Source organism: Ferrovibrio sp., assembly GCF_036381655.1.
GTDB lineage: Bacteria > Pseudomonadota > Alphaproteobacteria > Ferrovibrionales > Ferrovibrionaceae > Ferrovibrio.
This window is the reverse complement of the sequence record NZ_DASVCJ010000059.1, coordinates 54,873-108,074: the sequence shown is the minus strand read 5'-3', so window position 1 is coordinate 108,074 and position 53,202 is coordinate 54,873. Positions and strand designations below refer to the sequence as shown.

Below are 53,202 nucleotides of genomic sequence, written 5' to 3'. Positions count from 1 at the left end.
GACCGGAATCTCTATCGCACCACGGCCATCGCCCCCCGCAGCCTGCCGCGGTTCCAACGCAGTCATCGACATTATCGAACTCCCCTTCGATTCGGCCGGCGGATCGGACCCCACCCCACCGGTTGCCTGCACGTCGTAACTGTCCATCCCTATGGTTAAGTATATCTAAAGCAGCGCCCGGGAAAACCGGGATTTTTCATCAATATCCACAGGTTGAATTCAACCAGAAGCAATGTCACTGCCATTATTCACAGACTGTGGATAACACCCGACGCGGGCGCCTAATAAGGACAAATGTCCTATTGCGCCGGGATTCCCGGCTGCGCAGCGGGCTGGAGCAGCCCCGTTGCGGAGCCGGAACAGCCTTGCGGAGCAGATCGTGATGCTGGGGGGTTGGGCGCGCGTGGTGGGCGATACTGGGATCGAACCAGTGACCCCTACCATGTCAAGGTAGTGCTCTACCGCTGAGCTAACCGCCCGTACACGCGAAACATCCGGCCGAACCGGACCGGCAGGCTTTTAATCGCTGCGGCACCGGTTGGCAAGCCCCGCCCGGGCGTTCATTATCATTGCCGATGCCATATCTGTCCGGCCGGCGCGCCCGCCGCCGGCCGGGTCCGCCCCATCCACGCTGATTCACAGCAATCAGATCCAGAGCCATCAGAGAGTCGATGACAAGCGCCAGTCTGCAAGTCCGCCGTTATCAGCCCGATCCGGAATTTCCGCACGATCCGCCGATCCGCGTCACCCGTCCGGCCGATTTCGGCGCCGCTGCCGCCGCTCCGACCGCCCTGGTGCTGTCCTCGCCGCATTCCGGCGCCATCTATCCGGCCAGCTTCCAGCGCGCCAGCAAGCTGGACGAACTGACCCTGCGGCGCTCCGAAGACGCCTTCGTCAACGAGCTGTATGCCGCCGGACCGAAACTCGGCGCGCCGCTTTTGGAAGCGCTGTTCCCGCGCGCCTATTGCGATCCGAACCGCTCGGCCTACGAACTCGATCCGGCGATGTTCGACGCGCCGCTGCCGCCGCATGTCGTCACCGACAGCAGCAAGATCGGCGCCGGGCTCGGCACCATCGCCCGCGTGGTCGGCGGCGGACTCGAAATTTACCGCGACAAGCTGCCCTTCCACGAGGCCGAGCGCCGCGTCGAAACCTGCTGGCGGCCGTATCACGAGGCGCTGCAGGCGCTGCTGGCCGAGGCCAGGGCGCGCCATGGCGTGGCGCTTCTGCTCGATTGCCATTCGATGCCGAGTGTCGGCGGCAGCAACCAGCCCGATGCCGGCCAGCGCCGCGCCGACATGGTGATCGGCGATTTCCACGGCGCATCGTGCAATCCGCGCCTGGTCGACCGCGTCGAGGATTACCTGAAATCCTGCGGCTTTTCGACCACGCGCAACAAGCCCTATGCCGGCGGCTACATCACCCAGCATTACAGCCGGCGCGACCAGGGCATCCATACGCTGCAGCTCGAGATCAACCGCGATCTCTACATGCATGAAACGAAAATCGCCCCGGCCGGCGGCTTCGCCCGGGTGCAGAGCGCGATGACCGGCCTGATCGAATTGCTGATCGCCTCGGCGGTGCCGGATTTCCTCAACGCATAGGCGTCCGCGCCGCGCGCCATTGCTGCGGCGGCCTGCGCCTAGCGCGTGCCGACGCGATCGAGCGGCAGTTCGGTCGTCTGCTTGATCCGGTGCAGCACGATGGAGGAGCGCACGCTGCGCACGCCGGGAATGCGCAGCAGGCGCTGCGTGAGGAAATCGGCGAAGGCCTTCAGGTCCGGCGCAACGATGCGCAGGACGAAATCGGCTTCGCCGGTGACCGAATAGCATTCGAGGATTTCGGCATGGCGCGCCACCGCCTGCTCGAAGCCGTGCACCAGCTCCTCGACATGGCGCTCCAGCGAGACATTGGAAAAGGCCTGCACGCTCAGGCCGACCGCTTCGGGTTTCAGCAGCGCGGCGTAGCGCTCGATCAGGCCGCTCCGCTCCAGTTGCGCCAGCCGGCGGCTGACCTGGCTGGCGCTGAGGCCGACCCGCTCGGCCAGGGCCGCATTGGCGGCGCGCCCCTCGCGCTGCAGCGCCGCCAGCAGGCGCAAGTCGAAAACATCGAGATCGGCGGGCTGCATGCGCGAATCATGCATAAAATTATTAAACATGCAAGGAAGTTGACGAAATAGGGCCAAATTCCGCCCATAACGCGCAGATCATGCAACCGGAACGGCGTAGGCTGGGCCATCGCGAGACTTGCGGGAGGAGCCGCCATGGTCGCCCTCGAACGGCATGCCGATCTGCCGCTGCGCCCCGATTACACGCTGGACCAGCCGCGCCATCTCTATTCGGCCGAGGACCATGCCGTCTGGCGGCTGCTGTTCCAGCGCCAGGCCAGGCTGCTGCCCGGCCGCGCCTGCGGCGAATTCCTCGCCGGCCTGCGGGGGCTCGGCGTCGCCGCGGCGCATGACGATGGCGGCGGCGTGCCGGATTTCGAACGCCTGTCGGATCTGCTGGACAGGGCGACCGGCTGGCGCATCGTCGCCGTGCCCGGCCTGGTGCCCGACGAGGTTTTTTTCGGCCATCTGGCCGAGCGGCGCTTTCCGGCGACCTGGTGGCTGCGCCGGCGCGACCAGATCGACTACCTGCAGGAGCCGGATGTCTTCCACGACATCTACGGCCATGTGCCGCTGCTGATGAATCCCGTCTTCGCCGATTACATGCAGGCCTATGGGCGGGGCGGGCTGAAGGCGATGCGGCTGAACGCGCTGCATCGGCTGGCGCGGCTCTACTGGTACACCGTCGAATTCGGCCTCATCGAGACGCCGGAGGGCCTGCGCATCTATGGCAGCGGCATCCTGTCGTCGAAAGGCGAAAGCGTCTTCTGCCTGGAATCGGCGGCGCCCAACCGCCTGCGTTTCGATCTGCGCCGCATCATGCGCACGAAATACCGGATCGACACCTATCAGAAGACCTATTTCGTCATCCGCAGCTTCGCCGAGCTGTTCGAGGCGACGCGTCCGGATTTCGCGCCGATCTACGCCGCGCTGGAAGCCGAGCCCGATCTCGGCGCGGCGGACGTGATCGAGGGCGATGCCGTGATCGCCCGCGGCACCCTGGATGCCAGGGAAGGCGGCTGGGAAAGCGGCCGGGCGGATGTGTGACTCCGAACGCGGCAGGCCTATGAACGAGCATCATCCCGACATCCGCATCGCCGTCATCGTCGATCCCTCGCTCGGCCTGGGTTTCCTCGCCAACACCGTCGGCGTGATCGCCGTCGGACTGGGCGCCGTCATGCCGGCCCTGGGCAATACGACGCTGATCGATGCCCGTCGCCGCGTGGTGAAGAATTCCGCCGACCGGCCGCTGCCGGTGCTGCAGGCCAGCGCCGAGCGGATCGGCGAAGTGCTGCTGAAAGCCCTGCCGGCGCCGGACGGCGCGGCAATCGTGCCGTTTCCCGCCTTCGCGCGGGCGCTGCATTCCTTCGAGGAGTATCGTGCGCGCTTTCCCCAATGCGATCTCGCCGCCGAGCGCATCGACGGCCTCGGCCTGGCCGGTCCGGCGAAATGGATCAGGTCGCTGACGGGATCATTGAAGCTGCTGCGGTGATAGCGAAAGTTGCGCGCGATCCGCGGGCTTGACGCGGGCTCGACTCTGACTTGACTCTGGGCCGGCCCGGGCCGCTAGCATGCGGGATTGCGAACGCAACGCCCGCTCGCCAGCAGAAGGATCGCGCCATGGATCAGGTCCGCTTCGGTTCCACCGGCATGAAGGTTTCGCGTCTGTGCCTCGGCTGCATGACCTATGGCAGTCCGGCATGGCGCGAATGGGTGCTGGACGAGGAAGCCAGCCGGCCTTTCATCAAGAAGGCGCTGGAGCTGGGCATCACCTTTTTCGATACCGCCGACATGTATTCCCGCGGCGCCAGCGAGGAGGTGCTGGGCCGCGCGCTGCGCGATTTCGGCCCGCGCCGCGACGACCTGGTGATCGCCACCAAGGTGTACAATCCGATGAGCGACAAGCCGAACGACCGCGGCCTGTCGCGCAAGCATATCCTGGCCTCGATCGACGCCTCGCTCAAACGGCTCGGCACCGATTATGTCGATCTCTACATCATCCACCGCTTCGATCCCGAAACGCCGATCGAGGAGACCATCGAGGCGCTGGACATTGTCGTGCGCGCCGGCAAGGCGCGCTATATCGGCGCTTCGTCGATGCATGCCTGGCGCTTCATGAAGATGCTCGGCCTGCAGCGCCAGCATGGCCTGGCGCAGTTCGTCTCGATGCAGAACCACTACAACCTGATCTACCGCGAGGAAGAGCGCGAGATGCTGCCGCTCTGCCGCCATGAGGGCCTGGCGGTCACGCCCTGGTCGCCGCTGGCGCGCGGCCTGCTGGCCGGCTCGCGCCAGCGCCAGACGCAGCGCGCCGTCACCGACGACCGCTCGCATGCCTGGTACGACCGCCCCGAGGAGGAGAACGCCATCATCGCCGCGGTGGAGACGGTGGCCAGGCAGCGCGGCGTGCCGCCGGCGCAGGTCGCCATCGCCTGGGTGGCCAGCCGGCCGGGCATCACCGCGCCGATCGTCGGCGCTTCCAAGCCGCATCATCTGGAGGATGCCGTCGCCGGGATCGCGCTCAAGCTCAGCGACGAGGAAGTGAAAATCCTCGAAGCGCCCTACCGCCCGCGCCCGATCGCCGGGCATCAGTAAAATTCGGGCATCAGTAGAATTCCGGGCATCGGCAAAATTGTCGCGGCCGGCGCGCCGGCCGGGGCCCGGAGCGCGCCGCTATTCCATCTCCACCATCACCCATTTCCGATAGCCCGGCCGCTCCTGCAGCCGGCGATGCCAGGCTTCCAGGGCCGGAAGCCGTGGCCGGGCGATCGGAAAGGCCGACCAGCGCTGCATCTGGCAGCCGACGGGAATGTCGCCCATGCTGAGCGCGTCGCCGGCGACGAAGGCGCCGCGGCCGGCCAACCAGGCATCGAAACGCGCCCAGTATTCGCCAAGCCGGTCTTCCGCCTGCGCCATCGCATTGCCATCGGCATGCACCGGATCGCGCACGAAGCCCCAGAACAGGATGCGCATCGGCTCGCCGATCACCGTCAACGCCCAGTCCATCCAGCGGTCGGCCTCGGCGCGCCGCACCGGATCCTCCGGCCAGAGGCGGCCACTACCGTAACGGGCGGCGAGATAACGCAGGATGGCATTGCTTTCCCAGACGACGGTGCCGTCCGCGTCCTCGATGCTCGGCACCAGGCCGTTCGGATTCAGCGCGCGATAGGCCGGCGTATCGAGCCCGCCGAATTTTCCGCCGGCATCGATGCGCCGGTAGGTCAGCCCCAGCTCGTCGGCCGCCCACAAGACCTTCTGCACGTTCACCGAACTGGCGCGGCCCCAGATTTTCAGCATTGCGTTCTCCGGCACCTGATCCTTGCAGCATCGGAACCGGCTGGCTGTTAGCACCGATGCGGCACGACTGCCAAGATCACAACGGCGTTTGGCTTGCGTTTTTATTTGTTTTTCACGCGCTTTTGTGTGCTAGCGTGCTCGCAGCATGGCGATTCCGCAGCCCGCGGTGCGTATTCTCTAAATGCTGCATCGACTGCATCCCGGATGTGCGGGCCAAAACGGTTGGCTCCAAACCAGGACCATCGGAAGGTTGGGGGATGATCGAAGCATTGCAGCTCGCCGCGAAACATCTGCGAAGCCTGCCCCGGCTGCTGCGCTACGGCCTGACCATCCTGCTGCTCGCCGGTTTCACCGCCTTCCAATGGCTGCTGTTCGGCCCGCTCTCGGGCCATCCCTTCCTGTTCTATTTCATCCTCGTGGCGCTCAATGCCTATGTCCTGGGCACCGGCCTCATCACCACGCTCGTCGGCGGCCTGCTGGCCACGTACCTGTTCATCCCGCCGGCTTTCTCCGTGGCGATCGCATCGAACGATCTGATTGCGCTGTTCGTTTTTTTCATCGCCGGCACGATCGCCTCGGTGGTCATCGAGGCGCTGCATCGCGCCAATATGCGGCTGCATCGCGCGCTGGCCGAGGCGGAACGCCTGAACCGCGACCGCGAGGCGCTGTCGGCGGAGATGAATCACCGCATCAAGAACAACTTCCAGCTCGTCGCCTCCACGCTGGCGCTGCAGATGCGCCGCACCGAGGATCCGACCATCCGCTCGGCGCTGCAGGCGGCATCGGAACGCATCAGTACCATGGCGCGGGTTCACAACCGGCTGGTGCTGACGCCGAACGGCCAGATGGCAATGGAAGCGCGGCCGTTCATCGAGCATCTTTGTTCCGACCTCGAATTCTCGCTGGCCGGCGCCCGCCCGATCCGGATCGTGGCGCTCTGCGTCGATATCGAACTCAAGCTCAGCCAGACGACGACGCTCGGGCTGCTGATCAACGAGCTGGTGACCAATGCGCTCAAGCATGCCTTCCCGGGCGACCGCGCCGGCACGGTGACCGGTGCGTCTCGCCTGCGACGGCGAGCGCTGCCGGCTTGCGGTGGCCGATGACGGCGTCGGGTTCGGCGGCGGCGAGGAAGGCGGCATCGGCAATCGGCTGATCGAGGTTCTGGCGCGCCAGCTCGAGGGCGAATTGCGCATCGTCCGGAATAACGGCACGATCGTGACGGTGGATTTTCCCCGCTCGCCCTTCGTCATGCCGCCGGCGCCGCCCGATGGCGGCGCGGGCGGCGATTATCTGCCATCCCCCTCGCGGCGCGGCTCCCCGCGGCATGGCGCCGCCACGGCGGCCGCCCCTCCCGCCATGCCGGCAGCAGGGGATCGCGGCTGGCTCTAGCGCGGCCTGCATTGTCGCCGGCTGCCCCTTGCGATACCGCAGGCAAAGCCATATCAACGATTCGCGACATCTTCTGCCGGCGGCGCTGTTTGGCCGGCGGCAGGCCGCTGGAACTTCGCCGCCCTGAACTTCGCCGCCCTGAACTTCGCCGCCATGCGCAAATTGTATCATACCTGGCTGTCCCCGTTCTGCCGCAAGGTCCGGATCCTGCTGAAGGAGAAGGGGCTCGATTTCGAGCTGGAAGTGGAAAAGGTCTGGGAACGCCGCCAGGCGTTCCTCGCGCTCAACCCGACCGGCCAGGTGCCGGTGCTGGTCGAGCATGACGGGCGCGTTTTGGCGGAAAGCCAGGCGATCTGCGAATATCTCGACGAGGTCTATCCGAACAAGATGCTGCTCGGCTTCGATCCGCCGAGCCGCGCCGAGACGCGCCGCCTGATCGCCTGGTGGGATCTGAAATTCGGCCGCGAGGCGAGCGAGCCGCTGGTCTTCGAGAAGGTGATGAAGCGCTTCATGGCCATGGGCCATCCCGAATCCGCCGTGATCCGCATCGCCCATGCCAATATGAAGATCCATCTCGATTACATCGCCTATCTGACCGAGCGGCGGAACTGGCTGGCCGGCGACGATTTCAGCCTGGCCGACATCACCGCGGCCGCGCATCTGAGCTGCCTCGATTATCTCGGCGACGTGCCCTGGGACGATCATCCCGGCGCCAAGGACTGGTACGCTCGGGTCAAGTCGCGGCCGAGCTTCCGACCCCTGCTGGCCGACCACATCCCCGGCCTGCCGCCGCCGAAGCATTACGCCGATCTGGATTTCTAGGGGCCGCAGCCGAAATGTCCGCCCGCGCGGGCTGACGGTCCGAAAAGACGCGAAGAGAGAAGCGTGACGAGAGAAGAAGGAGCATTTCCCATGTCCATCCGCCGCATCGATATCGGTCCCCGCATGAGCCAGGCCGTCGTCCACGGCAAGACCGTCTATCTCGCCGGCCAGGTCGCCAGCGACACCAGCGCCGATGTCGCCGGCCAGACGCAGCAGATCCTCGGCCAGATCGACCGGCTGCTGAAGGAGGCCGGCACCGACAAGACGCGGATTCTGTCGGCCAATATCTGGCTGGCCGACATGGCAAGCTTCGCCGAGATGAACAAGGTGTGGGATAGCTGGGTTCCGCAGGGCAACACGCCGGCCCGCGCCACCGTCGAATCCAAGCTGGCGGCGCCGGCCTACAAGGTGGAGATCGCCTGCATTGCCGCGCTCCCCGACTAAGGCGCCGGCCGAAACGCAAGACGACGTCAAGGCGCGCATCAGGGCGCGCGCTTACGAGGAAGGCTTCGATGCGGTCGGCTTCACCACGGCCGACCGCATCGGCCCGGAACTGGCCGAACGGCTCGATGCCTTCATGGCGCTGGGCCGGCATGGCGAGATGCGCTGGCTGGAGGAGAAGGCCGAGCGCCGCCGCCATCCCAATGCGCTCTGGCCCGAGGCGCGCGGCATCGTCGCGCTGGGCCTGAACTACGCGCCGGCGAAGAACCCGCTCGCCGTGCTGGCCGAGAAGGACCGCGCCGCGATTTCCGTCTATGCGCAGGGCCGCGACTACCATCTCGTCGTCAAGAAGAAGCTGAAAAGCCTGGCCGGCTGGATCCATCGCGCCTTCGGCCAGGAGGTGAAGGTCTTCGTCGATACCGCGCCGCTGATGGAAAAGCCGCTCTCGGCCGCGGCCGGCATCGGCTGGCAGGGCAAGCACACCAACCTGGTCTCGCGCGAATTCGGCTCCTGGCTGTTCCTCGGCGTCATCCTGACCACGCTGGACCTGCCGGCGGACGCGCCCGAAAGCGATCATTGCGGCTCCTGCACCAACTGCCTCGATATCTGTCCGACGCAGGCTTTCCCGGCGCCGTATCAGCTCGACGCGCGGCGCTGCATCTCGTATCTGACCATCGAGTATGACGGCGTCATCCCCGAGGAATTCCACGCCGCCATGGGCAACCGCATCTATGGCTGCGACGATTGCCTGGCGGTCTGTCCCTGGAACAAATTCGCGCAGGCGGCGCGCGAAACCGCGCTGCATGCCCGGCCCGAACTCGACGCTCCGGCGCTGATCGAACTGGCGCAGCTCGACGACGCATCCTTCCGCGAACGCTTCAGCACCAATCCGGTCAAGCGCATCGGCCGCGACCGCTTCGTGCGCAATGCCTGCATCGCGCTTGGCAACGGCGGCGATGCCGCCGCCATCCCGGTGCTGGAAAAATTATGCGGGGATCCGTCCGCGGTCGTGCGCGCGCATGCCCGGGCGGCCTTGCAGCGGCTTCGGCGCAAAGCCTAGCCACGCTCTTCTGGCCGCGCTCTTATGGCCGCTCCCGCTTCTACCGCTCGCCCTTCACATCCATGCGTTCGATATACTTGCCGGCTGTCACGGCGGAGGGCGAATCCGGCGCGATCAGCCGCACCTGGATGAGATCGGCGCGGGCGCCCTTCCTGTCGCCCTTGTCGAATTTCAAAATGCCGCGCTCCAGCAAGGCCTCGGGCAGGCGCGGCTCGATCGCCAGCGCGGTTTCGACATCCTCCATGGCGCCGGCCGCATCCCTCAGGTGGCGCCGCGCGCTGGCGCGCAGGGCATAGGCCTCGGCCCGCGTCGGGTCCAGGCTGAGGGCGCGGTCGAGATCGGCGCGCGCGGCGGCATCCTGCTGCAGGGCTCCGAGCGCGACGGCGCGGTCGATCAGGATGTCGGGCTGGTCCGGCGCCGCCTTCACGGCGATGTCGAGCAGTTCGCGGGCGCGCACCGGCCGCTCGGCCAAAAGCCAGGCATTCGCCGCCTGATCGAGGATCGCCACCGTCAGATGCGGCGCGTGTTTTTCCGCCTCGGGCAGCAGCTTTTCCAGCCGGTCGGCGGCGTCGCCGTAATGCTTCAGTTCGACCAGCGCCAGCGCCGCGCAATGCGCCGCCGGCAGGCCGCCGCCGGTCGCCTGCCAGACCTGCGCCTGGGCGAAGCCTTCTTCCGGGTCCTTGCGTATCTGGGCCAGGCAATCGCGGTAGGCTTCATCCTCCAGCACGCGGGATTTCTGCATGGCATCGCCGGCGGCCAAAGCGGCTTCCGGCAGCAGGGCGAGGCTGGCGATCGCCAGAAGAGACGCTATCTTGAATCCGGTCATGGCGCGCTAGACTGGCGATCGTCCATGGCAAAAGCAAGGCGCTCGCCCAACGCGCCATGGCGAATGCACAGCGGACGGGAAGGCTTCATCCAAAAAGACGCAGGATCATCGATCGTGAGCGGTACGTTATTTTGTTTCGGGCTGGGATTCACCGCCCAGACTCTCGCAGCGCGCTTGCACGCGCAGGGCTGGGGCATCGTCGGCACCAGCCGTTCGCTCGAGGCGGCGGCCGATCTTGCCGCCAAGGGCTATGACAGCCACGTCTTCGACGGCATGGCGCCGCTTTCGGATGCCAGCGTGCTGGCGCCGGCCACCCATATGCTGATCTCGGTGCCCGCCGATGCCGCATTTGGCCAGGATGCCGGCGATCCGGTGTTGCGCTGGCATGGCGCGGATATCGCGGCGCTGAAGAATCTGCGCTGGCTCGGCTATCTGTCCACCACCGGCGTCTATGGCGACAGCGGCGGCGCCTGGATCGACGAGAACGGCCCTTTGCGGCCGACCCAGGCGCGCAGCAAAAGCCGCGCCGCCGCCGAGGCGGCCTGGCTCGATCTGTGGCGCGCGCATGGCGCGCCGGTGCATGTCTTCCGGCTGGCCGGCATCTACGGCCCGGGCCGCAACCAGCTCGAAGGCGTGCGGCGCGGCACGGCGCATCGCATCGTCAAGCCGGGGCAGGTCTTCTGCCGCATCCATGTCGAGGATATCGCCGCCGTGCTGGAGGCCTCGATCCGGCAGCCCAATCCGGGCGCGATCTACAATGTCGCCGACGACGAGCCGGCGCCGCCGCAGGACGTGGTCGCTTATGCGGCCAGGCTGCTCGGCATGGCGCCGCCGCCGGAAGTGCCGTTCGAGGCGGCGCGGCTGTCGCCGATGGCAGCGAGCTTCTATGCCGACAATCGCCGGGTGAAGAACGAGCGCATCAAGCGCGAGCTTGGCGTCAGGCTGAAATACCCGACCTATCGCGAGGGACTGAAGGCGCTGCTGCAATCCATCGCATAGAAGGCGGTCAGTTCCTCGCGCCGGCGCGCGGGGACATGATGCATGCGCGTTTCGACGAAACGCATGCCGAGCCTGCGCAGCAGGGCCAGCGAGGCTGCGTTTGCCGGCTGCACGCCGGTCTCCAGCCGCGAAAGGCGCAGGACGGCAATGGCGGCCTGCACGAAAGGCGGCAACGCCTCGCTCAGATAGCCTTGCCGGTGAAAGGCGGCGCCGAGCCAGTAGCCGAGGCTGCCGGTCGGCGGCGCGCTTGCGATCAGGGCGACGCCGAGCCAGCCGATCGCATCGTCATGCCCCGGCCGCGCGATCGCGCGGGCGAAGCATTGCCCGGCGGCCATCGCCGCCAATGTCTCGCGCAGCTTCTCGCGGGCGGCCGCCTCGCTCAACGGATAGGGCCAGGCCGCCGTCCAGCGGCTGACATCCTCGGTCATCAGCCGCGCCAGCGCCGATGCATCGCCCAGCTGCGGCGGCCGCAGCATAAGCCGCGTCGTCGCGATCACGCGATGAGGCTCCATACCGTCTCGATCAGCAGGTCGAGATCCTGCGGCCGCGACAGGCGGTGATCGCCGTCCTTGATCAGGGTCAGGCGCGTATCGTTGCCCTGGAAGGCCTCGATGGTCCTGACGGCGTGGCGCCAGGGCACATCCGGATCGGCCATGCCCTGCAGGATGCGGACCGGCCTGTTCAGCGCGATGCCGGGCTTGAGGATGCAATGCCGGCGGCCATCCTCGATCAGCTTCAGGGTGTATTCGTAGGGCTGGTCGGAATATTCCGAGGGCTCGCGCAGCACGCCGTCGCGCAGCAATGCCGCGCGCTGCGCCGCGCTCATCTGCGCCCACATCAGGTCCTCGGTGAAATCCAGCGCCGGCGCGATCAGCACCAGGCCGGCCACCTTGTCGGGCCGCGCCAGCGCCGCCAGGGTCGCCAGCCAGCCGCCCATGCTGGAGCCGACCAGGATCTGCGGGCCCTGGCAGACATAGTCCAGCACGGCCAGGGTATCCTCGCGCCAGCGGCCGATGGTGCCCTCGATGAAGCGGCCGTCCGACTGGCCATGGCCGAAATAGTCGAAGCGCACGAAGCCGGTGCCGCGCCGCTGCGCCGCCGCCTCCAGCGCCAGCGCCTTGGTGCCGGTCATGTCGGATTTGAAGCCGCCGCAGAACAGCAGGCCGGGCGGTTTCCCCGGCGTTGCGCAAAAAGCGATGCGGTTGCCGTCGGGGCGCGACAGGTATTGCCTCTCGGATGGCGTCACGCAGGGGAACTCCTCGAAAACTTTTGCCTTCCGGGCATTTCCGGCGGATCGCCGCGCCCTTATAGTGCGCCCAGCGCCGCGCCCGGACCGATGCCCAACGAGCTTATCCCACTATGACCGCAGCAGAGCATGAACGTCCAGACGGCGGGCGTCCGCCCGCCGTGCTGCAAGTCCTGCCTGCCCTGGTGACCGGCGGGGTGGAGCGCGGCACGGTCGATACCGCCAAGGCGCTCGCCAAGGCGGGGTGGGTTTCCTATGTGGTGTCCGAAGGCGGGCCGATGGTGCGCGAGCTCGAACGCGCCGGCGCCAAGCATTTCACCCTGCCGATGGCCAGCAAGAATCCCCTCGTCATGCGGCGCAACGCCGAACGCCTCGAGGCGCTGATCCGCGAATTGCCGGTCGATCTGGTCCATGTGCGCTCGCGGGCGCCGGCCTGGTCGGCCCGGGCCGCCGCGCGGCGCTGCGGCGTGCCGCTGGTGACGACCTTCCACAATGCCTACAAGGCGCATAACTGGTTCCGCCGCCTCTGGGCCGGGCCGATGGCCCAGGCCGATCATATGGTGGCGATCTCGCAATTCGTCGCCGATTACGCGCACCAGACCTTCGGCGTGCCGCGGTCGATCATCACGGTGATCGCGCGCGGCACCGATCTGGCCTGGTTCGATCCCGCCCGCGTCTATCCCGACCGCATCGCCCGGCTGGCGCAGCAATGGCGTCTCGTCGACGGCCTGCCGGTGATCCTGCTGCCCGGCCGGCTGACGCGCTGGAAGGGCCATGCCGTGCTGCTGCGCGCGCTGGCCGAATTGTCGCGCCGCCACGGCAAGCAGGATTTCATTGCCGTGCTGTCGGGCGATTCGCAGGGCCGCGAGAGCTATCGCGCCGAACTGGAACAGCTGATCGCGCAGCTTGGGCTGGATCGCTGCGTGCGGCTGCCCGGCGACTGCAAGGACATGCCGGCCGCCTATATGCTGGCCGATGTCGTCGTCTCGGCCAGCACCGAACCGGAAGGCTTCGGCCGCGTCGCCGTCGAGGCGCAGGCGATGGGCAAGCCGGTGATCGCAACCGATCACGGCGGGGCGCGCGAAACCGTCATCCCCGGCGAAACCGGCTGGCTGGTGCCGCCCAGGGATGCCCGGGCCCTGGCCGATGCGCTGGAGGTCGCGCTCGGCCTCGATGCCGACCGCCGGCTCGCCATCGCCGAGCGGGCGCGCCGCCATGTCGCCGCGCATTTCACCGTGGATGCCATGTGCGCGGCCTATATCAGGGTCTATACCGACCTGCTGTTCCCGGCCGATGCACGCTAAACGGCTGAAATAATACCGTTTTCGCCCGGCCTGACGGCGCCTTGACAGGAGTGGCCGGCAGGCTAGGCTGCGCCCCCTTGGAGGTTCCGTAAGCCCATGTCCAGTGCCGCCGTTTCGCCCGCCGAAGTCCGGATCACGCTGCCCGACGGCAGCGAACGAACTTATGCGGCCGGCACGACCGGCGCGGAGGTGGCGGCCTCGATCGGCGCCGGCCTGGCCAAGGCGGCGCTCGCCATCCGGCTCGACGGCGTGCTGAAGGATCTGAGCACGCCGATCACGCGCGATGCCCGGCTCGAGATCGTCACGCTGAAGGACAAGAACGAGGCCGAGCTGCTGGCGCTGATCCGCCACGATGGCGCGCATGTGCTGGCGCAGGCGGTGCAGGAACTCTATCCCGGCACGCAGATCACCTTCGGGCCGGCGACCGACGACGGCTTCTACTACGATTTCGTGCGCGACGAGCCGTTCACGCCGGAGGATTTCGCCAGGATCGAGCAGCGCATGAAGGAGATCGTCGCCCGCGATCTGCCGATCGTGCGCGAGGAATGGCCGGCCGAGAAGGCCGTGGGCTATTTCCGCCGCATCGGCGAGACCTACAAGGCCGAATGGGTCGACGAGATCGCCAGGCGCGGCGAGGCGATCTCGATCTACCGCCAGGGCGACGACTGGCTCGACCTCTGCATGGGGCCGCATCTGCCCTCCACCGGCAAGCTGCCGGTGGCCTTCAAGCTGATGAAGGTGTCCGGCGCCTATTGGCGCGGCGATGCCAAAAACCGGCAATTGCAGCGCATCTACGCCACCGCCTGGCGCGACCAGAAGGAACTGGATGCCTATCTGAAGCGCCTGGAAGAGGCCGAGAAGCGCGACCATCGCCGGCTCGGCAAGGAAATGGGCCTGTTCCATCAGCAGGAAGAGGCGGCCGGCATGGTGTTCTGGCACCCGAAAGGCTGGACGCTGTACCGCACGCTGGAGCGCTACATGCGCCAGCGGCTCGAAAAGGCAAAATATGTCGAGGTGAAGACGCCGCAGCTGGTCGACCGCAAGCTGTGGGAAGCCTCCGGGCATTGGGAGAAGTTCCGCGAGAACATGTATATCGCGGAGAACGAGGCCGGCATCAAAGACTTCGCCGCCGATCCGAGCGAACGCATCTTCGCGCTCAAGCCGATGAACTGCCCCTGCCATGTGCAGATCTTCAACCAGGGGCTCAAATCCTACCGCGACCTGCCGCTGCGCATGGCCGAGTTCGGCTCCTGCCACCGCTTCGAGCCGGGCGGCGCGCTGCACGGCATCATGCGGGTGCGCAATTTCACCCAGGACGATGCGCATATCTTCTGCACGGAAGACCAGATCATCTCGGAATCGCGGATTTTCTGCGACCTGCTGAAATCGATCTATGCCGATCTCGGCTTCACCGACGTGCGGGTGAAATTCTCCGACCGGCCGGCCACCCGCGCCGGCTCGGACGCGATCTGGGACAAGGCCGAGGGCGCGCTGCAGGCCGCCTGCCAGGCGGCCGGGCTGGAATACACGCTCAATCCCGGCGAGGGCGCCTTCTACGGCCCGAAGCTGGAATTCGTGCTGCGCGACACCATCGGCCGCGACTGGCAATGCGGCACCCTGCAGGTCGATTTCGTGCTGCCGGAACGGCTCGGCGCGGAATATGTTGGCGCCGATGGCCAGCGCCACCGCCCGGTCATGCTGCACCGGGCGATCCTGGGCTCCTTCGAGCGTTTCATCGGCATCCTGCTGGAGCATTATGCCGGCAGGCTGCCGCTCTGGATGGCGCCGGTCCAGGCCGTGGTGGCGCCGATCGTCTCCGATTGCGACGATTATGCCCGGAAAGTGGCGGAACAGATGGACGCCGCCGGCCTCAGGGTCGATACCGACCTGCGCAACGAGAAGATCAATTACAAGATCCGCGAACTCAGCCTGGCCAAGGTCCCCGTCATCGCCGTGGTCGGCAAGAAGGAGGCCGAACAGGGCACCGTGACCCTGCGGCGCCTGGGAGAAGACCGGCAGGAAACCATTGCTTTGGCCGACGCGATTGCTAGATTGACCGCCGAAGCCCGCATGCCTCAGGCCTGATGGCGGCGCGAACGCTTTGCCTCAGGCTTGAATCCGGCATGCACAAGGCCTAACTCACTGATTATCCTGCAACGACCATAAGGAGCGCGTCATAGCCCGTCCACCTCTCAATGCCCCGCCGACGCCCAAGAGCGACGGACCGCGGGTCAATTTCGAAATCGACGTCCCCAGCGTTCGACTGATCGATGCCAGCGGAGAGAACCGCGGTATCGTCCCGATCCGGGAAGCCCTCAGGATCGCCGAAGAGGCCGGCCTCGATCTGGTCGAGATTTCGCCCACAGCGCAGCCCCCCGTCGCCAAAGTCCTCGATTACGGCAAGTATAAATACGAGGAGCAGAAGAAGGCCGCCGAGGCGCGCAAGAAGCAGAAGATCATCGAACTCAAAGAGATCAAGCTGCGCCCGATGATCGACACGCATGATTATGACGTGAAGATGCGGGCGATGGTCCGCTTCCTCGAGGAAGGCGACAAGGTGAAAGTCACGTTGCGCTTCCGCGGCCGCGAAATGGCGCACCAGGAACTCGGCATGAAGCTGCTCGATCGCGTGCGCGAGGATCTCGGCGAAAAGGCCAAGATGGAGCAGACGCCGAAAATGGAAGGCCGTCAGATGACGATGGTGATGGCGCCGAAATAATCGCGCCGCGAATATGGCGCCGGGCGAAAGCCGCGGCGCCATTTCTTTATCCAAAACACAGAAGGACGAGGGAGCCGCGACGATGGGTGATGCCGTAAAAGCCATGGTGTGCAAGGCCTGGGGTGGGCCGGAGAGCCTGACGCTCGAGGATCTGTCGCTTGCCGCATTGGGTCCGCAGGATGTGCGCATCAAGGTGCATGCCGCCGGGCTGAATTTTCCCGACACGCTCATCATCGCCGGCAAGTACCAGGTCAAGCCGAGCTTCCCGTTCGCGCCGGGCATGGAATGCGCCGGCGAGATCGTCGCGGTGGGCGAGAAGGTGGCCGACCTCAAGCCGGGCGACCGCGTGATGGCGACCACCGGCCAAGGCTCCTTCGCCGAGGCGGTCAATTGCCCGGCGAACAGCGTGTACAAGATTCCGGCCGCGATGCCCTACGAGATCGCCGCCAGCTTCCCGATCACCTACGGAACCACCTATCACGCCCTGGTCGATCGCGGCCGCCTCAGGAAGGGCGAGGTGTTGCTGGTGCATGGCGCCGCCGGCGGCGTCGGCCTGAATGCCGTCGAACTGGGCCGCGAACTGGGCGCCACCGTGATCGGCACCGTCGGCTCGGACGAGAAGGCGGCGATCGTGCAGCAATACGGCGCCGCGCATGTCATCAACTACGCCAGGGACAGCATCAAGGACCGCGTCAAGGAGCTCACCGGCGGCAGGGGTGCCGATGTGATCTACGATCCGGTCGGCGGCGATGCCTTCGATCAGAGCCTGCGCTGCATCAACTGGGATGGCCGCCTGCTGGTGATCGGCTTCGCCTCGGGCCGCATCCCGGAAGCGCCGGCCAATCTGGCGCTGATCAAGGGCTGCAGCATCGTCGGCGTCTTCTGGGGCGCCTTCGCCGCGCACGATCCGCAGAAGAACCGCGCCAATTTCGCCGCCCTGCTGGCGCTCTACGAACAGGGCCGCCTGAAGCCGCATGTCTCGGCGACCTTCCCGCTCAAAGAGGTGCCGCAGGCGATGCAGGCGCTGCTTTCGCGCAAGACGACGGGCAAGGTCGTCATCAAGGTCGCGTGAGTGACGGACTCCGTCAAGCAGCAATACGAGGCCTATCCCTATCCGGCGCGCGATCCAGCCGACGAAAAGCGCCGGCTGATCACCGGCAGCCCGAGCTTCCTGCCCGAGCTCAATCATTACGTCTTCGCCGGCCGGCGCGACTTCACCCGGCCGTTCCGCGCGCTGGTCGCCGGCGGCGGCACCGGCGACGGCCTGATCCATCTGGCGCAGTATCTGCAGGCCGCAGGACAGACCGCCGGCGGCGCGCATGAGGTCGTCTATCTCGATCTTTCGGCGGCCGCGCGCGCCATCGCCGAGGCCCGCGCCAGGATGCGCGGCCTGAGCAATATCCGCTTTATCACCGGCTCGCTGCTCGATCTCGCCGCCCTCGCGCCGGGGCCATACGATTACATCGATTGCTGCGGCGTGCTGCATCATCTGCCCGATCCGGCCGCCGGCCTGGCGGCCCTGGTGGCGCAGCTTTCGCCCGACGGCGGCCTCGGCCTGATGGTCTACGGCCGATATGGCCGCGCCGGGATCTATCCGCTGCAGGCGGCGCTGCGCCAGCTCACCGGCGATCTGCCGCCGCCGGGGAAGATCGCCCTGGCCAGGACGCTGCTGTCCGAGCTGCCCGAGGGCAACGAGTTCAGGCGCAATCCTTTCGTCGGCGATCACAAGACCGGCGATGCCGGATTGTACGATCTGCTGCTGCACAGCCAGGATCGGGCTTACACCGTGCCGGAGCTGGCGGCGCTGATCGAGGGCGCGGGCCTGAGCGTTACTGCCTGGATCGAGCCCTGTCGCTACGATCCGCTATCCTACCTGAAGGACAACGAGTTGCGCCGCCGTGCCGCCGCCCTGCCGCCACTCGAACAGGCGGCGCTGGCCGAACGCCTCAGCGGTGCGATGAAGACGCATGTCGCCTATGCCGTGCCGCGGGCGCGCGCCGCAGAGGCCGTGGCGCAGCCGGCGGCTGATCTGATTCCCTGGCTGAACGGCGTGCCGCCGAAAGCCCTGGCCGAAACCTTGGCCAAACGCGGCGAACTGACCGTCACCTTCCATACCGAACGCTTCGTCTTCGCCGCGCCACCGCGCGCGGCGGAGATCGCGGCGCTGCTCGACGGGCGGCGTTCCCTGGGCGAGATCGCGCAGGCGCTCGGCCTCAGCTGGGAGGATTTCTCGGCGCTCTACGCGCCGCTGCATGCGCTGCTCACTGGCATCAACAAGCTGTATCTGCGCGGTTTCTGAACGGTTGCTCGACTAGGTTCCGGCCTGGATGCTGCCGATGGTCTTGCCGGTTATTTCGAACCTAACTTATCCTGTGAGCAGCTAGACCGGATTCTCTGACTGGAATCCAACTGACCATTATCAAAATGGATAGAGAACGTTTTTGGAAAATACGGCCGCTGATACCCGGGTCCGGACCGTGACGATAGACAGCGAAAAGCTGATCGTTGATCTGATGGATGGTCGTTCTGTTGCGGTGCCTCCGGCTTGGTATCCCGGTTGCTGGAGGCGGCTCCAGAGCAACGTAGAAACTGGGAAATCTGCGGCGGCGGCTACGGAATCCATTGGCCCGATATCGACGAGAATCTCAGCACCGAAGGCCTGCTGCGTGGCGCACCCGCGCCGGCCTAACCGGTAAACGCTATCTCGCCCGTTCCAGAAGCCCCATGGGAGCGTTCGCGGCCGGACGGCCGCGCGTCATTTTCCGTTGCTGCCGTTTTGCGCCCGCAGCGCCGTCGCGCTCAGCGGGTTGAGCTTCGATTTGAGCAACAGAAAGGCCGGCGGATCGGTGTCGACCAGATGTGCCGCCTCGTGCTGCGGCAGGCGCCAGCGCGACAGCCAGCGCGCCGCCAGGCTCTGCGGCGCGGTCAGGTGATGGCCGGGCCGGTCCAGCACGGCGATCGGCATCGCCCGCGCGATGTCGCGCCAGCGGTCCCAATGGCGGATCTGGTTCAGGTTGTCGGCGCCCATCAGCCAGACGAAGCGCATGTTCGGATAATGCCGCTTCAGCTTTTCCAGCGTGTCGGCGGTATAGCGGGTATCGAGCCGCTGCTCGATGGCGGTGACGACGATGCGCGGATGCGCGGCGACCGTCGCCGCGCCGGCCAGCCGCTCGGCCAGCGAGGCCATGCCGGCGGTTTTCTTGAGCGGATTCTGCGGACTGACCAGCCACCAGACCTGATCGAGCTTGAGCCGGTGCAGCGCGGTCAGGCTGATCTCGCGGTGCGCCGCATGGGCCGGGTTGAACGAGCCGCCCAGCAGGCCGATGCGAAGACGCTGGCGCGAACCGAAAGAAGGGATCATGGGGGATCGCGCCGTCCGTGCTGTTGGCCGTCTGTGCCGCGGGTCGGGATTTTCTAGGGCCGGATCTGACCGCTACCGTGCACGAGATACTTGAAGGTCGTCAACTGCTCGACGCCGACCGGGCCGCGGGCATGCATCTTGCCGGTGGCGATGCCGATCTCGGCGCCCATGCCGAATTCGCCGCCATCGGCGAATTGCGTCGAGGCGTTGTGCAGCAGGATCGCGCTGTCGAGTTCGTTCATGAAGCGCGCGGCATGACCCGCATCTTCGGTCAGGATCGCATCGGTATGATGCGAGCCGTAGGCCGAGATATGCCGGATCGCGGCGTCGAGATCGTCGACCACCCTGGCGGCGATGACGGCGTCGAGATATTCCGTCGCCCAGTCTTCTTCCGTCGCCGCCTTCACCCGGGCATCGGTTTTCCGCACCTCGGCATCGCCGCGCACTTCGCAGCCGGCATCGAGCAGCGCCTTCACCAGCCGCGGCAGCAGGCTCCTGGCGGCGGCGCGTTCGACCAGCAGGGTCTCGGCGGCGCCGCAGACGCCGGTGCGGCGCAGCTTGGCATTGAGCAGGACCGCCTCGGCCATGTCCGGATCGGCGCTCGCCTCGACATAGACATGGCAATTGCCTTCCAGATGCGCGAAGACCGGCACGCGGCTTTCCGCCTGCACGCGGGCGACCAGCGACTTGCCGCCGCGCGGCACGATGACGTCGAGCCATTCGGGCGCGGCCAGCATGGCGCCGACCATGGCGCGGTCGGTGGTGGGCACCAGCTGGATCGCCGCCTCGGGCAGGCCGGCGGCTTTCAGGCCCGCGACCAGGCAGGCATGGACCGCCCGGCTCGACTGAAAGCTTTCCGAGCCGCCGCGCAGGATGCAGGCATTGCCGGCCTTCAGGCATAGCCCGCCGGCATCGGCGGTCACGTTCGGGCGGCTTTCATAGATCACGCCGATCACGCCGAGCGGCGTGCGCACGCGCTGGATGCGCAAACCGTTCGGCCGCGTCCATTCCGCGATCACGCTGCCGACCGGATCGGGCAGGGCGGCGATCTCTTCCAGGCCCTGGGCGATGGCGGCGATGCGCCTGCCGTCCAGCATCAGGCGGTCGAGCATCGCCGGGGTCAGGCCCTTCGCCTTGCCGGCCGCCATGTCGGCGGCATTGGCGGCGAGGATATCCGCCTCCTGCGCGCGCAGGGCCTTGGCGGCCGCGAGCAGGGCGGCGTTCTTCTGCTGCGTCGGCGCGGTGGCGAGCGTCGCGGCGGCGGCTTTCGCCGCGCGGCCCATCGCGGCCATCAGCGCGGCGCCATCGGCTTTCGCGTCGCCGGGAATCGTTTCGCTGGATATCGTGGTGTGAGCTGTCATCGCGCGCATCCTCAACGCAGAACCAGGTCGTCGCGGTGGATCATCTCGTCGCGCCCACCGTAGCCGAGAATCTCGGCGATGTCGCCGGATTTGTGCCCGATGATGCGGCGCGCATCCTCGTCGGCATAGGCGCTCAGGCCGACGGCGATCTCGGCGCCCGCGGGATCGAGCACGCGCACCGGATCGCCGCGCTGAAACCGGCCCTCCACCGCGGTCACGCCGGCGGGCAGCAGCGAACGGCCCTGGCGCAGCGCCTTCACCGCGCCGGCATCGACGCTGAGCGCGCCCTGCGGATTGAGATGGCCGGCGATCCATTGCTTGCGTGAGGCGGCCGGCGTGGTTTCGGCCAGGAACCAGGTGCAGCGCGCGCCCGGCCGGCGGATCGCTTGCACCGGATGGGCGATCTTGCCGTTGGCGATCACCATGGCGCAGCCGGCGCCGACGGCGATCTTCGCCGCCACCAGCTTGGTCACCATGCCGCCGCGGCCAAGGCCGGAGCGCGATACGCCGGCCATCGCCTCGATCTGCGGCGTGATCCGTTCGACGACGGGAAAGAACGTCGCCTGCGGATCGATGCCGGGATCGGCCGAATAGAGCCCGTCGATATCGGACAGCAGGATCAGGCAATCGGCCGAGATCATCTGCGAGACGCGCGCCGCCAGCCGGTCGTTGTCGCCGAAGCGGATTTCGGCGGTGGCCACGGTGTCGTTCTCGTTGACCACCGGCACGACGCCGAGCCTGAGCAGCGTATGCACGGTCTCGCGCGCATTCAAGTAATGCCGGCGCGATTCCGTATCGCCCAAAGTCAGCAGCAACTGCGCCGTCTTCAGGTCGTGCCGCGCCAGCGCGTCCTGCCAGGCGGCGGACAGGCGGATCTGCCCGGCCGCTGCGGCCGCCTGGCTTTCCTCCAGCCGCAGCGACTTCGCCTTCAGCCCGAGGATGCGCCGGCCCAGCGCGATGGCGCCGGAGGAGACGACCAGCACCTCCTTGCCGTCCTTGCGCAGCGCGGCGATGTCGTCGACCAGGGCATCGAGCCAGGCGGCGCGCAGCGTGCCCCTGTCGGCATCGACCAGCAGCGACGAGCCGACCTTGACGACGACGCGCCTGGCTTTGGCAAGGGCGTCAGTCATCGGCATGCTCTTTCGTTTCGCCCTTTTCCGCCTGACGGGCGGCGGCGATCACCTCGTAGAGCCTGGCCACCACGGCAGCGACGCCGGCGCCCGAGACGCCGGACAGCGCGAAGATGGGCTTGCGCGCGGAGCGCTTCAGCCTGGCGAGCTTCTCCTTCAGTTCGTCCTCGCTCAGGGCGTCGATCTTGTTCAGGCCGATGATCTCGGGCTTCTTGTCCAGCCCGGCGCCGTAGGCCTTCAGTTCCTTGCGGATCAGCTTCCAGTTGGCGACCGGGTCTTCCGCCGTGCCGTCGACCAGATGCAGGATCACGGCGCAGCGCTCGACATGGCCGAGAAAGCGCGTGCCCAGGCCGGCGCCTTCGGCGGCACCCTCGATCAGGCCGGGCAGATCGGCGAGGACGAATTCCTTCTCCATCGTATGCACCACGCCAAGCTGCGGCTTGAGCGTGGTGAAGGGATAATCGGCGATCTTCGGCCGGGCGCGCGAGACGCGCGAGAGGAAGGTCGACTTGCCGGCATTGGGCAGGCCGACCAGGCCGGCATCGGCGATCAGCTTGAGCCGCAGCCAGATCCATTTCTCCTCGCCGGGCCAGCCGGGATCGGCGCGGCGCGGCGCGCGGTTGGTGGACGACTTGTAATGCTCGTTGCCGAAGCCGCCATCGCCGCCCTTGGCCAGCAGCACGCGCTGGCCGACCTCGGTGAGGTCGGCGATCAGCGTCTCGTTGTCCTCGGCCAGGATCTGCGTGCCCTTGGGCACGCGCAGCACGACATCCTCGGCATTGGCGCCGCTGCGCTGCCGGCCCATGCCGTGGCCGCCGCGGGCGGCGCGGAAATGCTGCTGATAGCGGTAGTCGATCAAGGTGTTCAGCCCGTCGACGCATTCGGCCCAGACATCGCCGCCCTTGCCGCCGTTGCCGCCATCGGGTCCGCCGAACTCGATGAATTTTTCGCGGCGGAAGCTGACGGCGCCGGCGCCGCCATGCCCGCTTTCGATATAGACCTTGGCCTGATCGAGGAATTTCATGCTTGTGCTGCTACTGCTTCAGAAACGAAAAAGGGGAATGGCCGGCGCCATTCCCCTTGATCGTTGTGCTTAAGCTCTCGGGAAAGGCGCGTTCGATCACGCCTCCGGCGGCAGCACCGACACGTAAGTGCGGCCCTTCTTGCCGTCGTGGAACTTCACCTTGCCGTCGGTCAGCGCGAACAGGGTATGGTCCTTGCCCAGGCCGACATTCTTGCCCGGATGCATCTTGGTGCCGCGCTGGCGGACCAGGATGTTGCCGGCGACGACGGCTTCGGAACCGAACTTCTTGACGCCGAGGCGTTTGGACTCGGAATCGCGGCCGTTGCGCGAGGAGCCGCCCGCTTTCTTGTGTGCCATGGAACTGTCTCCTTAAACTCTCAGGCAGCCGGTCAGGCCGCGATCTCCAGGATCTTCACCGCAGTATAGCGCTGGCGATGGCCGTTCTTGCGGCGCGAATTCTGCCGGCGGCGCTTCTTGAAGATGATCAGCTTCGGGCCGCGGGTCTCGCCGATCACCTCGGCCTTGACCTTGGCGCCGCCGACCGCCTTGCCGGCCTTCACGTCGCCGCCCTTGCCGACGGCCAGGACCTGGTCGAATTCGATCTTGTCGCCGGCCGCGCCGCCGACCAGCTCGACCTCGAGCACGTCGCCAGCCGCCACCTTATACTGCTTACCGCCGGTCTTGATCACTGCGAACATATTGCTTTTCCATGCAAAAAAGGCGGCAACCGGCCTTCCGGCACCACCCGAATTCCGAGGCGCGCACTATAGCCAGCGCTAGAAGGCTGTCAACCCCGGATTCCGCCCGGAACGGCCTTTGCCGCGGCCGCGCCGCCAATCCCAGGCCGGCTGGGCCTGAACCCCCTCGGCCCAGAGGCCGCGTTTGGCGATCGCGGCCTCCAGCTCGGCATCCTCGTAATCGCGGGCGTAATGCCGGTAGGCCCAGGCCATGCCGGCGCGGACCATGGCCCGGTTCAGCTCCAGGCCGCCAGCGCGGCAGACCGCCACCATGCGGCCGTAGCGGTCCCTGCCGCGCACCGCGCAGGAGACGGCATGGCGGCCGATCAGGCCGCGCAGATAGGCCGCCGCCTCCTGGCCGCAGAGCCAGGGCAGGCCGTTTTTCCTGCAATACTGCCGCTTTTCCGGCGCGTCGATGCCATGCAGGCGATAGCTGACGCCAGCGATCCTGAGGGTATCGCCATCCAGCACGGTAACGGCAGAAGCGGCCTGGGCCGGGCCGGGCAGGCCGAGACCCAGGCCGAAGCCAAGGCCAAGACCCAGACAGAGACTCAGGCAGAGAATCGGAAGCAGGGCATGCCGGCGCATGCCGTCCGACTAGCATATAAAGGTAATCAATTCATACCGATATATGCAGCCTGCCATGCTGCCGTCCCGGCGCGGTCAGACGTCGCCGCCGCGGGCCAGCGCCGCGGTTTCGCGCACCATCTGGCGCAAGCGCTCCAGGCCGTCCTCCGGATGGCCGGCGCCGATATCCTGGAACACGCTGGCGACGCCGTCGCGGAAATGCCGCGGCGCCAGCGTGAAGCCATCGGCCCGGGCGACGGCATCCTTCTCGTCGAGAAGATATTCGCCGTTCAAGGCGAACAGCACCTGGCAGAGGCTGGCGACGCTGCGAAACGCGCAGCCGGAGACATAGCAGGCATCGCCGTGGCCGAGGCTGTTTTCGGCATTGGCCAGCGCGCATTCCGCCTCCCACTGGAAGGCCTGCTCCAGCGCGGCGCGCAGCGCGCCGGGATAGGGCGCGGTCAACCGCTTCATCGCGCCGAAGGCGTTGGTCGGATCCCACAAGGCGCGGCCATGCGCCACCTCGCCCATATAGGTGCTGGAGACGAAGCCATGCGGATGGCCGGGCTGGTAATGCGTGGCGATGCGGCCCATGCAGCAATCGTCGATCGCCGCGCGCATCCTGTGCAGGTCGCGATAGAGCAGATCGACGCGCCGGCCATCGACCGAAAGCCAGCCGCCGCCATCGATCCACGGGCCCCAGCCGCCCAGCGGCGTGAGCGATGCCGGCGCATCGGCCAGCCGGGCGAGGGCCGTCTGCAGCAGGGCGGTGTCGAAGGGATGCCGCGGATCGTAATACAGGCCGATATCGCAGTCCGAATCCGGCAGGGCGGTGCCGCGGGCGCGCGATCCGCCCAGCACGATGGCGTCGATGCCGGGCAGCGGGGCCAGCGCGGCGACGATGCGTTTCAGCAGGCGGTCTTGGTTGCTGCCGCTGTTGCCGCTGCTGCCGGACGCGCCGCTGGCCATCGCCGCCGCAATCGCCGGCTACTCCGCCGCCACCAGCGCCGCCGCCGCCCGCTTGTAGCGGGCGCGGGCGCCGCGCTCGATGGCCGCGGCATGCAGACGCTCGACATCGAGTTCATGGCGCAGCATTTCGAGCCAGCGCAGTTCCTCCTGGCGGCCATGGCCATCGACGGCGACGAGGTCGCAGGCCAGCGCATAGGCCGTCTCGCGCCAGTCTTCAGGCAGCGCCTCCTTCACCAGGCCGAGCGCCGCATCGATGCCGTCCTCCTCGTCGAGCAGAGCGACGCAGTCGCCGATGGCGACGCGCATCGCGTCGGCGGAGTAATCGTAGAAGATCGGCAGATGGCCGACCGCCACATTGATGGCGTCGATCTCCGATTCCTTCAGCTTTCCGTCGGCCACGGCGGCGATCACCATGGCGTAGACGAGAGCGTTCTGTGGCGTGATGGTGGACATGGTTTCGACGACCGCTGTTTCCGCTGGCGATGGGATACCAAAGTGAAACTATGCGGGCTTGCCGGGCGGCCCGCAAGGGGGCGAGAAGGGGGCGAAAAATATCGCGCCCATACCCCGCATCGGCCATATTTTTGACAAGCCGCCGCATTTTGTTTTCTCCTTTGGCGCGGGAAACGTAAAATCGGCAAAATATAAAATCAGAAAGAGATCGATGCGCGCATTCATTCGCTATGTGATCCTGCCGGGCCTGGGCACATTGCTGCTTGTGCTCGGCGTGCTGATCGCAGCGATTGTATGGGGCACGAGCGATCCGCCACCACCCATGGCGTCGATCAACGAGCCGGTGGCGCGGCAGGATGTCAGCGCCCTGCCCGCGCCGGCCTTCATCCGCGCCCGCGACGGCACCGCGCTGGCCTATCGCGCCTATCCGGGCGCGCTCGCCCGCGCCGTCATCCTGGTGCATGGCTCGGCCTCGCAGGCCGGCAGCATGCATGCGCTGGCGCGGGCGCTGCAGGCGATGCCCGACCCGCCGAGCGTCTATGCCCTCGATATCCGCGGCCATGGCCTGAGCGGCCGGCGCGGCGATGTCGATTATGTCGGCCAGCTGGAGGACGATCTGGCCGATTTCCTCGACAGCCAGGCGATCGCGCACCCGGCGGCGCAATGGACCCTGATCGGCTTTTCCTCCGGCGGCGGCTTCGCGCTGCGCATCGCCGGCTCGGCTCTGGCGCAGCGGATTCAGCATTTCATCCTGCTGGCGCCGTATCTGAGCCATGACGCGCCGACGACGCGCAGCGAGGCCGCCGGCTGGGCGGTTCCCTATCTGCCGCGCCTGGTGGCGTTGACCCTGTTGGAGCGCGCCGGCCTGCCCTGGTTCCAGGACCTGCCGGTGCTGGCCTTCGCGCGGCACGATGCCGATGGGGCGCCCTATACCTATTCCTACCGGCTCTGGCGCAGTTTCAAGGCGCATGACGATTACGCCGCCGATTTCGCCAGGGCGCCGTCGCCGCCCGTCGTGCTGGTCGGCGGCAGGGACGAGTTGCTCGCCGCCGATGCCTTCCCGCCGCTGCTGCAGCAGCTTCGCAGCGACGCCCGCGTGCAGGTGCTGCCCGATCTGACGCATATGGACATGCTGTTCAGCGCCGAGGCGCAGCAGGCGGTGGTGCAGGCCCTGGAGGGGGAATAGGAACCGGCGCTTCGGCTGTTCGCCTATTGCCCGACGGCGATGTCGGCGCGCATCTGCGCCAGGAAACCTTGCGTTTCGGCCACCGCCTCGGCGATGCCGATGCGGCGCACCTCGACGCTGGCCGGGAAGGCGGAGAGCAGCCGCGAGGGAAGCTGCGCATCCAGCACGACGAAGACGCCGTAATCCTCCGCCCGGCGCAGCAGGCGGCCATAGGCCTGCTTCAGTTTCAGCCGCGTGAGCAGATCGTCATAGGCCTGGCCGCCGAAGGCCGCCTTGCGTGCCTTGTGCAGCAGATCCGGCCGGGGCCAGGGCACGCGGTCGAAGACGACGAGGCGCAAGCTGGCGCCCGGCACGTCGACGCCGTCGCGCATCGCATCGGTGCCGAGCAGGCAGGCATGCTCCTCGCTGCGGAAGATGTCGACCAGCGTGGCATTGTCGAGCGGATCGACATGCTGCGCATAGAGCGGCAGGCCGGCGCCGGCCAGCGGCTTGAGGATCCGCTTGTGCACGGCGCGCAGGCGGAAGATCGCGGTGAACAGGCCCAGCCCGCCGCCGCCGGCCGCCAGGAACAGCTCGCGATAGGCCGCCGCCACCTGATCCATCGCGTCGCGCCGCACGTCGGTCACCACCAGCACGCGGGTGCGCGCGGCATAGTCGAAGGGCGAGGGGAAGGCGGCATGGCGCGCCGGCTGCGGCAGATGGCGCGCGCCGGTGCGGATCTCGGCCGAGAGCCAGTCGCGCTCGGGCGCGGCATCGGCCTTCGCCGGCGCAAGATCGCGCAAGGTGGCCGACGTGATCGCCACGCCATGCGCCGGCTTGAGCACGGCGGCGGCGAAGGGCAGCATCGGATCGAGGTAATGGCGATAGAGGCCGAGATCGAAATCGCGGCCGTCGATGCGCTCCAGCGCGAACCAGTCGACGAAGGCCTCGGGGGTTTCCGTCTCGAGGTCGCGCAGCATGCTGCACCAGGCCTCCAGGGTGAGCTTGCGTCGCAGCAGGCCGCGCATGGCGCCTTCGATGCGCGCGCGGATGGCCGTCTCCAGCTCGGCGGTCTCGTCCGCCAGCATGTCGGCGAGCGCCTGGGCCAGGGTGTTCATCGGCTCGAGGATGCGCTCGATCTGCGCGGCGAAATCCTGCGCCGCATCGAGCAGGCCGGCGACCGGCTCCTTCGTCGGGCATTCCAGTCCATAGGGGCTGTCCGGCTGGGGCGCGCGGGCCAGGATCTGCTGGCGCGCGCGGCTTAGAAAACGTTCGCCGCTATTGCCCGGCGCGCCGTCCTGCAGCCGGCCGAGCCAGCCATCGGCGGGCAGCGCGCGCGCCGCCTCCACGGTGGCTTCCAGCGCCTGGCGGGCGCGCTCGTTCTCGACCACCAGGTCGCCGATGCGGTTGGCCAGGCCGCGCGCGCGGCTGCGCCGGCCGCCTTCCGGACCGCGCAGCCAGCGCCGCAGCTCGACGCCTTCCTGGCCGGTCAGATGCGCCGCGAAGGCGCTGTCGGCGGCCTCGAACAGGTGATGGCCCTCGTCGAAGACATAGCGCAGCGGCTTCTGGGCGTCGTCGTCGCCGCCGGCGCCGCTCATCGCCGCCTGGATCATCACCAGCGCATGATTGGCGATCACCATCTCGGCCTTGCGCGACTTGCGCACGGCGCGCTCGATGAAGCATTTGCGGTAATGCGGGCAGCCGGCATGGATGCATTCGCCGCGCTGGTCGGTCAGGCCGAGCGTGCGGCCGCGGCCATGCAGATCGACCGCCCAGGCGGGGAAATCGCCGCCGGCCAGATCGCCGTCGCGCGTCGCTCCGGCCCAGCGCGCGATCAGGCTGAGCGGCAGCACATCCTGCGCCCGCGCCGCGCCGCCCTGTGCGGCATCCTCCAGATTGAGCAGGCAGAGATAATTCTCCCGCCCCTTGCGGACGACGACCTTGGCCGCCTTCTCGGCCGGATCGGGAAACAGGCGGTCGAGTTCGTGATCGAGCTGGCGCTGCAGGTTCTTGGTATAGGTCGACAGCCAGACGGTGCCGCCATTCTTCTCGGCCCAGACGCTGGCCGGCGCGATATAGCCGAGCGTCTTGCCGATGCCGGTGCCGGCCTCGGCCAGCACCATCTCCGGCATGCCGATCATCTCGCGCGGCGCGAAGGCCTGCGCGGTGGCGGCGGCGTAATCGGCCTGGGCGGCGCGCATCTCCGCGCCGTTGCCGAGCAGCCGCGCCAGCCGCTCGCGCGCCTCCATCGGCGAGACGCTTTGCGTATCGGGCGGCGGCGGCGGCGCGTAATCGACCCAGTCGGGCAATTCCTGCCACACATCGAGGCCGCCGAAGCCGCCGGCGGGAATCTGCGCCAGCTCCGGGCCCAGCATGTCGAGGATATACGGCGCCCAGGGCCAGCCCGCCCTGTCGAGCGTTCGCGCCAGCCGCGCCGCGCGCTTGAGGCTGCGCGGCCTTTCCCGCGGCAATTCGGACAGCAGCGTTGCCGCCGCTTCGTGCAGATACTGCACGGCCTCCTCGTCGTCGGCGGCATCGAGCCTGACCGCCTGCAGCAGGCCATGCGGCGTCGGCAGGCAGAAGCGCGCCGGCCGCACGAAGGCGAAGAGATCGAGCAGATCGAAGGCGCCGAAGGACTGCGCCTCGACGCCGAGCCGCGCGGCGGTGGCTTTGGCATGCACCAACAGCGGCGCCGTGGCCCGCGCGCGCCGCGCCGCCGCATCGGGCGAGAGCTTCTCCACGCCGCCATTCTCGCACCACCAGGCGAAGCCGCCGCCGGCGATCAGCGCCGGCAGGCGGGCAAGGGCGGAGAGGGAGGCGGCAGCAGTCATCACCAGCAACACCTAATACCGTCATGGCCGGACCTGTCCGGGCCGTCCATGCGCAAGCGGCGCTGTGGCCGGCGCTGGCCGGGACAGGTCCGGCCGGCATGATCATAAAGACAACGAGGCGCTACTGCGATGCCCAGATGATGCGGGACATCCAGGCGATTTCCTGGATCTCGAAGCTGCGCTCGGGATGCGCCGGGTTGAACGAGCTGAGTTCGATCCGCGTCAGCGTGCGCCGCGCCAGGATCTTGCACATCACTTCGCCTTCCACCGTCTTGGCGATGACGCGGTCGCCGCGCCGCACGCTGGCGGCGGGTGAGACGATCACCAGATCGCCGTCGCGATAGACCGGCATCATGCTGTCGCCGCTGATCTCCAGCGCATAGGCATGCGAATCCTCGACTTCGGGAAACGGCAGTTTCTCCCAGCCTTCGCCGGTCGGAAAGCCGGCATTGTCGAAATAGCCGGCGGCGCCGGCCTGCGCCATGCCGATCAGCGGAATGCGGTGGCCGATCCGGGCGCCGCCGCCGTTGTTGATCAGCAGCCCGGTGAATTCCTCGACGCTGGCGCCGGTCGCCTCGATCACCTTGGAAATCGATTCCGTCGACGGCCAGCGCTGCTTGCCGTCGCGCGAGATTCTTTTGCTGCGGTTGAAGGTGGTCGGATCGAGCCCGGCCTTGCGCGCCAGACCGGACGCCGTCAGGCCGTAGCGCTCGGCCAGGCCGTCGATCGCGGCCCAGATAGCTTTATGGGTCAACATGGGAACATCGTCTTACAAAATGGATGATTTTGCCACAGGAATATTCTCTGAATACGAGCTTGACTCAAGAACGATATAGGAATATAAAGAAGGATAGGGCCAGAATACCCTATTATGTTCCTAACTGTTCCAGGCACAGAAATGCAACGCTTAGCCTTAGAATCGCGGCCGGCCGCATCCGTACCTACCTCTTTCGCAGCGGCAGGGCCGGTGGGCGCCGCTTTCGCGCCCTGCGCGGATCATCCCGGGGCATCATCCCGTGGCGGATCGTCCGGCCGCCGATCAGCCCAGCGACGGTCCCAGGGATCGCCCCGGCGCCGACCGGGCCGTCATCGTCTTCGCCGAGGAGCACCGGCTGGCCGCTCTGCGCCTGCTGAAGCCGGGCTTCCGCCATGGCCGGGCCTATCTGCGCACGCCGGAAGGCTGGATCGGCGTCGATTCCCTGCTGCACCGGCTGGAAATCCGCTGCTTTCCTGCCTGGCACCGCGCGGCCGATCTGGCGGCGCATCTGCGCCGGCTGGGCCAATGCGCTCGCCGTCGCGGTCGCGAATCCGCCGCGCCGCCTGGCGCCGCCGCTGCCGTTTTCCGGCGTCGAGACGGTCGAGCGGCTGATCGGCCTGCATGATTGGCGCATCAGAACATCACAGGAACTTTTCTCTATCTGCGGAAAATTTCCCTTGACAGTGTACGCTTCACGTTCTAACTATTGCGCCTCAGGGAACAAATGCAATCCAAGAAAGGAGCAGTCCATGGGTGGCATTTTCGCATCTCCCCCGCCGCCGCCTGCCCCGGCACCGGCGCCCCAGCCGAGCAAGGCGGATATCGCCGCCAAGGCAGCGCGCGAACGCCGGCGCCGCGCCCAGGGCGAAACGATCGCCACCTCATGGCGCGGCCTCGCCGATACGGCCCGTCCGGCGAATGCAGCGGCGCCCAAGCGCCTGCTCGGCGATTGAGGCGCAGATGGCGATGGCCCCGACGACGATGGCCCCGACGACGATGACTTCGACGACGACCGACCTCGACGGCCTGCGCCGCCGCTACAGCCGCGCCAAGCTGCAGCGCGGCGGCTGGGACGCGCTCTGGCAGAGCTGAACAGGATCGAGGCGGCGCATCGCTCGATCTTCGTCGCCGGCTGGCGTCCCGCGGTGGGCTGGATCTGCGCCTTCGCCGCCGGCTGGGCCTATATCGGCCATCCGCTTTTCGTCTGGGCGGCGGCGATCTATGCGCCCGGCCTGACGCCGCCGGCGATCGAAACCGACAACCTGATGGAACTGGTGCTCGCCATGCTCGGCATGGCCGGCCTGCGCAGCTTCGAAAAGCTCAAGGGAAGGACGAAGTGACGCTCGTCTCCGGAGGCCCGCTTCGCGGCGGTGCGGCCAGGGGCGACAGCGCCAGCGACGGCGAGAGCGGTGCGCGGTGCGCGGCTTTCTGCTATGGCATGGCCATGATCCCGCATCCCGCCATCATCTACCGCATCATCGCCAAAGCCGACTGGGCCGCGGCGCAGGCCGCCGGCGCCTTTCGCGGCACCGCGCATGATCTGCGCGACGGCTTCATCCATTTCTCCACCGCCGCCCAAGCCGCCGAGACGGCGGCCAGGCATTATGCCGGCCTCGACGATCTGCTGCTGCTCTACGTCGATACCGCAAAGCTGGCCGCCCCCCTGAAATGGGAAGCCTCGCGCAACGGCGATCTCTTCCCGCATCTTTACGGCGCGCTGCCCGCCGCCGCCGTGCAGCGCGTTGCCGCCTTGCCGCTGGACGCTGCCGGCCGCCATGTCTTTCCGGACGATATGCCATGAATCTCTACCGCTGCCTGGCCTGGCCCTTGATCCGCCAAATGGATGCCGAGCAGGCGCATCGGCTGACGCTGACCCTGCTCAAGACCGGCTGGCTGCCGCCGGCGCCGCAGGACGATCCGGTGCTGGCGACGGCATTGTTCGGCAAACGCATCCCCAATCCGGTCGGCCTCGCCGCCGGCTTCGACAAGAATGCCGAGGTGCCCGATGCCATGCTGCGGCTCGGCTTCGGCTTCGTCGAAGTGGGCGGCGTCACGCCCAGGCCGCAGCCCGGCAACCCCCGGCCGCGCATCTTCCGCCTCGAAGAGGACCGCGCGGTGATCAACCGCATGGGCTTCAACAACGCGGGGCTGGAGGCGATGGCCGCGCGGCTGGGGCGGCGCCGCAGCGATCGCCGCAGCGACCGCCCCGGCGGCATGCCCGGCGGCCTGCTCGGCGTCAATCTCGGCGCCAACAAGGACAGCGCCGACCGTCCGGGCGATTACGCCCTGTCCTATGACCGGCTCGCCGGCCTGGTCGATTTCGCCGTGGTCAATGTCTCCTCGCCGAACACGCCGGGCCTGCGCAACCTGCAGGGCCGCGAGGAACTGGCGGCCTTGCTGGCGCGGCTGCAGCCCCTGCACGAACGCCACGGCACGCCGCTGCTGGTCAAGATCGCGCCCGACCTGGCCGACGAGGATATCGACGAGATCGCGCAGGCGGCGCTGGCCTACCGGCTCGACGGCATCGTCGCCACCAACACCACGATCACCCGGCCCGGCGGCCTGAGGAGCGATCATACCGGCGAGAGCGGCGGCCTGTCCGGCGCGCCTTTGTTCGAGCGCTCGACCGCCGTGCTGCGCCGGCTCCACCGCCAGGTCGGCGGCAAGATGACCCTGATCGGCGTCGGCGGCATTGCTTCGGGCGCCGACGCCTATGCCAAGATCCGCGCCGGCGCCAATGCCGTGCAGCTCTATTCGGCGCTGGTCTATGAAGGCCCCGGCCTGATCGCGCGCATCAAGCGCGAGCTGGCCGCGCTGCTCAAGCAAGACGGCTTTCGCTCCGTCGCCGGGGCGGTGGGGGCGGATGCGGCGTGACGGGTTGCTATTGGCCGCGTTCACGAAAACCGTCGCCCCCGGCGCCAGCCGAGGGTCCATAGAACGGCTCCGTCGCGCGGAGGGTCGGGCTGGGTCCTCGCGCTGCGCGCAAGGGCGACGCATCGAAAAGCGAAAGCGCGGCGCCTTTTGCAACGCCGCGCTTCACAGGATCGAAAAGGACGGATCGCTTATGCCGCCTTGACCGGATTGCGCAGCAGGCCGACCTTGCTGATCTCGACCTCGACGACGTCGCCGTCCTTCATGTAGACCGGCGGGTTGCGCTTGGTGCCGACGCCGCCCGGCGTGCCGGTGGCGATCACGTCGCCGGGCTTGAGCGGCATCCAGGTGGTGACGTATTTGATGATCTTGCGGATGTTGAAGGTCATCAGGTCGGTGCCGGATTTCTGCATCACCTGGCCGTTCAGCCGGGTCTCCAGCATCAGATCCTGCGGATCGGGGATTTCCTCGGCGGTCACCATCCAGGGGCCGAAGCCGCCGGTGGCGACGAAATTCTTGCCCGGGGTGAACTGGCTGGTATGGGTCTGCCAGTCGCGCACCGAGCCGTCCATGTAGCAGCTATAGCCGGCGATGATGCCGAGCGCCTCGTTCTCCGACAGCTTGTAGCCTTCCTTGCCGATGATGACGGCGAGTTCGCCCTCGTAGTCGAGCTTGTCGGATTCGGCCGGCTTGATCACCGGCTGGCCATGCGCGACCTGGCTTTCCGCGAAGCGCACGAAGATGGTCGGATGGCCCGGCGGCTCGCGGCCCATTTCGCGGCGGTGCTCGTCGTAGTTCACGCCGACGCAGACGATCTTGCCCGGATTGGGCACCACCGGCAGCAGGGTCGTGCCGTCCAGCTTCACGTCGGCGGCGGCGCCCTGGGCGGCCGCCTCGACTTCCTTCAGCGCGCCGGCCTTGAGCACGGCGACCAGATCGGGATATTTGGCGCCCAGCCTGGCGCCGACATCGACGATCCCCCGGTCATTGTCGGGGCCTGCGACCACGCCATAAGAGCTCTTGCCATTGCGGACGAAGCTCACCACTTTCATCGGACTGCTCCCTCGCCGAGTTGGGGAAAATAGTTTGGGGGGCAAACAATACCCGGAAACATATACGCTGCGCCATGCCCCTGATCAAGGCCGCAGCGACATCGTCCAGCGTACCGATTTCCCAGCCCTCTGACCACGACCAGCCCGTCATGACCCGCTTGAAAAATCCTGTTGCCGGCTTGCTGTTTTCTCGACTCTGGCCGGCCGCACGCCTGGACCTGCGCCTGCGGGTGCTGCTCGCCTTCGCCTTCCTGGTCGCCGCCAAGCTGGTCAATGTCGGCGTGCCGTATCTCTACAAGCGCGCCATCGACATGCTGCAGCACGGCATCACCGGCGGCGAACTGGCGATAGGCGCCGTGCTCGGGCTGGTCTTCGCCTACGGCGTCGCCCGCATCGGCGCGCAGGGATTCGGGGAAATCCGCGACGCGGTCTTCGCCAAGGTGGCGCAATCGGCGATCCGCACGCTGGCGCTCGACGTCTTCGACCACCTGCATGCGCTGTCGCTGCGCTTCCATCTCGAACGCCAGACCGGCGGCCTGAGCCGGGTCATCGAACGCGGCACCAAGGGCATCGAGTTCGTGCTGCGCTTCATGACCTTCAACATCCTGCCGACGCTGGTCGAGATCACCATGGTCGGCGGCATCCTGTGGTGGCTCTACGGCTGGACCTTCGCGCTGATCACCGTGGCCACCATCGCCGGCTACATCGCCTTCACCCTGCTGTTCACCGAATGGCGCACCAAATACCGCCGCCAGATGAACGAGGAGGACCAGCGCGCCAATACCCGCGCGATCGACAGCCTGCTCAATTACGAGACGGTGAAGTATTTCACCAACGAGGCGCACGAGGCGCGGCGCTACGACGAGGCGATGGAGCGCTACGAGCGCGCCGCGGTGAAAAGCCAGACTACGCTCGCCATGCTCAATCTCGGCCAGGGCGTCATCATCGCCATCGGCCTGATCGCGGTGATGAGCCTTGCCGTGCTGGGCGTGCGCGACGGCACGATGACGCTGGGCGATCTGGTGATGGTCAACACCTACCTGATCCAGCTCTACATGCCGCTCAACTTCCTCGGCTTCGCCTATCGCGAAATCCGCCAGGGCCTGATCGACATGGAGCAGATGTTCAAGCTGCTCGACGTGCCCGAGGAAGTGCAGGACAGGCCCGGCGCGCCGGCGCTCGCCGTCGAGCGCGGCGAGGTGGTGCTCGACGCGGTGCGCTTCGCCTACGATCCGCGCCGCGAAATCCTCAAGGGCGTCAGCTTCCGCATCGCGCCGGGCGAGAAGGTGGCGGTGGTCGGCGCTTCGGGCGCCGGCAAGTCGACCATCTCGCGCCTGCTTTACCGCTTCTACGACGTCACCGGCGGCGCGATCCGCATCGACGGCCAGGACATCCGCGAGGTCAACCAGCTCAGCCTGCGCCGCGCCATCGGCATCGTGCCGCAGGATACCGTGCTGTTCAACGACACCATCGCCTACAATATCCGCTACGGCCGGGTCGACGCCTCGGAAGCGGAGGTGGCCGAAGCCGCGCGCATGGCGCAGCTCGATCATCTGATCGCGCGGCTGCCGGACGGCATGCTGACCATGGTGGGCGAACGCGGCCTGAAGCTCTCCGGCGGCGAGAAGCAGCGCGTGGCGATTGCCCGCGCCCTGCTCAAGCGGCCGAAGATCATGGTGTTCGACGAGGCGACCTCGGCGCTGGATACCCATACCGAGCGCGAAATCCAGGATGCGCTCGGCCGCGCCGCCGAAGGCTGCACGACCCTGGTGATCGCGCACCGGCTCTCCACCGTGGTCGATGCCGACGAGATCATCGTGCTCGACGACGGCCGCATCGCCGAGCGCGGCCGCCATCACGACCTGCTGGCGCAGAACGGCCTCTATGCCGCGCTGTGGCGCAAGCAGCAGGAGGCGCGCGAGGCCGGCGAGGAGATCGCGCCTGCCGCGCGGCCCAATGCCGCGCCGCTGCCGACGATCGAGGCGGAGTGAGGCAACTCGTTCGCATTATTGATCTCTGGGGCTGATGGCGCGGTGGGCCAAAAAGAACTCGCGAATGGCCGGCCAGGTGAGTGTCCGGGTTCGGCCATGACGAGGAGAGCGTGTCATCCCGGCGCGCGCGGCGCTGGACGGGCGCCGCTTGACCGGGGTGACGGTTCCGGAAAATCGTCATCCTGGACCCATTCCGGCGAAGCGCGGCTGCGGGACAGTCCAGGCCGGGATGGCGGTTTCCGAACGGTATCCGCCACCCCTTTAACCGCCGGCCGATAATCACTAGATTAGCGCGGCATTTTTCTTCTCCCGTTTCTTCTTGGGGCGCATGCTCGATGGACACGATCCGTTCTGTTCTGGTGCCGATCCACCGCGAAGGCTGGAAATTCATCGCCATCTTCGCGGTCGCGACCTTGGTGCTGTTCTGGATCGCCACGCCGCTCGGCTGGATCGGCGTGGTGCTGACCTGTTGGTGCGCCTATTTCTTCCGCGACCCGGACCGCGTCACGCCCCTGCGCGAGGGCCTCTTGATCTCGCCGGCCGACGGCGTGGTGCAGATGATCGAGCGCGCCGTGCCGCCGGAAGAGCTCGGCATGGGCGTCGATCCGCGCCTGCGCATCTCGATCTTCATGAATGTCTTCGACGTGCATGTGAACCGCAGCCCGGTGGACGGTGTTGTCACCGCGATGGCCTATCGCCCGGGCAGCTTCGTCAACGCCGCTCTGGACAAGGCGAGCGTCGACAACGAGCGCCAGGCGCTCAGGATCAGGCTGGCCAACGGCAAGGAGATCGCCGTGGTGCAGATCGCCGGGCTGGTGGCGCGGCGCATCCTGTGCGACGTGAAGGAAGGCCAGGCGCTGAAGGCGGGCGAGCGTTTCGGCATGATCCGCTTCGGCAGCCGCGTCGACGTCTATCTCGACGACGGCATGGTGCCGCTGGCCGTGGTCGGCCAGCGCGCGGTGGCCGGCGAGACCGTGATCGCCGAGGACAATGCCAGCGAACAGCCGCGCCTGGGCGAGGTGCGCTAGCGGCGCCGGGCGATCGGCGGACGCGCGCCGGAGCGGGAGAGTAGAAGCGATGCGCAAGCAGGACGACGACATGCCGCTGAAGCTGATCATCCCGCCGCAGCGGCTCGGCAAGATGCCGCTGAACACGCTGGCGCCGAACATCCTCACCATCATCGCGCTCTGCGCCGGCCTGACCGCGATCCGCTTCGCCCTGCTCGAGCAGTGGAAATTCGCCGTCGGCGCGATCGCCGTCGCCGCCCTGTTCGATGCGCTGGACGGCCGCGTCGCGCGGCTGCTCAAGGGCGCCTCGAAATTCGGCGCCGAACTCGATTCGCTGTCCGACTTCCTGTCCTTCGGCGTCGCGCCGGCGATCGTGCTGTATTTCTGGACGCTGAACGATCTCGGCCACGGCAATACCGGCTGGCTGGTGGTGCTGGCCTTCTCGGTCTGCACGGCCTTGCGGCTGGCGCGCTTCAACACCGCGCTGGACGATCCCGACAAGCCGGTCTGGACCGGCAGCTTCTTCACGGGCGTGCCGGCGCCGGCCGGCGCGGGTCTGGCGCTGCTTTTTTTGATCGTTAGCCTGGAGATCGACAGCGAATTTTTCCGCTCGCCCGCCCTGAACGCGATCTGGCTCCTGCTGGTCGGCGGCCTGATGATCAGCCGCATCCCGACCTTCTCGTTCAAGCGCGTCCGCGTCGGGCGCGAATATGTCGGCGTCATCCTGCTGGCCACCGGCCTCGTGGTCGCCGGCCTTCTGAACCAGCCCTGGTATACCCTGGCGGCGATCCTGCTGGCCTATCTGGTCTCGATCCCCTTCTCCTTCCGCGCGCATGAGCGGCTGCGCCGCGGCGACCGCGCCCACAAGAATACGGCGGAGAGTACGGCGGCGAGCGCGACGGACGCCGGCGGCGAAACGCAGAAGAGCGAACAGGCGGGCGGGCAGACCGGCGAGCCGCCGCGCACCACGCTGCATTGAACGCGCTGCACTGAATCATGCTGCCGGGCCTCAATGGCTGCGGCGCTTCTGCTCTTCCAGCCTGGCTTTCAGCTTGCTGACATAGGCGCCGCCATCCTTCTTCTGCGCCAGGAACAGCTCGATGGCGAGCTGGGCGCGGTCCTGGTCGGTGGCCGGCGGGCCCTTTTGCGCCAGCTTCTCGGCGATGCGCAGGACTTGCGGATTGAGCCGTGCACGGATGGTTTTGATCTGCCGGGCGAGCTGGGCGCGCAGCCGCAGCGATTCGCTCTCCGTCTTGGCCGGGCCGGTATAGCGCCGGGTGGGGGCGGGCGGCGCAGCCGCCGGGGCGGTGCCGAACAGCCGCTGCAGCAGGCCGGGTTTTCGACCGGAACGGGCCAGGGGACGCCTCCAGGAGCGAGAGAAACGGATTCGATGCTACCTGCGACGGAAAAATAAGAGGTTGTCAAGCCTTTCCAACGTCACTACATGTAAAATATGAGCTTGTTCATCCCACCGGTCACCGTCCTGCCGCAGCCGCAGGCCGCCAACCCGGCGCAGGGCCTGGCCCAGCAGGCGCCCAGCGCCGCGCAGGCCGCCGCCGCCGTGACGGCGGTGCCGGTGCGGACCGAGACCGCCATGGCGACCAGCGCCAGCGGCAATTCCGGCGGCTCCGACAAGGCCAAGAAGCGCCGCGACAAGGACGCCGATTCCGGCGCCGCCGCCACCGACGCCAAGACCGGCCGGGCTGGCGCGCGGCCGCGCGGCATGGGCCGCAACGCCGATCTCAGCGTCTGACCGGCATCTTACCGGCGCCTGAACACCCGGACTGCAAAACGCCACCTGCCCCAGGGCTTCGGGGCGGGCTTTGCGGCAGGGCTTCGCGGCAGGGTCACGCCCGGATCACAACCGGCGCCGCCCCGTTCGGCTAGCGTCGCTGCCGGTCGCCGCGCCCCACAGGAGCCGCCTTGTGAACCATCTCGCCTGTCAGTTTTTCCGCCGCGCCGGGCAGCGCGCCCATGGCCTGCCGACCATCGCGTCGGGGGGCAAGATCTTTTTCGCCCGCGATGTGCAGCCGCTGGTGCTGGCGGCCTGCCGCGCGCATGAGATCGGCTTCGACCTGCTGGCGCTGCGCTGCAATCTGCCGCGCCCGGCCCTGGCGCTGATCCTGCGCGGGCATGATCCCATCGCGCCCGGGCTGCTGCGCCTGATCGACGATTTCGTCGCCCGCGCGCAGGCCGAGGCAGCCTTGCGACGCCGCCGAGGGAGAAGCGGCCAGGGCAGTGGTCAGGGCCGGGGCCAGGGCAGGGGCGAGGGCCGCGGCGAAGGTCTGGCCGGCGCGGCTTGACGCCGGGCCGCCGCCGGCTGTCCCCGGTCGTTACCGGCCGCCGGAAAATTTCGCGGTTTGGCGCCTCAGATTTTGTTAACCAAACCGCCTGCAAGCTCCACCCCGCCATGAGTGATTCGCCTGAGGGGGAAAAGGATATGCCGGGCCGTATTCGGCATCTGCGCGCTATTCTCGCGTCGATCAACGAACAATTGCAGCAAGACGATCTCAAGCCCGACGCGCGCGCCTATCTGGAACGCACCGCCGATGCCTGCCGTAACGCCATCCGCGACCTCGCGGCGCGGCTGTAGCGATCGATCCCGGCAGCGGAAAATTGTCCCGGTCCATTCGAAAGGCTGTCATCGCCGGCCGCCGCCGCTAAGCTTGCGGGGATGGCCGCACCGAAACTCCTTCCCAGCCAGCGCGCGCTGTTCGACATCCCGGACGACGTCGCCTATCTGAACTGCGCCTATATGTCGCCGCTCAGCCGCGCGGCGGTGGCCGCCGGCGAGGCCGGCCTGCGGCGCAAGGCGCAGCCCTGGCAGGTCCTGCCGCAGGATTTCTTCACCGAGTCGGAAGCGGTGCGGGCGCTGTTCGCCCGGCTGATCAATGCCGGCGCCGAGGATATCGCCCTCATCCCGGCCGCCTCCTACGGCATGGCCGTCGCCGTTCATGCCCTGCCGCTGCGGGCCGGGCAGAGCGTGCTGACGCTGGCCGAGCAGTTTCCCTCCAACGTCTATCCCTGGATGGAAGCGGCACGCGCGGCCGATGCGGCGCATGTCAGCGTGCCGCGGCCGTCCGACGACGACTGGACCTCGGCCGTGCTGGCGCGCATCGACAGCCGCACCGCCATCGTCGCCCTGCCGCATTGCCACTGGACCGATGGCGGGCTGCTCGATCTCGCCGCCATCCGCGCCGCCTGCAATGCCGTCGGCGCCGCGCTCTGCGTCGACGCGACGCAATCGCTCGGCGCGCTGCCCTTCGACGCGGCCGCGATCGATCCCGATTTCCTCGTCGCCGGCGGCTATAAATGGCTGATGGGGCCGTATTCGTACGGCTATCTCTATGTGGCGAAGCGCTGGCAGCAGGCCATGCCGCTCGAGCAGAACTGGATCGCGCGCAAGGCGTCGGAGAATTTCGCCGGCCTGGTCGATTACCAGGGCGAATACCAGCCCGGCGCGCGGCGCTTCGATGTCGGCGAGCGCAGCAACTTCGCGCTTGCGCCGGCCGCCAAGGCGGCCTTGCAGACGCTGCTCGACTGGGGCGTGGAAAACATCCAGGCGACGCTGGCCGCGCGCAATCTCGACATCGCCGCGCGCGCGAAGGCCGAGCTGGGCCTGGACAGCGCGCCGCCGGCGAAACGCGCCGGGCATTTCCTCGGCCTGCGCTTTGCCGCCGCCGTGCCGGCGGATCTGCCGGCCAGGCTCGCCGCCGAGAGGGTTTACGTCTCGGTGCGCGGCAAGTCGATGCGCGTCACGCCGCATGTCTATAACACCGATCAGGATGTCGAACGCTTCTTCGCCGTGCTGCAGGCGGCGCTGCCCCGCCAGGCATGACGAATTTCAAAATCAAAAATCGTCACCCTTGCGCGCAGCGCGAGGGTCCATGCGGCGGTTCGGCTGTGCGGAGGGTCGGGATGGATGCTCGGCGCTGACGCGCCAGGCATGACGAATTTTTATGAAAGAGAGCGCGGTCAGCCTTCGCCGTTGCCGTTGCCATTCCCGCCGCCGTTGAGGTCGGCCGGGTTGGGCATGCCGAGCACATGGAAGCCGCTATCGACATGGATCACCTCGCCGGTGACGCCCGAGCCGCAATCGGAGAGCAGGAATAGCGCGGCGCCGCCGACCTCGTCCAGCGTGGCGTTGCGGCGCAGCGGCGCATGGGTCGCGGTGAACTTGAAGGTGGCGCGCGCCGAGCCGATCGCCGAGCCGGCCAAAGTCCGCATCGGGCCGGGCGAGATGGCGTTGACGCGGATATTCTGCGGGCCGAGATCGACGGCGAGATAGCGCACGCTGGCCTCCAGCGCGGCCTTGGCGACGCCCATGACGTTGTAGTTCGGCATCACCCGCGTCGAGCCTTCGTAGGTGAGCGTCACCAGCGATCCGCCATCCTTCATATAGGGCATGGCGAGCCGCGCCACCTCGGTGAAGGAATAGCAGGAGATCGACAGCGAGCGGGCGAAGTTGCTCTTGGTCGTGTTCAGATAGCGGCCCTTGAGCTCTTCCTTGTCGGAATAGGCGATCGCATGGACGACGAAATCGAAGCTGCCGCCGAAGGCCTTGCCGACCGCATCGAAGGCGGCATGCATGCTGGTCTCGTCCTCGACGTCGCAGGGCACGACGGCCTTCGCATTGACGCTTTCGGCCAGCGGCCGCACGCGGCGGTCGAAGCCGAGTCCCTGATAGGTGAAGGCAAGGTCGGCGCCATGGGCGGCGAGCGTGCGCGCGATGCCCCAGGCAATCGAATGATCGTTGGCGACGCCCATGATCAGGCCGCGCTTGCCCTGCATCAACGCATGCGTATTGGTCATAATCGGAGTCCGGAAGAAATGGGTTCGGGTTCGTAACGGGTCTGACGGAGTTCGGAAAAAGCTGGCCCGACTGCGGCTAGGCGTCGTAGCGCTGGAAGATCAAGGTGGCGTTGGTGCCGCCGAAACCGAAGGAATTCGACATCACGCGGTTCAGCGTCACATTGTCCTTGCGTGCGCGGACGATCGGAAAGCCTTCGGCGCCGGGATCGAGGTTGTCGATATTGGCCGACGCGGCGAGGAAGCCGTCGCGCATCATCAGCAGCGAATAGATCGCCTCGTGCACGCCGGCGGCGCCGAGCGAATGGCCGGTCAGCGACTTGGTCGAGCTGATCGCCGGCAGTTCCTCGCCGAACACCTCCCTGATCGCGTTCAGCTCGGTGATGTCGCCGGCCGGCGTCGAGGTGCCGTGCGTGTTGATGTAGTCGATCGGCGCGTTGTGGCCCGGCGCCAGCCGCCCGGCATCGTTCAGCGCCAGCTTCATGCAGCGCGCGCCGCCCTCGCCCGAGGGGGCGACCATGTCGTAGCCGTCCGAGGTGGCGCCGTAGCCGACCAACTCGGCATAGATTTTGGCGCCGCGCGCCTTGGCATGTTCGAGCTCTTCCAGCACGAGGATGCCGCCGCCGCCGGCGATCACGAAGCCGTCGCGGTCCCGGTCGTAGGGGCGCGAGGCCTTTTCCGGCGTGGCGTTGAAGGCCGAGCTCATCGCCGGCATGGCGTCGAACAGCACGCTCAAGGTCCAGTCCAGTTCCTCGCCGCCGCCGGCGAAGACGACGTCCTGCTTGCCCATCTGGATCAGTTCGGCGGCATTGCCGATGCAATGCGCCGAGGTGGCGCAGGCCGACGAGATCGAATAGTTGACGCCCTTGATCTTGAAGGCGGTGGACAGCACCGCCGAGCAGGTCGAGGACATCACGCGCGGCACCATGAAGGGGCCGATCTTCTTGGGGCCCTTCTCGCGGGTGATGTCGGCGGCCTGCACCAGGTTGCGGGTCGAGGCGCCGCCGGAGCCGACGATCAGCCCGGTGCGCTCGTTGACGACGTCGTTCCCGTCCAGGCCGGAATCGGCGATCGCCTGCTCCATCGCCAGATAGGCATAGGCCGCGCCGTCGCCCATGAAGCGCCGCTGGCGGCGGTCGATCGCCGCATCGAGGTCGATCTTCACCGTGCCGTGCACCTGGCAGCGGAAGCCGAGCCTGGCGTAATCCTCGGCGAAGACGATGCCGGAGCGTCCGGCCTTCAGGCTGTCTGCAACCTCGTCCGCGTTGTTGCCGATGGAAGAGGTGATACCGAGGCCGGTGACGACGACACGACGCATATTGCTCAGGCTCCTGCTCCGGCGGGGGCCATGCCGTCGGGGAATACGCCGACCCGCATGTCCTTGCATTCATAGGCCGGTTTGCCATCGATGAACATGGTGCCGTCGGCGACCGCGATGCCGAATTTGCGCATCAGCACCTTCTTGATGTCGATATGGAAGGTGATCTTCTTCGCCTTCGGCGTGACCATGTCGGAGAACTTGACCTCGCCGACGCTGAGCGCGCGGCCGCGGCCCGGCGCCTTCATCCAGCCGAGGAAGAAGCCGACCAGCTGCCACATGGCGTCCAGGCCGAGGCAGCCCGGCATCACCGGATCGCTTTCGAAATGGCAGGGGAAGAACCACAGGTTGGGCTTGATGTCGAGCTCGGCTTCGATCTCGCCCTTGCCGTATTTGCCGCCCTGATCGGCGATCTTGAGAATCCGGTCGAGCATCAGCATGGGCGGCAGCGGCAGGCGGGCATTGCCCTCGCCGAACAGCTTGCCATGCGCGCAAGCCAGCAGATCTTCGTAAGTGTAACTCGACTTCCGTTCCACGTGCGGAACCCTCAACCCCGATGTTGCGCCAGGAATGACGGCAGCCCTTGATTTGCAATCAGCCCCTGCACTCCCGGAATATTCCTGGGGCCCCTTGATTTCGGACCAATCTCCGTCTTCCGGGCACAATGTAGTGATCCACGGCCCGGTCGCAACAGTTTCGTTGCACTTTGTTACAAACCTGCTATTTGTCGGTCCGATCAGGTGCTATATATCGGACAATATGGGTAAAGTGATCGAGCCCCGGTTCCAGGCCGTCGCCGAGCAATTGCACGCCGCCGGCCTCCGCACGACGCGGCAGCGCCTGATTCTGGCCGAAATCCTGTTCGGCCAGGGCGACCGCCATGTCACCGCGGAAAGCCTGTTCAACGAGGCTGCCGAGCGCGGCGCCCGCCTGTCGCTGGCCACCGTCTATAACTGCCTGCACCAGTTCACCGCCGCCGGCCTGCTGCGCATGGTCACGGTGGATGGCGGCAAGGGCTACTTCGATACGAATTTGGCGCCGCATCACCACTTCTATTACGAGAAGACCGGGGAATTGCGCGACATCCCCGAGGCCGAGGTGGCGGTGGCCCGGCTGCCCGAGGCGCCCGACGGCGCCCGCATCGCCCGGGTCGATGTGGTCGTCCGCCTGCACGACTGAAACAACCTGCGCGGGCCGGCCCGCCGCGGAGCGGGATCGTAGCGAGCCAGCAGTATTTTAGAATAATTCCAAAAAATCTTGACACCATGCGGGGCGGGTTCATAATCCGCCGGTCCCGAATCTCTGTCCCGCTGCCCCCCATTTGGTTTGCGGTGCCGGTCGCGGGACGTGCCGCGCGGGGTCCCGGTCGTCCGGGACAGGCGCGCGGCCTGGGAAGGAATTAAGGAGGACCAGCCATGCCTGCTTTGAAGAACACCAAGACCCATGCCAACCTGAAGGAAGCTTTCGCCGGCGAGAGCCAGGCCAACCGCCGCTATCTCTACTTCGCCCAGAAGGCCGACGTGGAAGGCTATAACGACGTCGCCGCCGTGTTCCGCTCGACCGCGGAAGGCGAGACCGGCCATGCCCATGGCCATCTGGAATTCCTCGCCGAGGTCGGTGATCCGGCCACCGGCGAGCCGATCGGCGAGACCGCCAAGAACCTGAAGGCGGCGATCGCGGGCGAGACCCACGAATATACCGACATGTATCCGGGCATGGCCAAGACCGCCCGCGAGGAAGGCTTCGAGGAAATCGCCGAGTGGTTCGAGACCTTGGCCAAGGCCGAGAAGAGCCATGCCGGCCGCTTCCAGAAGGCCCTCGACACGCTCGGCTGAGCCGCGCCGCAGATGATGCGACATCCGGGAGGCCCGCGCCTCCCGGATGATGATGCGCGGTTTGCGCGCGCCGTATTGCAGTATTTCATTCCATTCCGCCGCATCTGGGGAAGACCATGCGCGAAGGCAGCCTTGAGGCGCCCACCCGCCATCCGTTGGACTGGCAGAATCCCGACTTCTACGACATGGAGAAGATCGATGCCGAGATGCGGCGTGTCTTCGACATCTGCCATGGCTGCCGCCGCTGCTTCAATCTGTGCGACAGCTTCCCGCGGCTGTTCGACCTGATCGACGCCTCGCCGAGCGGCGAGCTGGACGAGGTCGCGTCGAAGGATTTCAAGCCGGTCGTCGATGCCTGCACGCTCTGCGACTTGTGCTACATGACCAAGTGCCCCTATGTGCCGCCGCACGAGTTCAATCTCGATTTCCCGCATCTGATGCTGCGCTACCGCGCGGCCGAGCGCAAAGCGGGGCGCAAGGATGTCGCCGGCGACCAGCTCAGCCGGACCGACCGCAACGGCAAGCTGGCCGGCCTGGCCGCGCCGGTGGTGAACTGGGCGAGCCGGCGCGGCAACGGGCTGACGCGCGGCCTGATGGAAGCGGTCGCCGACGTCCATCGCGATGCCGAGCTGCCGAAATTCCACGCCAAGACCTTCGTCGCCCGCGCCAAAAGCGACGCGCCGGCGGTCAACACGGCGGCGCCGGCCCATGCGGCCGGGCGCAAGGCGGCGATCTACGCCACCTGCTTCGTCAACTACAACAATCCCGATATCGGCGCCGCCGCGCAGAAGATCCTCGCCCATAACGGCGTCGAACTGCGCGTCGACTATCCCGGCTGCTGCGGCATGCCGCGGCTGGAGCAGGGCGCGCTCGACGACGTCGCCGCCAAAGCCAGGGCCGTCGCCGCCTTCTACGCGCCGCTGATCGATCAGGGCTACGACGTCGTCGCGCTGGTGCCGTCCTGCGCGCTGATGCTGAAATTCGAATGGCCGCTGATCCTGCCGGACGACGAGAATGTGAAGAAGCTCAGCCAGGCGACCTTCGACATCTCGGAATACATCGTCGAGATCGCCAAGAAGCACGGCCTGGCGCCGGGGCTCAAGCCGCTGGCCGGCGGCGTGACGCTGCATCTGGCCTGCCATGCGCGGGCGCAGAATATGGGCGCGAAGGCCACCGAGATGATGCGCCTGATCCCCGGGCTGGAGAAGGGCGGCGCACTTGCCGTGATCGAGCGCTGCTCCGGCCATGGCGGCTCCTGGGGCGTGCGCAAGGACTTCTTCGAGGTCGGCATGAAGGTCGGCAAGCCGGTCGCGCGCAGCGCCGTGAAGGAGAACAAGGCGCATATCGCCTCGGAATGCCCGCTGGCGGCGATGCATATCCGCCAGGGCATGGAACGCGAAGGCAAGGACAAGGACGGCTTCACCCTGCCGGCCAGGGCCGAGCATCCGGTGGAACTGTTCGCCAAGGCCTATGGTCTGCTGTGACGTGTGGTTTGTTGTGAAGGAGGTCTGCTGATGACCGCGAAGACCGAGATCACCCGCGCCGACATTCTGTCGATGGACGAGTTCATCAAGATCCGCAAGGACAAGCGGGCCGAGGTCGTCGCCGTGAAGAAGAACCGCCGCGTCGGCGTCGGTCCCTTCTGCACCTTCTATTTCGAGAATTATGCCACCATGTGGTGGCAGATCCACGAGATGCTGTTCATCGAGAAGGGCGGCGAGGAGCAGATCGCCGACGAGCTGCGCGCCTATGCGCCGCTGGTGCCCAAGGGCCGCGAACTGGTCGCCACCTTCATGATCGAGGTGGACGACGCGATCCGCCGCCCCGCCGTTCTGGCCCAGCTCGGCGGCATCGACCGCGCCATCGCGCTGGATTTCGGCGGCCACCGGATCGCCGCCGTGCCGGAAGAGGATGCCGAGCGCACGCGCGAGGACGGCAAGACCTCCAGCGTGCATTTCCTGCGCTTCCCCTTCACGCCGGAGCAGATCGCCGCCTTCAAGGCGCCTGGCACGCGCGTGCTGCTCGCCATCGAGCATGCCAATTACGGCCATATCGCCGTGATGCCGGAGGCGGTGCGCGAGAGTCTGAGCGAGGATTTCGCGTAATTCCGGCCTGCGGCGGTCGAGCAGGCCTGCCCGCCGCGCTACCCTGGCGGGCTTTTTGGATTTTGTTCGGCGGATCGCAGGAACCCGGACCCGGGCATTATCGTTTTAGATGAAACGCTTTGCTTGAGGGGATGGGATTGCGATGACCCGGATGGAGGTGATTTCGATACTCGGGCCGGCCGACGATACCGTGGTCAGCGAAATCGTCTCGGCGGGCGCCACGGTAGCGGAATTGGCCGAGGCTTTCGCCTGGCTGCAGGCGGACGACGCCTTCGCCGGCAGCGGCCGCCCGCCGCCGCATGGCATGGTCGCCGAACTGATCGACATCATCACGCCCAAATACGAGGACGAGCGCTGATTTCGTCCCATCCTCCCCGAGAGGCTGCCGGGCGCGGCTGTCGGGAAGGCTTTCAAAGGTCGTCATGCTTGGGCGCAGCCCGAGCATCCATCCCAGCCCTCCGCGCGGCAAAAACTGCCGCATGCACCCTCGGCTGGCGCCGAGGGTGACGATCTTCGGGAACGAGGCTCCTCGCAAAATCCGTCCTGCGCGCGCGTGCCGGCGCGCGCTATGCCGCACCGGATTGCGGCATGGCGGATGCCGCAGATTCGGATGTTGCGGCGGGCCGCGCGGCTTTTCTTTGAAAACGGAACGCGCCATTCTGGACCCGGCACGGTAGTGCAGTAAGGAGTCCCGACATGACCGTTCTGTCCAACGAAACCGACCTGCGCGGCTGCTACGCCGCGCCCTACGACCTGGTGCGGAAGAAGAAGCTCGCTCGGCTCGACAAGCATGCCCGCGCCTTCATCGCGCTCTCGCCCTTCGTCGTGCTGGCAAGCTGCGGCCCGGAGGGCGCCGATGCCTCGCCGCGCGGCGACGCGCCTGGCTTCGTGCATGTCGAGGACGACGCAACCCTGCTGCTGCCCGATCGGCGCGGCAACAACCTGATCGATTCCCTACGCAACATCACCCACAATCCCGCCGTCGGCCTGCTCTTCATGGTGCCCGGCATCAACGAGACCCTGCGGGTCAACGGCCAGGCCAGGATCGTCGCCGATGCCGCGCGGCTCGCGCCGATGGCGGTGCAGGGCAAGGCGCCGGCCTCGGCGCTCGAAATCGCGGTGCGCGAGGTCTTCTTTCATTGCGGCAAGGCGCTGATCCGCTCGCAGCTGTGGAATGCCGAGCGGCAGGTGCCGCGCACGGCCTTTCCGTCGCTGGGCAAGGTGCTGGCCGACCAGATCGCCGGCGTCGATGCCGCAGCCGCCGACGCCAATCTGCAGGAAAGCTATCGCTCGCGGCTGTACTGAGCCGGTATTACTAAGCCGGGGCGCTCTTCACCGGTCCGAGCCAGTCGGGCGTTTCGCCGCGGCTGAATTTCACGCCCATCAGCAGCGAGGCGGCGATGCGCTGGGCGCGGTCCTCGAACAGGGCCGCCGCCGCGGGCGGGCAGCGCTCGGCCACGGTCTGCCGGAACAGGCCGAGCCAGCGGGCGAAATGCGCATCCGCCAGACCCTCGCCGCCGCCGACATCGATCTTCACATGCGCCGGCATCGGCCGGCCGGCATAGCGGCCGGTCATCAGCAGAACCGACGACCAGAAATCGCACATCTTGGCCAGGTGGTGATCCCAGTTGTCGCCGATCACGCCGTCGAAGATCGGGCCCAGCACCTCGTCGGCGCGGATGCGGCCATAGAAGCTGTGCACCACGTCTTTGATCATCGCCTCGTCCACGCCGGCATTGCCGCCGGGCGAAATCGCGGCGCGGCGCGCCTGGCGCTCTTCGTAGGTGCTGTCGGTCTCGTCGTGCTGGGCCATGGTCTGCTCGATATACGCGATCGCCCGTTCCAGATGGGGTGTCTTTCCGGTTACGTCAACACTTGGCTGCCGGCTTTCCAGGACGGTTCAGCCCGGCCGCCCGTCGATGCGCGGCCGCAGCAGGATCGGCGCATAGCGCAGCAGGAACAGCCCGAACGCCGCCTCCCAGGCCAGCCCCGCCGCGCTCAGCAGCGGCATCTGCCATTCGGCATGCAGCGCGGCGCAGAGCCGCAGCAGCGCCGCCAGCATGATCGCCGCGTAGACCGCGATTTCGATCGGCCCGGCCTTCAGCTTGCGGCCGGTATGGCCGAGCGCGCTGCGCGTCATCATCGCCAGCATCATGCCGGCCATGGCGCCGATGCCGAGCGCATGCACGGCCATGGCCGGCGGCACCAGGTCGAGCGCCGCCAGGGCGCGCAAGGCGAAGGCCAGCGGCAGCCAGAAATAGGCGATATGCAGGATCGCCAGCAGCGGGATGCGCAGCGCCCTGTGGCTGCGCCATTGCTGCAGGCGGGCGAAATGCAACAGGGCGGCAACGCCGTTGGCGGCGGCCAGCAGCAGGGCGGGAACGGCGATCAGCTGCGCGGCGACGTCGAGGGCGATGGCGATGCCGAGCGCCCAGAGCGCGGCGCGGTCGCGGCCCTTGGCGACGGGCACTATCACCTGCGCGGCGGTCATGGTGAAGCTCGGCACGATGCGCCCGGCGATGATCGCGATCAGCATGGCGACGGCGCCCAGGGCGACGGACTGGCCGAGCGCGCGGCCGTTTTCCAGCACGCCCTGCATGCCGAGATGCAGCAGCAGGTTGGCGAAGGTGAGCAGGCTCAGGATGACGACCGGCATCCAGGGCCGGCCTTTGCCCTTGGGCGGCGTCATCGCCAGGATCGGCCGCGCGATGGCGATGGCGATGGCCGGCAGGAAGGCCAGATCGACGACCGCCGCCGGCCAGCCGGGCGCCGCCAGCAGCAGCACGCGGCCGGCCAGCCACAGCGCCGCCAGCGCCGCCAGGCAGGCGCCGCGCGGCGTCTCGTTGCCGGTCCAGTTGCGTACGGCGGTGAACAGGAAGCCGGCGATGATGGCGGCGGCGAAGCCGAACAGCATCTCATGCGCATGCCAGGCGAGCGGATCGGCCATCGGCAGGTCGAGATGGCCGGCAAGAAACGCCAGCCAGAGCGGCAGCGTCAGCAGCGCCCAGGCGGCTCCGCCGAGATAGAAGGGCCGGAAGCCCAGCGCGAAGGGCGCCCAGCGCCGCGCGGCTGAGGGATCCGGGGTCTGTGTCAGCGGTGCCGCCATGCCCATGATGATGCTCCGCTCAGCGCGCCGCCACAATGGCGAGGCAGATGCCGAGCACGCCGAAGGCCAGCCCGACCGGAATCAGCAGCACCTGGATGACGGCGCTCCAGCCGCTCATCGGGCCGGTCCAGGTCGCGATCTCGCCGGAGAGGAAATCGGACAGGCGCGGCGCGGCCTGGCCGCCATGGCGCTTGCGCGTCAAGGCCTCGCCCTGGCGCGCCATCAGCCACGGCGTGCCGAAGAACACCGCCACGAAGAAGGCGCTGATCGCCACCATCATCGCGCTTTCCGTGTGGCTGCGGAAGGTGAGCCAGTAGATCAGCATCATCATCGCGTAGGCGGCGGCCATGAGGCCGAAGACGCCGACCGGCAGGCTGTCGTAGCGGTCGTTGGCCAGCAGGACGGGAGCGGCATTCTGGCTGTGCAGGTCGGTTTCGTGTTTCATGGTTTTTCCTCTCCGGGTTCAGGTGAAAAATGCTGGGCGAACTTGTCCGGCACGCCGTTCCACGCATCGGCATCGGCCGGGGGCGTGCCCTTGCGGGTGATGTTCGGCCATTTGGCGGAATATTCGCGGTTCAGGCCCATCCAGGGCCCGGCGGCCGGATCGGTGTCCGGCACGATGGCTTCGGCGGGGCATTCCGGTTCGCAGACGCCGCAATCGATGCACTCGTCCGGATTGATCACCAGCATGTTCTCGCCGACATAGAAGCAGTCGACCGGGCAGACTTCGACGCAATCCATGTACTTGCACTTGATGCAGGCCTCGGTGACGACATAGGTCATGGCTGTACTTCGCAGGGTTGAGACGACAGGCGGCGCTAAAGAGGTAAACTATATGCATCATATTGAGTGGCGAGCCGATATCAAGTAAATTAGATGCACGAATTGTCGCACCAGCCCGCCCCCGGACCCGATCCCATGCGCTTAACGCTTCATACCGATTACGCCCTGCGGCTGCTGATGTATCTCGGCCTGCATGCCGACCGCCGCTGCACGATCGAGGAGATCGCCGAAAGCTACGGCATTTCGCGCAATCACCTGATGAAGGTGGCGCTGACGCTGACGCAGCAGGGTTTCGTCGACAGCCAGCGCGGCCGCAACGGCGGCCTGATGCTGGGGCAGAAGCCCGAGGCGATCCGCGTCGGCGCGGTGGTGCGCGCGACGGAGGACAATTTCACCCTGGTGGAATGCTTCGACCGCGCCACCAATACCTGCCTGATCGCGCCCAATTGCCGGCTCAAGCAGCCTTTCGGCGAAGCCGTGGAGGCCTTTCTCGCCGTGCTCGACCGCTACACTCTGGCCGACATGCTCGGCAATCCGTCGATGATGCGCGGCCTCAACCGGCTGCTCGGCGCGGCCTGAACGCCATCTTGCCGCGGCGCTTTTCTTCGCGTCCGCCCTAGTCGAAAATCTCGTTCGGATAGACGCCCCACAGATAGCCGCGCGGCATCCAGCCACGGGTGCCGGCGATCTCGACCTCGCACCAGGCGAGATTGGGGCACCGCCGCAGGCGCGCCTCCACGCCGGGCTCGGCGGTCAGCAGAATCTCCGCATTTGCGTCGGGCTTGCCGTAGAGCGCGCGCACCGTGCCGTCGACCAGCGCGTAGCGCTTGCCCGAGGTGAGATTCTTGTGCACCCAGGCCTCGGTGCCGTCATGGTCGCGGATCTTGCGCCAGTATTCGTATTCCGCCACCACCTCGACCGGCAGCCAGCGGCGCTGGTACTGCCAGGCGATCGGATAGCGCGCGCCGGGGCCGGTGCGGGCATTGACCTTGTCGGCGGCCAGGCTGACGAAGCGCGGCAGCGGCAGGCCGGAATCGCTGCCGAGCCGGGGCTCGTCGTCCTTTTTCTCCGGCGCCGCCTTCTCCTGCGCCGCTTTCTCTGGCGCATCCCGGCCGGCGGCGGCCTGCGGACGGATATCGGACGCGGCCTGGGGGGCTGCTTCCGCCGCGGCGGCGCGCAGAGCGGGCGGCACGGCCATGACTGCGGCGAGGGCGAAACAGAGCGACAGGACCAAACGCATCGGCATGGCGGCTGGCATAAAGCAAACTGGGTAAGGATTGGTTAACCAGGGCGAATCGGCGCCGATGCTAGCAGGCGGGCCGTCGCAAAAAAACGGCAGGACCGGGCCCGTCCCGGCCATGACGACGGAGTGCGAGCCGCTTCCCGTGGCGGCGATCCGTATTCGCAGGGCGCGCCTTACAAAAAATCGTCACCCCCGGATTCATTCCGGGGGTCCAGCCGGCGCCGGGGCAGATGGCGCTCTTGCAAGCAATCTTGCCAGCGGCGGCGCAAGCCCGGCCATGACGAGGGATGGCGGGCGCTCACTCCCGGTCGATCAGATGCAGATAGCTGCCGAACACGCGGCCGGCCTGCGCGCCGAGCGGGCCGAGATCGTTGCCCTCGGCATCGCTGGCGCGAAACAGCGGCGCGGCGGCGCCGGTTTCGCTCTGCGTCGAATAATGGAATTCGTGGCCGCGGAAGCGGCTGCCGGCCGGGCCGAGCGGCGTATCGGCCAGCGCAACGATGCAGCGATAGCC

66 protein-coding genes and 1 tRNA gene (2 of these 67 running past the window's edge) are annotated in these 53,202 nt (G+C 67.3%); 38 read left to right on the top strand and 29 right to left on the bottom strand.

Annotated features, from left to right (window positions below; translation table 11 throughout):
• A protein-coding gene (locus tag VF194_RS12480) for a hypothetical protein (protein WP_330891447.1) crosses the window boundary here: on the bottom strand, window positions 1–66 show its start. The gene continues 195 nt to the left of window position 1, outside the view; only the first 66 of its 261 coding nucleotides appear in the window; its start codon is at window positions 64–66; the stop codon falls past the left edge of the window.
• Window positions 67–404: 338 nt separating this feature from the next.
• Window positions 405–479 (bottom strand) — tRNA-Val (locus tag VF194_RS12475).
• A 192-nt stretch (window positions 480–671) separates the two neighbouring features.
• Here VF194_RS12475 and VF194_RS12470 point away from each other — a divergent pair.
• Window positions 672–1,604: an N-formylglutamate amidohydrolase gene (locus tag VF194_RS12470; RefSeq protein ID WP_330891445.1), complete on the top strand. Its 933-nt coding sequence runs from the start codon at window positions 672–674 to the stop codon at window positions 1,602–1,604.
• A 38-nt stretch (window positions 1,605–1,642) separates the two neighbouring features.
• Here the strand turns inward: VF194_RS12470 and VF194_RS12465 are convergent, their stop codons facing one another.
• Complete coding sequence (locus VF194_RS12465; protein WP_330891443.1) at window positions 1,643–2,128, bottom strand: Lrp/AsnC family transcriptional regulator; 486 nt, start codon at window positions 2,126–2,128, stop codon at window positions 1,643–1,645.
• A 135-nt stretch (window positions 2,129–2,263) separates the two neighbouring features.
• On the opposite strand from VF194_RS12465, the gene phhA reads away from it, so the two are divergent.
• The 3 genes from phhA to VF194_RS12450 all read left to right on the top strand — a co-directional run bounded on the left by phhA (window position 2,264) and on the right by VF194_RS12450 (window position 4,702).
• Window positions 2,264–3,154 (top strand): phenylalanine 4-monooxygenase, encoded by an 891-nt coding sequence (gene phhA, locus VF194_RS12460; protein ID WP_330891442.1) that lies wholly within the window; start codon window positions 2,264–2,266, stop codon window positions 3,152–3,154.
• A gap of 19 nt (window positions 3,155–3,173) precedes the next feature.
• Window positions 3,174–3,599 (top strand): DUF2000 domain-containing protein, encoded by a 426-nt coding sequence (locus tag VF194_RS12455; RefSeq protein ID WP_330891441.1) that lies wholly within the window; start codon window positions 3,174–3,176, stop codon window positions 3,597–3,599.
• Between the two features lie 128 nt (window positions 3,600–3,727).
• Complete coding sequence (locus tag VF194_RS12450; RefSeq protein ID WP_330891439.1) at window positions 3,728–4,702, top strand: aldo/keto reductase; 975 nt, start codon at window positions 3,728–3,730, stop codon at window positions 4,700–4,702.
• A 78-nt stretch (window positions 4,703–4,780) separates the two neighbouring features.
• On the opposite strand, the gene VF194_RS12445 is transcribed toward VF194_RS12450, so the two are convergent.
• Window positions 4,781–5,404 (bottom strand): glutathione S-transferase family protein, encoded by a 624-nt coding sequence (locus VF194_RS12445; protein ID WP_330891438.1) that lies wholly within the window; start codon window positions 5,402–5,404, stop codon window positions 4,781–4,783.
• Between the two features lie 257 nt (window positions 5,405–5,661).
• Here VF194_RS12445 and VF194_RS12440 point away from each other — a divergent pair, with 257 nt between their 5' ends.
• The 5 genes from VF194_RS12440 to queG all read left to right on the top strand — a co-directional run bounded on the left by VF194_RS12440 (window position 5,662) and on the right by queG (window position 9,119).
• Entirely contained in the window at window positions 5,662–6,510 is an 849-nt protein-coding gene (locus VF194_RS12440) for a sensor histidine kinase (RefSeq protein WP_330891437.1), read from the top strand.
• Window positions 6,500–6,796: a hypothetical protein gene (locus VF194_RS12435; RefSeq protein WP_330891435.1), complete on the top strand. Its 297-nt coding sequence runs from the start codon at window positions 6,500–6,502 to the stop codon at window positions 6,794–6,796. The genes VF194_RS12440 and VF194_RS12435 overlap by 11 nt, the downstream gene beginning before the upstream one ends.
• A 153-nt stretch (window positions 6,797–6,949) precedes the next feature.
• A complete protein-coding gene (locus VF194_RS12430) occupies window positions 6,950–7,618 on the top strand; it encodes a glutathione S-transferase family protein (RefSeq protein ID WP_330891433.1) in 669 nt (222 codons plus the stop codon).
• A gap of 90 nt (window positions 7,619–7,708) precedes the next feature.
• Entirely contained in the window at window positions 7,709–8,062 is a 354-nt protein-coding gene (locus VF194_RS12425) for a RidA family protein (RefSeq protein ID WP_330891432.1), read from the top strand.
• Entirely contained in the window at window positions 8,043–9,119 is a 1,077-nt protein-coding gene (gene queG / locus VF194_RS12420; RefSeq protein WP_330891430.1) for a tRNA epoxyqueuosine(34) reductase QueG, read from the top strand. The genes VF194_RS12425 and queG overlap by 20 nt, the downstream gene beginning before the upstream one ends.
• A gap of 40 nt (window positions 9,120–9,159) precedes the next feature.
• Here the strand turns inward: queG and VF194_RS12415 are convergent, their stop codons facing one another.
• On the bottom strand, window positions 9,160–9,945 hold the full coding sequence (locus VF194_RS12415) for a hypothetical protein (protein ID WP_330891429.1): 786 nt from the start codon (window positions 9,943–9,945) through the stop codon (window positions 9,160–9,162).
• 114 nt (window positions 9,946–10,059) lie between these two features.
• Between VF194_RS12415 and VF194_RS12410 the strand changes: the two genes are divergently transcribed.
• Window positions 10,060–10,944, top strand: coding sequence for an SDR family oxidoreductase (locus VF194_RS12410; protein ID WP_330891427.1), 885 nt, complete (start codon window positions 10,060–10,062; stop codon window positions 10,942–10,944).
• Here the strand turns inward: VF194_RS12410 and VF194_RS12405 are convergent.
• The gene (locus tag VF194_RS12405) at window positions 10,902–11,441 is read right to left on the bottom strand and encodes a GNAT family N-acetyltransferase (RefSeq protein WP_330891425.1); all 540 of its coding nucleotides are present in this window, start codon (window positions 11,439–11,441) and stop codon (window positions 10,902–10,904) included. The two genes, VF194_RS12410 and VF194_RS12405, sit on opposite strands and share 43 nt — an antisense overlap.
• Complete coding sequence (locus tag VF194_RS12400) at window positions 11,438–12,190, bottom strand: alpha/beta hydrolase (RefSeq protein ID WP_330891423.1); 753 nt, start codon at window positions 12,188–12,190, stop codon at window positions 11,438–11,440. The genes VF194_RS12405 and VF194_RS12400 overlap by 4 nt, the downstream gene beginning before the upstream one ends.
• 161 nt (window positions 12,191–12,351) lie before the next feature.
• Between VF194_RS12400 and VF194_RS12395 the strand changes: the two genes are divergently transcribed.
• From VF194_RS12395 to VF194_RS12370, 6 genes are all read left to right on the top strand, one after another.
• Window positions 12,352–13,494 carry a glycosyltransferase family 4 protein gene (locus tag VF194_RS12395; protein ID WP_330891421.1) on the top strand — a complete coding sequence of 381 codons (1,143 nt, stop codon included), beginning with the start codon at window positions 12,352–12,354 and terminating at the stop codon, window positions 13,492–13,494.
• A gap of 96 nt (window positions 13,495–13,590) precedes the next feature.
• Window positions 13,591–15,579, top strand: coding sequence for a threonine--tRNA ligase (gene thrS, locus VF194_RS12390; RefSeq protein ID WP_330891419.1), 1,989 nt, complete (start codon window positions 13,591–13,593; stop codon window positions 15,577–15,579).
• 157 nt (window positions 15,580–15,736) lie between these two features.
• Window positions 15,737–16,213, top strand: a complete 477-nt coding sequence (infC, locus tag VF194_RS12385; protein ID WP_414656099.1) for a translation initiation factor IF-3 — start codon at window positions 15,737–15,739, stop codon at window positions 16,211–16,213.
• Between the two features lie 82 nt (window positions 16,214–16,295).
• Complete coding sequence (locus VF194_RS12380; RefSeq protein WP_330891417.1) at window positions 16,296–17,285, top strand: NADPH:quinone oxidoreductase family protein; 990 nt, start codon at window positions 16,296–16,298, stop codon at window positions 17,283–17,285.
• Window positions 17,286–18,512, top strand: coding sequence for a class I SAM-dependent methyltransferase (locus tag VF194_RS12375; RefSeq protein WP_330891415.1), 1,227 nt, complete (start codon window positions 17,286–17,288; stop codon window positions 18,510–18,512).
• Between the two features lie 246 nt (window positions 18,513–18,758).
• Entirely contained in the window at window positions 18,759–18,902 is a 144-nt protein-coding gene (locus VF194_RS12370) for a DUF2442 domain-containing protein (protein WP_330891413.1), read from the top strand.
• A 66-nt stretch (window positions 18,903–18,968) separates the two neighbouring features.
• Here VF194_RS12370 and VF194_RS12365 read toward each other — a convergent pair whose 3' ends face one another.
• The 10 genes from VF194_RS12365 to VF194_RS12320 form a co-directional block, all read right to left on the bottom strand.
• The gene (locus VF194_RS12365; protein WP_330891411.1) at window positions 18,969–19,574 is read right to left on the bottom strand and encodes a nicotinate-nucleotide adenylyltransferase; all 606 of its coding nucleotides are present in this window, start codon (window positions 19,572–19,574) and stop codon (window positions 18,969–18,971) included.
• A 53-nt stretch (window positions 19,575–19,627) separates the two neighbouring features.
• Complete coding sequence (locus tag VF194_RS12360; protein WP_330891408.1) at window positions 19,628–20,935, bottom strand: glutamate-5-semialdehyde dehydrogenase; 1,308 nt, start codon at window positions 20,933–20,935, stop codon at window positions 19,628–19,630.
• An 11-nt stretch (window positions 20,936–20,946) separates the two neighbouring features.
• A complete protein-coding gene (gene proB, locus VF194_RS12355) occupies window positions 20,947–22,065 on the bottom strand; it encodes a glutamate 5-kinase (protein WP_330891406.1) in 1,119 nt (372 codons plus the stop codon).
• Entirely contained in the window at window positions 22,058–23,089 is a 1,032-nt protein-coding gene (obgE, locus tag VF194_RS12350) for a GTPase ObgE (RefSeq protein ID WP_330891404.1), read from the bottom strand. Before obgE ends, proB begins: the two co-directional genes overlap by 8 nt.
• Window positions 23,090–23,185: 96 nt before the next feature.
• Window positions 23,186–23,446, bottom strand: coding sequence for a 50S ribosomal protein L27 (gene rpmA / locus VF194_RS12345; protein ID WP_330891402.1), 261 nt, complete (start codon window positions 23,444–23,446; stop codon window positions 23,186–23,188).
• Window positions 23,447–23,478: 32 nt separating this feature from the next.
• On the bottom strand, window positions 23,479–23,787 hold the full coding sequence (gene rplU / locus VF194_RS12340) for a 50S ribosomal protein L21 (protein WP_330891400.1): 309 nt from the start codon (window positions 23,785–23,787) through the stop codon (window positions 23,479–23,481).
• Between the two features lie 78 nt (window positions 23,788–23,865).
• A complete protein-coding gene (locus VF194_RS12335; RefSeq protein ID WP_330891398.1) occupies window positions 23,866–24,414 on the bottom strand; it encodes a thermonuclease family protein in 549 nt (182 codons plus the stop codon).
• Window positions 24,415–24,489: 75 nt separating this feature from the next.
• Entirely contained in the window at window positions 24,490–25,362 is an 873-nt protein-coding gene (locus VF194_RS12330) for a nucleotidyltransferase domain-containing protein (RefSeq protein WP_330891397.1), read from the bottom strand.
• 18 nt (window positions 25,363–25,380) lie between these two features.
• Window positions 25,381–25,815, bottom strand: coding sequence for a tellurite resistance TerB family protein (locus VF194_RS12325; RefSeq protein ID WP_330891395.1), 435 nt, complete (start codon window positions 25,813–25,815; stop codon window positions 25,381–25,383).
• 48 nt (window positions 25,816–25,863) lie between these two features.
• On the bottom strand, window positions 25,864–26,040 hold the full coding sequence (locus tag VF194_RS12320; protein ID WP_330891393.1) for a hypothetical protein: 177 nt from the start codon (window positions 26,038–26,040) through the stop codon (window positions 25,864–25,866).
• On the opposite strand from VF194_RS12320, the gene VF194_RS12315 reads away from it, so the two are divergent.
• A complete protein-coding gene (locus tag VF194_RS12315) occupies window positions 26,027–27,001 on the top strand; it encodes an alpha/beta hydrolase (RefSeq protein ID WP_330891391.1) in 975 nt (324 codons plus the stop codon). The genes VF194_RS12320 and VF194_RS12315 overlap by 14 nt on opposite strands.
• Window positions 27,002–27,024: 23 nt before the next feature.
• Here VF194_RS12315 and VF194_RS12310 read toward each other — a convergent pair whose 3' ends face one another.
• Together VF194_RS12310 and VF194_RS12305 are read right to left on the bottom strand one after the other, a co-directional pair.
• Window positions 27,025–29,811 carry an ATP-dependent DNA helicase gene (locus VF194_RS12310; RefSeq protein WP_330891389.1) on the bottom strand — a complete coding sequence of 929 codons (2,787 nt, stop codon included), beginning with the start codon at window positions 29,809–29,811 and terminating at the stop codon, window positions 27,025–27,027.
• A gap of 121 nt (window positions 29,812–29,932) precedes the next feature.
• Window positions 29,933–30,568, bottom strand: a complete 636-nt coding sequence (locus tag VF194_RS12305) for a helix-turn-helix transcriptional regulator (protein WP_330891387.1) — start codon at window positions 30,566–30,568, stop codon at window positions 29,933–29,935.
• Window positions 30,569–30,827: 259 nt separating this feature from the next.
• On the opposite strand from VF194_RS12305, the gene VF194_RS12300 reads away from it, so the two are divergent.
• From VF194_RS12300 to VF194_RS12275, 6 genes are all read left to right on the top strand, one after another.
• Window positions 30,828–31,193 (top strand): hypothetical protein, encoded by a 366-nt coding sequence (locus VF194_RS12300; protein WP_330891385.1) that lies wholly within the window; start codon window positions 30,828–30,830, stop codon window positions 31,191–31,193.
• Between the two features lie 124 nt (window positions 31,194–31,317).
• Window positions 31,318–31,521 carry a hypothetical protein gene (locus VF194_RS12295; RefSeq protein ID WP_330891383.1) on the top strand — a complete coding sequence of 68 codons (204 nt, stop codon included), beginning with the start codon at window positions 31,318–31,320 and terminating at the stop codon, window positions 31,519–31,521.
• 7 nt (window positions 31,522–31,528) lie between these two features.
• Window positions 31,529–31,660: a hypothetical protein gene (locus VF194_RS12290; RefSeq protein ID WP_330891381.1), complete on the top strand. Its 132-nt coding sequence runs from the start codon at window positions 31,529–31,531 to the stop codon at window positions 31,658–31,660.
• Window positions 31,636–31,908, top strand: coding sequence for a 3TM-type holin (locus VF194_RS12285; protein WP_330891455.1), 273 nt, complete (start codon window positions 31,636–31,638; stop codon window positions 31,906–31,908). The genes VF194_RS12290 and VF194_RS12285 overlap by 25 nt, the downstream gene beginning before the upstream one ends.
• Window positions 31,905–32,369: a DUF952 domain-containing protein gene (locus VF194_RS12280; RefSeq protein ID WP_330891379.1), complete on the top strand. Its 465-nt coding sequence runs from the start codon at window positions 31,905–31,907 to the stop codon at window positions 32,367–32,369. Before VF194_RS12285 ends, VF194_RS12280 begins: the two co-directional genes overlap by 4 nt.
• Entirely contained in the window at window positions 32,366–33,442 is a 1,077-nt protein-coding gene (locus tag VF194_RS12275) for a quinone-dependent dihydroorotate dehydrogenase (protein ID WP_330891377.1), read from the top strand. The genes VF194_RS12280 and VF194_RS12275 overlap by 4 nt, the downstream gene beginning before the upstream one ends.
• A 188-nt stretch (window positions 33,443–33,630) precedes the next feature.
• Here VF194_RS12275 and VF194_RS12270 read toward each other — a convergent pair whose 3' ends face one another.
• Window positions 33,631–34,491 (bottom strand): fumarylacetoacetate hydrolase family protein, encoded by an 861-nt coding sequence (locus tag VF194_RS12270; RefSeq protein WP_330891375.1) that lies wholly within the window; start codon window positions 34,489–34,491, stop codon window positions 33,631–33,633.
• Window positions 34,492–34,640: 149 nt separating this feature from the next.
• Here VF194_RS12270 and VF194_RS12265 point away from each other — a divergent pair, with 149 nt between their 5' ends.
• The 8 genes from VF194_RS12265 to VF194_RS12230 all read left to right on the top strand — a co-directional run bounded on the left by VF194_RS12265 (window position 34,641) and on the right by VF194_RS12230 (window position 41,327).
• Window positions 34,641–36,482, top strand: a complete 1,842-nt coding sequence (locus VF194_RS12265) for an ABC transporter ATP-binding protein/permease (protein ID WP_330891373.1) — start codon at window positions 34,641–34,643, stop codon at window positions 36,480–36,482.
• 335 nt (window positions 36,483–36,817) lie between these two features.
• Entirely contained in the window at window positions 36,818–37,510 is a 693-nt protein-coding gene (locus VF194_RS12260) for a phosphatidylserine decarboxylase (protein WP_330891371.1), read from the top strand.
• A gap of 49 nt (window positions 37,511–37,559) precedes the next feature.
• Window positions 37,560–38,468 (top strand): CDP-diacylglycerol--serine O-phosphatidyltransferase, encoded by a 909-nt coding sequence (gene pssA / locus VF194_RS12255; protein ID WP_330891369.1) that lies wholly within the window; start codon window positions 37,560–37,562, stop codon window positions 38,466–38,468.
• 33 nt (window positions 38,469–38,501) lie between these two features.
• A complete protein-coding gene (locus tag VF194_RS12250) occupies window positions 38,502–38,903 on the top strand; it encodes a hypothetical protein (RefSeq protein ID WP_330891367.1) in 402 nt (133 codons plus the stop codon).
• A 39-nt stretch (window positions 38,904–38,942) separates the two neighbouring features.
• Window positions 38,943–39,242, top strand: coding sequence for a hypothetical protein (locus VF194_RS12245; RefSeq protein WP_330891365.1), 300 nt, complete (start codon window positions 38,943–38,945; stop codon window positions 39,240–39,242).
• Window positions 39,243–39,414: 172 nt separating this feature from the next.
• Entirely contained in the window at window positions 39,415–39,792 is a 378-nt protein-coding gene (locus VF194_RS12240) for a hypothetical protein (protein ID WP_330891363.1), read from the top strand.
• A 137-nt stretch (window positions 39,793–39,929) separates the two neighbouring features.
• Window positions 39,930–40,082: a hypothetical protein gene (locus VF194_RS12235; RefSeq protein WP_330891362.1), complete on the top strand. Its 153-nt coding sequence runs from the start codon at window positions 39,930–39,932 to the stop codon at window positions 40,080–40,082.
• Window positions 40,083–40,163: 81 nt separating this feature from the next.
• Window positions 40,164–41,327, top strand: a complete 1,164-nt coding sequence (locus VF194_RS12230) for an aminotransferase class V-fold PLP-dependent enzyme (RefSeq protein WP_330891360.1) — start codon at window positions 40,164–40,166, stop codon at window positions 41,325–41,327.
• 137 nt (window positions 41,328–41,464) lie between these two features.
• On the opposite strand, the gene VF194_RS12225 is transcribed toward VF194_RS12230, so the two are convergent.
• The 3 genes from VF194_RS12225 to fabA all read right to left on the bottom strand — a co-directional run bounded on the left by VF194_RS12225 (window position 41,465) and on the right by fabA (window position 44,152).
• Window positions 41,465–42,301: an enoyl-ACP reductase FabI gene (locus tag VF194_RS12225; protein ID WP_330891358.1), complete on the bottom strand. Its 837-nt coding sequence runs from the start codon at window positions 42,299–42,301 to the stop codon at window positions 41,465–41,467.
• Between the two features lie 76 nt (window positions 42,302–42,377).
• On the bottom strand, window positions 42,378–43,616 hold the full coding sequence (gene fabB, locus VF194_RS12220) for a beta-ketoacyl-ACP synthase I (RefSeq protein WP_330891356.1): 1,239 nt from the start codon (window positions 43,614–43,616) through the stop codon (window positions 42,378–42,380).
• A 5-nt stretch (window positions 43,617–43,621) separates the two neighbouring features.
• Window positions 43,622–44,152, bottom strand: coding sequence for a bifunctional 3-hydroxydecanoyl-ACP dehydratase/trans-2-decenoyl-ACP isomerase (fabA, locus tag VF194_RS12215; protein ID WP_330891354.1), 531 nt, complete (start codon window positions 44,150–44,152; stop codon window positions 43,622–43,624).
• A gap of 232 nt (window positions 44,153–44,384) precedes the next feature.
• Here fabA and irrA point away from each other — a divergent pair, with 232 nt between their 5' ends.
• The 6 genes from irrA to VF194_RS12185 all read left to right on the top strand — a co-directional run bounded on the left by irrA (window position 44,385) and on the right by VF194_RS12185 (window position 48,861).
• Complete coding sequence (gene irrA / locus VF194_RS12210) at window positions 44,385–44,795, top strand: iron response transcriptional regulator IrrA (protein ID WP_330891352.1); 411 nt, start codon at window positions 44,385–44,387, stop codon at window positions 44,793–44,795.
• 236 nt (window positions 44,796–45,031) lie between these two features.
• Window positions 45,032–45,451, top strand: a complete 420-nt coding sequence (locus tag VF194_RS12205; RefSeq protein WP_330891350.1) for a rubrerythrin family protein — start codon at window positions 45,032–45,034, stop codon at window positions 45,449–45,451.
• Window positions 45,452–45,567: 116 nt separating this feature from the next.
• Window positions 45,568–46,935, top strand: coding sequence for a heterodisulfide reductase-related iron-sulfur binding cluster (locus tag VF194_RS12200; RefSeq protein WP_330891348.1), 1,368 nt, complete (start codon window positions 45,568–45,570; stop codon window positions 46,933–46,935).
• A 30-nt stretch (window positions 46,936–46,965) separates the two neighbouring features.
• Window positions 46,966–47,556: a DUF3501 family protein gene (locus VF194_RS12195; RefSeq protein ID WP_330891346.1), complete on the top strand. Its 591-nt coding sequence runs from the start codon at window positions 46,966–46,968 to the stop codon at window positions 47,554–47,556.
• A gap of 142 nt (window positions 47,557–47,698) precedes the next feature.
• On the top strand, window positions 47,699–47,914 hold the full coding sequence (locus VF194_RS12190) for a hypothetical protein (protein ID WP_330891344.1): 216 nt from the start codon (window positions 47,699–47,701) through the stop codon (window positions 47,912–47,914).
• A gap of 338 nt (window positions 47,915–48,252) precedes the next feature.
• On the top strand, window positions 48,253–48,861 hold the full coding sequence (locus VF194_RS12185) for a pyridoxamine 5'-phosphate oxidase family protein (protein ID WP_330891342.1): 609 nt from the start codon (window positions 48,253–48,255) through the stop codon (window positions 48,859–48,861).
• A gap of 10 nt (window positions 48,862–48,871) precedes the next feature.
• On the opposite strand, the gene VF194_RS12180 is transcribed toward VF194_RS12185, so the two are convergent.
• From VF194_RS12180 to fdxA, 4 genes are all read right to left on the bottom strand, one after another.
• Window positions 48,872–49,369 carry a group III truncated hemoglobin gene (locus VF194_RS12180; protein ID WP_330891340.1) on the bottom strand — a complete coding sequence of 166 codons (498 nt, stop codon included), beginning with the start codon at window positions 49,367–49,369 and terminating at the stop codon, window positions 48,872–48,874.
• A gap of 87 nt (window positions 49,370–49,456) precedes the next feature.
• Window positions 49,457–50,668 carry an NnrS family protein gene (locus tag VF194_RS12175; RefSeq protein WP_330891338.1) on the bottom strand — a complete coding sequence of 404 codons (1,212 nt, stop codon included), beginning with the start codon at window positions 50,666–50,668 and terminating at the stop codon, window positions 49,457–49,459.
• 13 nt (window positions 50,669–50,681) lie between these two features.
• Window positions 50,682–51,107 carry a hypothetical protein gene (locus VF194_RS12170; protein WP_330891336.1) on the bottom strand — a complete coding sequence of 142 codons (426 nt, stop codon included), beginning with the start codon at window positions 51,105–51,107 and terminating at the stop codon, window positions 50,682–50,684.
• Window positions 51,104–51,445, bottom strand: a complete 342-nt coding sequence (gene fdxA / locus VF194_RS12165; protein ID WP_330891334.1) for a ferredoxin FdxA — start codon at window positions 51,443–51,445, stop codon at window positions 51,104–51,106. Before fdxA ends, VF194_RS12170 begins: the two co-directional genes overlap by 4 nt.
• Window positions 51,446–51,580: 135 nt before the next feature.
• Between fdxA and VF194_RS12160 the strand changes: the two genes are divergently transcribed.
• On the top strand, window positions 51,581–52,024 hold the full coding sequence (locus VF194_RS12160; protein ID WP_330891332.1) for an Rrf2 family transcriptional regulator: 444 nt from the start codon (window positions 51,581–51,583) through the stop codon (window positions 52,022–52,024).
• Window positions 52,025–52,061: 37 nt separating this feature from the next.
• On the opposite strand, the gene VF194_RS12155 is transcribed toward VF194_RS12160, so the two are convergent.
• A complete protein-coding gene (locus tag VF194_RS12155) occupies window positions 52,062–52,691 on the bottom strand; it encodes an SH3 domain-containing protein (RefSeq protein ID WP_330891330.1) in 630 nt (209 codons plus the stop codon).
• Between the two features lie 295 nt (window positions 52,692–52,986).
• Window positions 52,987–53,202, bottom strand: partial view of a cobyrinate a,c-diamide synthase gene (locus tag VF194_RS12150; RefSeq protein WP_330891328.1) — the end only. The gene runs 1,107 nt beyond the window's last position; 216 of the gene's 1,323 nt are visible here — the last part of the coding sequence; its start codon lies beyond the right edge, outside the window; its stop codon occupies window positions 52,987–52,989.

Excerpts from the sequence above, each read along its gene's own strand:
- fabB (WP_330891356.1), bottom strand. The coding sequence starts at position 43,616 with ATGCGTCGTGTCGTCGTCACCGGCCTCGGTATCACCTCTTCCATCGGC.
- phhA (WP_330891442.1), top strand. The coding sequence starts at position 2,264 with ATGGTCGCCCTCGAACGGCATGCCGATCTGCCGCTGCGCCCCGATTAC.
- VF194_RS12455 (WP_330891441.1), top strand. The coding sequence starts at position 3,174 with ATGAACGAGCATCATCCCGACATCCGCATCGCCGTCATCGTCGATCCC.
- VF194_RS12270 (WP_330891375.1), bottom strand. The coding sequence starts at position 34,491 with ATGAAAGTGGTGAGCTTCGTCCGCAATGGCAAGAGCTCTTATGGCGTG.
- VF194_RS12430 (WP_330891433.1), top strand. The coding sequence starts at position 6,950 with ATGCGCAAATTGTATCATACCTGGCTGTCCCCGTTCTGCCGCAAGGTC.
- VF194_RS12250 (WP_330891367.1), top strand. The coding sequence starts at position 38,502 with ATGGCTGCGGCGCTTCTGCTCTTCCAGCCTGGCTTTCAGCTTGCTGAC.
- VF194_RS12445 (WP_330891438.1), bottom strand. The coding sequence starts at position 5,404 with ATGCTGAAAATCTGGGGCCGCGCCAGTTCGGTGAACGTGCAGAAGGTC.
- VF194_RS12260 (WP_330891371.1), top strand. The coding sequence starts at position 36,818 with ATGGACACGATCCGTTCTGTTCTGGTGCCGATCCACCGCGAAGGCTGG.
- VF194_RS12245 (WP_330891365.1), top strand. The coding sequence starts at position 38,943 with ATGAGCTTGTTCATCCCACCGGTCACCGTCCTGCCGCAGCCGCAGGCC.
- VF194_RS12180 (WP_330891340.1), bottom strand. The coding sequence starts at position 49,369 with ATGGCCCAGCACGACGAGACCGACAGCACCTACGAAGAGCGCCAGGCG.
- VF194_RS12170 (WP_330891336.1), bottom strand. The coding sequence starts at position 51,107 with ATGAAACACGAAACCGACCTGCACAGCCAGAATGCCGCTCCCGTCCTG.
- VF194_RS12320 (WP_330891393.1), bottom strand. The coding sequence starts at position 26,040 with ATGAATGCGCGCATCGATCTCTTTCTGATTTTATATTTTGCCGATTTT.
- VF194_RS12415 (WP_330891429.1), bottom strand. The coding sequence starts at position 9,945 with ATGACCGGATTCAAGATAGCGTCTCTTCTGGCGATCGCCAGCCTCGCC.
- obgE (WP_330891404.1), bottom strand. The coding sequence starts at position 23,089 with ATGAAATTCCTCGATCAGGCCAAGGTCTATATCGAAAGCGGGCATGGC.
- VF194_RS12235 (WP_330891362.1), top strand. The coding sequence starts at position 39,930 with ATGCCGGGCCGTATTCGGCATCTGCGCGCTATTCTCGCGTCGATCAAC.
- VF194_RS12450 (WP_330891439.1), top strand. The coding sequence starts at position 3,728 with ATGGATCAGGTCCGCTTCGGTTCCACCGGCATGAAGGTTTCGCGTCTG.
- fdxA (WP_330891334.1), bottom strand. The coding sequence starts at position 51,445 with ATGACCTATGTCGTCACCGAGGCCTGCATCAAGTGCAAGTACATGGAT.
- VF194_RS12330 (WP_330891397.1), bottom strand. The coding sequence starts at position 25,362 with ATGGCCAGCGGCGCGTCCGGCAGCAGCGGCAACAGCGGCAGCAACCAA.
- VF194_RS12310 (WP_330891389.1), bottom strand. The coding sequence starts at position 29,811 with ATGACTGCTGCCGCCTCCCTCTCCGCCCTTGCCCGCCTGCCGGCGCTG.
- rpmA (WP_330891402.1), bottom strand. The coding sequence starts at position 23,446 with ATGGCACACAAGAAAGCGGGCGGCTCCTCGCGCAACGGCCGCGATTCC.
- VF194_RS12290 (WP_330891381.1), top strand. The coding sequence starts at position 31,529 with ATGGCGATGGCCCCGACGACGATGGCCCCGACGACGATGACTTCGACG.
- VF194_RS12315 (WP_330891391.1), top strand. The coding sequence starts at position 26,027 with ATGCGCGCATTCATTCGCTATGTGATCCTGCCGGGCCTGGGCACATTG.
- VF194_RS12160 (WP_330891332.1), top strand. The coding sequence starts at position 51,581 with ATGCGCTTAACGCTTCATACCGATTACGCCCTGCGGCTGCTGATGTAT.
- rplU (WP_330891400.1), bottom strand. The coding sequence starts at position 23,787 with ATGTTCGCAGTGATCAAGACCGGCGGTAAGCAGTATAAGGTGGCGGCT.
- VF194_RS12360 (WP_330891408.1), bottom strand. The coding sequence starts at position 20,935 with ATGACAGCTCACACCACGATATCCAGCGAAACGATTCCCGGCGACGCG.
- VF194_RS12425 (WP_330891432.1), top strand. The coding sequence starts at position 7,709 with ATGTCCATCCGCCGCATCGATATCGGTCCCCGCATGAGCCAGGCCGTC.
- VF194_RS12440 (WP_330891437.1), top strand. The coding sequence starts at position 5,662 with ATGATCGAAGCATTGCAGCTCGCCGCGAAACATCTGCGAAGCCTGCCC.
- VF194_RS12200 (WP_330891348.1), top strand. The coding sequence starts at position 45,568 with ATGCGCGAAGGCAGCCTTGAGGCGCCCACCCGCCATCCGTTGGACTGG.
- VF194_RS12380 (WP_330891417.1), top strand. The coding sequence starts at position 16,296 with ATGGGTGATGCCGTAAAAGCCATGGTGTGCAAGGCCTGGGGTGGGCCG.
- VF194_RS12275 (WP_330891377.1), top strand. The coding sequence starts at position 32,366 with ATGAATCTCTACCGCTGCCTGGCCTGGCCCTTGATCCGCCAAATGGAT.
- thrS (WP_330891419.1), top strand. The coding sequence starts at position 13,591 with ATGTCCAGTGCCGCCGTTTCGCCCGCCGAAGTCCGGATCACGCTGCCC.
- VF194_RS12305 (WP_330891387.1), bottom strand. The coding sequence starts at position 30,568 with ATGTTGACCCATAAAGCTATCTGGGCCGCGATCGACGGCCTGGCCGAG.
- VF194_RS12185 (WP_330891342.1), top strand. The coding sequence starts at position 48,253 with ATGACCGTTCTGTCCAACGAAACCGACCTGCGCGGCTGCTACGCCGCG.
- VF194_RS12465 (WP_330891443.1), bottom strand. The coding sequence starts at position 2,128 with ATGCAGCCCGCCGATCTCGATGTTTTCGACTTGCGCCTGCTGGCGGCG.
- VF194_RS12365 (WP_330891411.1), bottom strand. The coding sequence starts at position 19,574 with ATGATCCCTTCTTTCGGTTCGCGCCAGCGTCTTCGCATCGGCCTGCTG.
- VF194_RS12265 (WP_330891373.1), top strand. The coding sequence starts at position 34,641 with ATGACCCGCTTGAAAAATCCTGTTGCCGGCTTGCTGTTTTCTCGACTC.
- VF194_RS12190 (WP_330891344.1), top strand. The coding sequence starts at position 47,699 with ATGACCCGGATGGAGGTGATTTCGATACTCGGGCCGGCCGACGATACC.
- VF194_RS12155 (WP_330891330.1), bottom strand. The coding sequence starts at position 52,691 with ATGCCGATGCGTTTGGTCCTGTCGCTCTGTTTCGCCCTCGCCGCAGTC.
- pssA (WP_330891369.1), top strand. The coding sequence starts at position 37,560 with ATGCGCAAGCAGGACGACGACATGCCGCTGAAGCTGATCATCCCGCCG.
- proB (WP_330891406.1), bottom strand. The coding sequence starts at position 22,065 with ATGACTGACGCCCTTGCCAAAGCCAGGCGCGTCGTCGTCAAGGTCGGC.
- VF194_RS12175 (WP_330891338.1), bottom strand. The coding sequence starts at position 50,668 with ATGGGCATGGCGGCACCGCTGACACAGACCCCGGATCCCTCAGCCGCG.
- VF194_RS12195 (WP_330891346.1), top strand. The coding sequence starts at position 46,966 with ATGACCGCGAAGACCGAGATCACCCGCGCCGACATTCTGTCGATGGAC.
- VF194_RS12230 (WP_330891360.1), top strand. The coding sequence starts at position 40,164 with ATGGCCGCACCGAAACTCCTTCCCAGCCAGCGCGCGCTGTTCGACATC.
- VF194_RS12470 (WP_330891445.1), top strand. The coding sequence starts at position 672 with ATGACAAGCGCCAGTCTGCAAGTCCGCCGTTATCAGCCCGATCCGGAA.
- VF194_RS12225 (WP_330891358.1), bottom strand. The coding sequence starts at position 42,301 with ATGACCAATACGCATGCGTTGATGCAGGGCAAGCGCGGCCTGATCATG.
- VF194_RS12205 (WP_330891350.1), top strand. The coding sequence starts at position 45,032 with ATGCCTGCTTTGAAGAACACCAAGACCCATGCCAACCTGAAGGAAGCT.
- VF194_RS12335 (WP_330891398.1), bottom strand. The coding sequence starts at position 24,414 with ATGCGCCGGCATGCCCTGCTTCCGATTCTCTGCCTGAGTCTCTGTCTG.
- VF194_RS12295 (WP_330891383.1), top strand. The coding sequence starts at position 31,318 with ATGGGTGGCATTTTCGCATCTCCCCCGCCGCCGCCTGCCCCGGCACCG.
- VF194_RS12325 (WP_330891395.1), bottom strand. The coding sequence starts at position 25,815 with ATGTCCACCATCACGCCACAGAACGCTCTCGTCTACGCCATGGTGATC.